Annotated in this window: 45 protein-coding genes and 1 tRNA gene (1 of these 46 only partly in view); 32 read left to right on the forward strand and 14 right to left on the reverse strand. The window is 69.7% G+C overall.

All coding sequences use genetic code 11. The features are described from left to right. The 7 genes from FHR66_RS03225 to FHR66_RS03255 form a co-directional block, all read left to right on the forward strand. On the forward strand, positions 1-1,128 hold the 3' portion of the coding sequence (locus FHR66_RS03225; protein ID WP_160966247.1) for an aminodeoxychorismate synthase component I. It extends 222 nt beyond the left edge of the window; the window shows 1,128 of its 1,350 coding nt (coding positions 223-1,350); the start codon falls outside the window, past its left edge; its stop codon occupies positions 1,126-1,128. A 74-nt stretch (positions 1,129-1,202) separates the two neighbouring features. After that, on the forward strand, positions 1,203-2,264 hold the full coding sequence (gene mltG / locus FHR66_RS03230; protein ID WP_160966249.1) for an endolytic transglycosylase MltG: 1,062 nt from the start codon (positions 1,203-1,205) through the stop codon (positions 2,262-2,264). Then, complete coding sequence (gene tmk, locus FHR66_RS03235; RefSeq protein WP_160966251.1) at positions 2,261-2,932, forward strand: dTMP kinase; 672 nt, start codon at positions 2,261-2,263, stop codon at positions 2,930-2,932. The genes mltG and tmk overlap by 4 nt, the downstream gene beginning before the upstream one ends. Further along, positions 2,929-3,891, forward strand: a complete 963-nt coding sequence (locus FHR66_RS03240; RefSeq protein WP_160966253.1) for a DNA polymerase III subunit delta' — start codon at positions 2,929-2,931, stop codon at positions 3,889-3,891. The genes tmk and FHR66_RS03240 overlap by 4 nt, the downstream gene beginning before the upstream one ends. Continuing rightward, positions 3,888-4,241, forward strand: coding sequence for a PilZ domain-containing protein (locus tag FHR66_RS03245; RefSeq protein ID WP_160966255.1), 354 nt, complete (start codon positions 3,888-3,890; stop codon positions 4,239-4,241). The genes FHR66_RS03240 and FHR66_RS03245 overlap by 4 nt, the downstream gene beginning before the upstream one ends. A gap of 87 nt (positions 4,242-4,328) precedes the next feature. Next, a tRNA-Val gene (locus FHR66_RS03250) sits at positions 4,329-4,403 on the forward strand. Positions 4,404-5,117: 714 nt separating this feature from the next. Next, complete coding sequence (locus tag FHR66_RS03255) at positions 5,118-6,245, forward strand: serine hydrolase domain-containing protein (protein ID WP_167087316.1); 1,128 nt, start codon at positions 5,118-5,120, stop codon at positions 6,243-6,245. Between the two features lie 133 nt (positions 6,246-6,378). Here FHR66_RS03255 and FHR66_RS03260 read toward each other — a convergent pair whose 3' ends face one another. Continuing rightward, positions 6,379-6,561 (reverse strand): hypothetical protein, encoded by a 183-nt coding sequence (locus tag FHR66_RS03260; protein ID WP_160966259.1) that lies wholly within the window; start codon positions 6,559-6,561, stop codon positions 6,379-6,381. A 201-nt stretch (positions 6,562-6,762) separates the two neighbouring features. Here FHR66_RS03260 and FHR66_RS03265 point away from each other — a divergent pair, with 201 nt between their 5' ends. Then, positions 6,763-7,533, forward strand: coding sequence for a DNA-formamidopyrimidine glycosylase family protein (locus FHR66_RS03265; RefSeq protein WP_160966325.1), 771 nt, complete (start codon positions 6,763-6,765; stop codon positions 7,531-7,533). 180 nt (positions 7,534-7,713) lie between these two features. Here FHR66_RS03265 and FHR66_RS03270 read toward each other — a convergent pair whose 3' ends face one another. Beyond that, entirely contained in the window at positions 7,714-8,439 is a 726-nt protein-coding gene (locus tag FHR66_RS03270) for an ArsR/SmtB family transcription factor (RefSeq protein ID WP_160966261.1), read from the reverse strand. Between the two features lie 121 nt (positions 8,440-8,560). On the opposite strand from FHR66_RS03270, the gene FHR66_RS03275 reads away from it, so the two are divergent. After that, positions 8,561-9,004 carry a nuclear transport factor 2 family protein gene (locus FHR66_RS03275; protein WP_202394613.1) on the forward strand — a complete coding sequence of 148 codons (444 nt, stop codon included), beginning with the start codon at positions 8,561-8,563 and terminating at the stop codon, positions 9,002-9,004. Positions 9,005-9,422: 418 nt separating this feature from the next. Next, the gene (locus FHR66_RS03280; RefSeq protein ID WP_160966263.1) at positions 9,423-9,713 is read left to right on the forward strand and encodes a hypothetical protein; all 291 of its coding nucleotides are present in this window, start codon (positions 9,423-9,425) and stop codon (positions 9,711-9,713) included. A gap of 48 nt (positions 9,714-9,761) precedes the next feature. On the opposite strand, the gene FHR66_RS03285 is transcribed toward FHR66_RS03280, so the two are convergent. The 7 genes from FHR66_RS03285 to FHR66_RS03315 form a co-directional block, all read right to left on the reverse strand. After that, positions 9,762-12,974 (reverse strand): error-prone DNA polymerase, encoded by a 3,213-nt coding sequence (locus tag FHR66_RS03285; protein ID WP_167087319.1) that lies wholly within the window; start codon positions 12,972-12,974, stop codon positions 9,762-9,764. Then, on the reverse strand, positions 12,971-14,392 hold the full coding sequence (locus tag FHR66_RS03290; RefSeq protein ID WP_167087321.1) for a Y-family DNA polymerase: 1,422 nt from the start codon (positions 14,390-14,392) through the stop codon (positions 12,971-12,973). The genes FHR66_RS03285 and FHR66_RS03290 overlap by 4 nt, the downstream gene beginning before the upstream one ends. 10 nt (positions 14,393-14,402) lie before the next feature. After that, the gene (imuA, locus tag FHR66_RS03295; protein ID WP_160966269.1) at positions 14,403-15,023 is read right to left on the reverse strand and encodes a translesion DNA synthesis-associated protein ImuA; all 621 of its coding nucleotides are present in this window, start codon (positions 15,021-15,023) and stop codon (positions 14,403-14,405) included. Continuing rightward, positions 15,023-15,631, reverse strand: a complete 609-nt coding sequence (gene lexA / locus FHR66_RS03300) for a transcriptional repressor LexA (protein WP_160966271.1) — start codon at positions 15,629-15,631, stop codon at positions 15,023-15,025. Before lexA ends, imuA begins: the two co-directional genes overlap by 1 nt. 146 nt (positions 15,632-15,777) lie before the next feature. Further along, positions 15,778-16,134 (reverse strand): XRE family transcriptional regulator, encoded by a 357-nt coding sequence (locus FHR66_RS03305; RefSeq protein WP_160966273.1) that lies wholly within the window; start codon positions 16,132-16,134, stop codon positions 15,778-15,780. Next, positions 16,131-16,337, reverse strand: coding sequence for a type II toxin-antitoxin system RelE/ParE family toxin (locus FHR66_RS20985; protein ID WP_456361722.1), 207 nt, complete (start codon positions 16,335-16,337; stop codon positions 16,131-16,133). The genes FHR66_RS03305 and FHR66_RS20985 overlap by 4 nt, the downstream gene beginning before the upstream one ends. A gap of 187 nt (positions 16,338-16,524) precedes the next feature. Beyond that, positions 16,525-17,766: a citrate synthase family protein gene (locus FHR66_RS03315; RefSeq protein ID WP_160966275.1), complete on the reverse strand. Its 1,242-nt coding sequence runs from the start codon at positions 17,764-17,766 to the stop codon at positions 16,525-16,527. Positions 17,767-17,884: 118 nt separating this feature from the next. Here FHR66_RS03315 and prpB point away from each other — a divergent pair, with 118 nt between their 5' ends. The 10 genes from prpB to FHR66_RS03365 all read left to right on the forward strand — a co-directional run bounded on the left by prpB (position 17,885) and on the right by FHR66_RS03365 (position 35,447). Beyond that, on the forward strand, positions 17,885-18,772 hold the full coding sequence (gene prpB, locus FHR66_RS03320; RefSeq protein WP_160963184.1) for a methylisocitrate lyase: 888 nt from the start codon (positions 17,885-17,887) through the stop codon (positions 18,770-18,772). A 31-nt stretch (positions 18,773-18,803) separates the two neighbouring features. Beyond that, positions 18,804-19,406 carry a DUF1003 domain-containing protein gene (locus tag FHR66_RS03325; protein WP_160966277.1) on the forward strand — a complete coding sequence of 201 codons (603 nt, stop codon included), beginning with the start codon at positions 18,804-18,806 and terminating at the stop codon, positions 19,404-19,406. Between the two features lie 41 nt (positions 19,407-19,447). Continuing rightward, positions 19,448-20,614: a bifunctional 2-methylcitrate synthase/citrate synthase gene (gene prpC, locus FHR66_RS03330; RefSeq protein WP_160966279.1), complete on the forward strand. Its 1,167-nt coding sequence runs from the start codon at positions 19,448-19,450 to the stop codon at positions 20,612-20,614. A gap of 266 nt (positions 20,615-20,880) precedes the next feature. Continuing rightward, positions 20,881-23,496: a Fe/S-dependent 2-methylisocitrate dehydratase AcnD gene (gene acnD / locus FHR66_RS03335; protein ID WP_160966281.1), complete on the forward strand. Its 2,616-nt coding sequence runs from the start codon at positions 20,881-20,883 to the stop codon at positions 23,494-23,496. Between the two features lie 30 nt (positions 23,497-23,526). Continuing rightward, complete coding sequence (locus tag FHR66_RS03340; RefSeq protein WP_160966283.1) at positions 23,527-24,030, forward strand: SRPBCC family protein; 504 nt, start codon at positions 23,527-23,529, stop codon at positions 24,028-24,030. A 37-nt stretch (positions 24,031-24,067) separates the two neighbouring features. Next, the gene (prpF, locus tag FHR66_RS03345) at positions 24,068-25,261 is read left to right on the forward strand and encodes a 2-methylaconitate cis-trans isomerase PrpF (RefSeq protein ID WP_160966285.1); all 1,194 of its coding nucleotides are present in this window, start codon (positions 24,068-24,070) and stop codon (positions 25,259-25,261) included. A gap of 390 nt (positions 25,262-25,651) precedes the next feature. After that, positions 25,652-27,871, forward strand: coding sequence for a TonB-dependent receptor (locus FHR66_RS03350; RefSeq protein WP_160966287.1), 2,220 nt, complete (start codon positions 25,652-25,654; stop codon positions 27,869-27,871). Positions 27,872-27,940: 69 nt separating this feature from the next. After that, positions 27,941-28,960 carry a nucleoside hydrolase gene (locus FHR66_RS03355; protein WP_160966289.1) on the forward strand — a complete coding sequence of 340 codons (1,020 nt, stop codon included), beginning with the start codon at positions 27,941-27,943 and terminating at the stop codon, positions 28,958-28,960. A gap of 557 nt (positions 28,961-29,517) precedes the next feature. After that, complete coding sequence (locus FHR66_RS03360; protein WP_208417135.1) at positions 29,518-34,407, forward strand: alpha-2-macroglobulin family protein; 4,890 nt, start codon at positions 29,518-29,520, stop codon at positions 34,405-34,407. 380 nt (positions 34,408-34,787) lie between these two features. Next, positions 34,788-35,447, forward strand: a complete 660-nt coding sequence (locus tag FHR66_RS03365; RefSeq protein WP_160966293.1) for an HAD family hydrolase — start codon at positions 34,788-34,790, stop codon at positions 35,445-35,447. 168 nt (positions 35,448-35,615) lie between these two features. Here the strand turns inward: FHR66_RS03365 and FHR66_RS20990 are convergent, their stop codons facing one another. Beyond that, on the reverse strand, positions 35,616-35,831 hold the full coding sequence (locus tag FHR66_RS20990; protein ID WP_237475285.1) for a hypothetical protein: 216 nt from the start codon (positions 35,829-35,831) through the stop codon (positions 35,616-35,618). Positions 35,832-36,119: 288 nt separating this feature from the next. On the opposite strand from FHR66_RS20990, the gene FHR66_RS03375 reads away from it, so the two are divergent. The 8 genes from FHR66_RS03375 (at position 36,120) to pbpC (ending at position 50,069) form a co-directional block, all read left to right on the forward strand. Next, on the forward strand, positions 36,120-39,023 hold the full coding sequence (locus tag FHR66_RS03375) for a TonB-dependent receptor (RefSeq protein ID WP_167087325.1): 2,904 nt from the start codon (positions 36,120-36,122) through the stop codon (positions 39,021-39,023). Positions 39,024-39,042: 19 nt separating this feature from the next. Continuing rightward, complete coding sequence (locus FHR66_RS03380; protein WP_160966297.1) at positions 39,043-39,984, forward strand: glycerophosphodiester phosphodiesterase family protein; 942 nt, start codon at positions 39,043-39,045, stop codon at positions 39,982-39,984. A gap of 147 nt (positions 39,985-40,131) precedes the next feature. Continuing rightward, entirely contained in the window at positions 40,132-41,382 is a 1,251-nt protein-coding gene (locus tag FHR66_RS03385; protein ID WP_160966299.1) for an efflux RND transporter periplasmic adaptor subunit, read from the forward strand. A gap of 21 nt (positions 41,383-41,403) precedes the next feature. Then, positions 41,404-42,174, forward strand: coding sequence for an ABC transporter ATP-binding protein (locus FHR66_RS03390; RefSeq protein ID WP_160966301.1), 771 nt, complete (start codon positions 41,404-41,406; stop codon positions 42,172-42,174). Further along, a complete protein-coding gene (locus FHR66_RS03395) occupies positions 42,171-44,612 on the forward strand; it encodes an ADOP family duplicated permease (protein ID WP_160966303.1) in 2,442 nt (813 codons plus the stop codon). Before FHR66_RS03390 ends, FHR66_RS03395 begins: the two co-directional genes overlap by 4 nt. A gap of 82 nt (positions 44,613-44,694) precedes the next feature. Further along, positions 44,695-46,089, forward strand: coding sequence for a sigma-54-dependent transcriptional regulator (locus tag FHR66_RS03400; protein WP_160966305.1), 1,395 nt, complete (start codon positions 44,695-44,697; stop codon positions 46,087-46,089). Between the two features lie 799 nt (positions 46,090-46,888). Beyond that, positions 46,889-47,377: a sensor histidine kinase gene (locus FHR66_RS20865; RefSeq protein WP_343160666.1), complete on the forward strand. Its 489-nt coding sequence runs from the start codon at positions 46,889-46,891 to the stop codon at positions 47,375-47,377. Between the two features lie 298 nt (positions 47,378-47,675). After that, positions 47,676-50,069: a penicillin-binding protein 1C gene (gene pbpC / locus FHR66_RS03410; protein ID WP_160966309.1), complete on the forward strand. Its 2,394-nt coding sequence runs from the start codon at positions 47,676-47,678 to the stop codon at positions 50,067-50,069. Positions 50,070-50,752: 683 nt separating this feature from the next. Here the strand turns inward: pbpC and FHR66_RS03415 are convergent. Both FHR66_RS03415 and FHR66_RS03420 read right to left on the reverse strand, forming a co-directional pair. Further along, positions 50,753-51,337, reverse strand: coding sequence for a ferritin-like domain-containing protein (locus FHR66_RS03415; protein WP_160966311.1), 585 nt, complete (start codon positions 51,335-51,337; stop codon positions 50,753-50,755). 31 nt (positions 51,338-51,368) lie between these two features. Next, a complete protein-coding gene (locus FHR66_RS03420) occupies positions 51,369-51,851 on the reverse strand; it encodes a peroxiredoxin (protein ID WP_160966313.1) in 483 nt (160 codons plus the stop codon). Between the two features lie 169 nt (positions 51,852-52,020). Between FHR66_RS03420 and FHR66_RS03425 the strand changes: the two genes are divergently transcribed. Continuing rightward, positions 52,021-52,488 carry an Hsp20/alpha crystallin family protein gene (locus tag FHR66_RS03425; RefSeq protein ID WP_010341349.1) on the forward strand — a complete coding sequence of 156 codons (468 nt, stop codon included), beginning with the start codon at positions 52,021-52,023 and terminating at the stop codon, positions 52,486-52,488. 135 nt (positions 52,489-52,623) lie between these two features. Beyond that, on the forward strand, positions 52,624-53,511 hold the full coding sequence (locus FHR66_RS03430; RefSeq protein WP_048490191.1) for a DnaJ C-terminal domain-containing protein: 888 nt from the start codon (positions 52,624-52,626) through the stop codon (positions 53,509-53,511). A 353-nt stretch (positions 53,512-53,864) separates the two neighbouring features. On the opposite strand, the gene pilH is transcribed toward FHR66_RS03430, so the two are convergent. Together pilH and FHR66_RS03440 are read right to left on the reverse strand one after the other, a co-directional pair. Continuing rightward, positions 53,865-54,242, reverse strand: coding sequence for a twitching motility response regulator PilH (pilH, locus tag FHR66_RS03435; RefSeq protein ID WP_010340114.1), 378 nt, complete (start codon positions 54,240-54,242; stop codon positions 53,865-53,867). A gap of 82 nt (positions 54,243-54,324) precedes the next feature. Further along, positions 54,325-55,329, reverse strand: coding sequence for an acrylyl-CoA reductase family protein (locus FHR66_RS03440; protein ID WP_160966315.1), 1,005 nt, complete (start codon positions 55,327-55,329; stop codon positions 54,325-54,327). Between the two features lie 142 nt (positions 55,330-55,471). On the opposite strand from FHR66_RS03440, the gene hflK reads away from it, so the two are divergent. Continuing rightward, on the forward strand, positions 55,472-56,632 hold the full coding sequence (gene hflK, locus FHR66_RS03445) for an FtsH protease activity modulator HflK (RefSeq protein WP_160966317.1): 1,161 nt from the start codon (positions 55,472-55,474) through the stop codon (positions 56,630-56,632). Continuing rightward, the gene (gene hflC / locus FHR66_RS03450; RefSeq protein ID WP_160966319.1) at positions 56,629-57,495 is read left to right on the forward strand and encodes a protease modulator HflC; all 867 of its coding nucleotides are present in this window, start codon (positions 56,629-56,631) and stop codon (positions 57,493-57,495) included. The genes hflK and hflC overlap by 4 nt, the downstream gene beginning before the upstream one ends. Positions 57,496-57,671: the final 176 nt, after the last annotated feature.

Consider the following 57,671-nt stretch of genomic DNA (forward strand, 5'->3'; position numbering starts at 1 on the left):
CTGGACGCGCGCTGGCAGGCCGAACGCTGCGAACGCGACGAACCGCGCTGGCCGTTCCGCGGCGGCTGGGCGCTGCTGCTGGATTACGAACTGGCCGCGCAGGTGGAGCCGGTGCTGCAACTGCCGCAGTCCGCCGCGATCACGCCTGCGGCGCTGGCCTTGCGCTGCCCCGCCGCGCTGCTGCGCGACCACGTGAGCGGCGACTGCGTGGTGCTGGCCGAACCCACGCATGCGGCATTGCTGGAGGCCGTGCTCGCCGATCTGCAGTCGCTGCCCGCGGCGGCGCCGGCGCCGGCCTGGCAGGCGCCGCTGGCGATCGAGGAAGATCCGCCGCAGCGCTTCGTCGACGGCGTGCGCCGCATCCTCGACTACCTGCGCGCCGGCGACGTGTTCCAGGTCAACCTGTCGCGGCGCTGGTCGGCGCGCTTCGCCGCGCCGCTGGCGCCGGCGGCGCTGTACGCGCAACTGCGCCGCGCCAACCCGGCGCCGTTCGCCGGCCTGTTCGTCGGCCACGGCCGCGCCGTGGTCAGTTCCTCGCCGGAGCGGTTGGTGTCGGTGCGCGGCGACGTGGTCGAGACCCGGCCGATCGCCGGCACCCGCGCGCGCGCGCCGGGCGACGACGAGGCCGCGCGCATCCGCGAACTGGTGGGCCATCCCAAGGAGCGCGCCGAGCATGTGATGCTGATCGACCTGGAGCGCAACGACCTGGGGCGAATCTGCGCGCCGGGCAGCGTCGAGGTCGACGAACTGATGAGCGTGGAGAGCTACGCCCACGTGCACCACATCGTCAGCAACGTGCGCGGCCGGCTGCGCGCGGGCACCACGCCGGGCGAGACGATCCGCGCCACCTTCCCCGGCGGCACCATCACCGGCTGCCCCAAGGTGCGCTGCATGCAGATCATCGCCGAGCTGGAGCAGACCCCGCGCGGCGCCTACACCGGCGCGTTCGGCTGGCTCAACCGCGACGGCGACATGGACCTGAACATCCTCATCCGCACCGCCGAGGTGGACGGCGCGCAGGTGCAGTTCCGCACCGGCGCCGGCATCGTGTTCGATTCCGACCCGGAGCGCGAACTCGACGAGACCCGGGCCAAGGCGCGCGGCCTGCTGCGCGCGCTGGAGCCGTGAGCGGGGCGACGCGATACCGGGCAGCGCCGGCCGCGCGGTATCCTGCACGTCATTGACGTCGTTTCGAGGTGGCCGTGGCTTGGGCTAAACGCGGGTGTCTGACCCTGCTGGGGACATTGCTGGTGCTGGCACTGCTGTTGGCCGCGGCCGGCGCGTGGTGGTGGCACGGTTATCGCGCCTTCGCCGAGCAGCCGCTGCGGGCGACCCAGCCCAGCGTGGAGGTGGCGCGCGGCGCCTCGCTCAATGGCGTGCTGCGCAACCTGCGCGCTGCCGGCGTGACCCAGGGCAGCGACCTGCAATGGCAACTGCTGGCGCGCGAGCTGGGCGTGGCCGGCAAGCTCCGGTTCGGCGAGTACGCGCTGCAGCCGGCGCTGAGCCCGCGCGAGCTGCTGCTGCGCATGCGCAAGGGCCAGGTGATCCAGTATCGCTTCACCATCGTCGAAGGCTGGAACGTGCGCCAGCTGCGCACCGCCTTGAACGCGGCCACGCCGCTGGTGCACACCACCACCGACCTCAGCGACAGCGAACTGATGGCCAAGCTCGGCCAGCCCGGCCAGCACCCGGAAGGCCGCTTCCTGCCCGAGACCTACCTGTACCAGCGCGGCGACACCGACCTGCAACTGCTGCGCCGCGCGCATGCGGCGATGGACAAGGCCCTGGCCGCGGCCTGGGACGCGCGCGCCAAGGACCTGTCGTTGCAGTCGCCGGAGCAGGCGCTGATCCTGGCCTCGATCGTGGAGAAGGAAACCGGCCTGGCCGCCGAGCGCCCGCAGATCGCCGGCGTGTTCGTGCGCCGCCTGCAGCTGGGCATGAAGCTGCAGACCGACCCGACCGTGATCTACGGCATCGGCAGCGCCTACGACGGCAACATCCGCAAGCGCGACCTGGAGACCGATACGCCGTACAACACCTACACCCGCACCGGCCTGACCCCGACCCCGATCGCCATGCCCGGGCGCGAGGCGCTGCGTGCCGCCACCAATCCGGCGCCGGGCGACAGCCTGTACTTCGTGGCCATCGGCGACGGCAGCGGCGCGCATGCGTTCTCGTCCAGCTATGCCGAGCACAACGCGGCGGTGGCGCGCTACCTGCAGCGCCTGCGCCAGGCGCGCAACGGCGCGGCGGTGACGCCATGAGCGAGGCCGTGCTGCGCCACCATCGCTTCGTCAGCCTGGAAGGCGGCGAGGGCGCCGGCAAGACCACCGCGATCAACGCGATCCGCGACGGGCTGCAGGCACAGGGCCACGAGGTGGTGCTGACCCGCGAACCGGGCGGCACGCCGCTGGCCGAACGCATCCGCGCGTTGTTGCTGGACAAGACGCCGGGCGAGGTCGCCGAACCGTTGGCCGCCGAGACCGAACTGCTGCTGGTGTTCGCCGCGCGCGCCCAGCACGTGCGCGAGGTGATCCGCCCGGCATTGCAGCGCGGCGCCTACGTGGTCAGCGACCGCTTCACCGATTCCAGCTACGCCTACCAGGGCGAGGGCCGCGGCCTGGACCGCGCCTGGATCGCCGACCTGGAACGCCGTGCGGTCGGCCTGCAGCCGGGGCTGACCCTGCTGCTGGACCTGGACGTGCAGATCGGCCGCGCCCGCACCAGCGGCCGCGACCTGTGGCCGGACCGGATCGAGAGCGAGCAGGACGATTTCTTCCAGCGCGTGCGTGCCGGCTTCCGCCAGCGCGCCGCGCAGGACCCGCAACGCTTCCGCGTCATCGACGCCAGCCAGCCGCCGCAGGCGGTGGCGCAGGCGGTCACCGCCGCGCTGGCGGCGTGGGTGCGCGAGCAACAGGAGCCGATGCCATGAGCGATCTGCCGTTTTCGCCGTGGCAGCAGCGTGCCTACGACCAGACCGTGGCCGCGCTCGATGCCGGCCGCCTCGGCCATGGCCTGCTGATCTGCGGGCCGGAAGGCCTGGGCAAGCGCGCGGTGGCGCTGAAACTGGCCGCGCACGTGCTGGGCCAGGGCGAACCGGCCGCCAACCTGCGCAGCGCGCAGTTGATCGCCGCCGGTACCCATCCGGACCTGCAACTGATCTCGTTCATCCCCAACCGCACCGGCGACAAGCTGCGCACCGAGATCGTCATCGAACAGGTGCGCGAGATCTCGCAGAAGCTGTCGCTGACCCCGCAATACGGCGTGGCCCAGGTGGTGGTGGTGGATCCGGCCGACGCGATCAACCGCGCCGCCTGCAACGCCTTGCTGAAGACCTTGGAAGAGCCGCAGCCCGGCCGCTACCTGTGGCTGATCAGCGCGCAGCCGGCGCGCCTGCCGGCGACCATTCGCAGCCGCTGCCAGCGCCTGGAATTCAAGCTGCCGCCGGCCGACGAAGCGATCGCCTGGTTGCTGGCGCAGGACTTTCCCGAGAAGACCGCACGCGAAGCGCTGGATGCCGCGCGCGGCCATCCCGGCCTGGCCGCGCAGTGGCTGCGCGAAGACGGTTTGAAGCTGCGCCGGCAGGTGGCCGCGGACCTGGAGCAGGTCGCCGCCGGCAAGCTCGGCACGCTGGAGGCCGCGCAGCGCTGGAGCGGCGACGCGCTGGCCGAGCAGCGCCTGGGCCATGCCGCCGACCTGGCGCTGGCGCAGGCGTCGCAGGCCGGCTTGACCGACCCGGCGCGATTGCACAAGCTGGCCGCGTGGTTCGACGCCGCCAATCGCACCCGCGACCTGCTGCGGACCACCGTGCGCGCCGACCTGGCGATCGCGGAACTGTTGCTGGCCTGGCGCGATGGCGATCGCCCGGCCCGGAGAGGGGCACAACGATGAGCGCGATGAGCGGACGCCAGGGCATCCTGTCGCTGGCGGTGAAGGACAAGGCGGCGCTGTACAACGCCTACATGCCGTTCGTGAAGAACGGCGGCATCTTCGTGCCCACCCCCAAGCGCTACTTCCTCGGCGACGAAGTGTTCCTGCTGCTGACCCTGCCCGATTCCAGCGAGCGCCTGCCGGTGGCCGGCAAGGTGATCTGGGTGACCCCGGTCGGCGCCCAGGGCAACCGCGCCGCCGGCATCGGCGTGCAGCTGCCGGACAACAGCGAAGGCGAGACCATCCGCACCAAGATCGAGACCCAGCTGGCCGGCACCCTCAACGCCGACAAGCCCACCCAGACCATGTAGCGGCCGCGTGGCGACACCGCGCCGCGGGCCTCGACAGGACCCATTGACGCCACGCGCCACAGCCCTATAATGTGCGGCTCGCGACACGGGCGGTTAGCTCAGCGGTAGAGCATTGCCTTCACACGGCAAGGGTCGCAGGTTCGAACCCTGCACCGCCCACCACGAAATCAAGAATTACGAGAAGCCGGCCTAGTGCCGGCTTTTTCGTATCTGCACGTTAACAGCGATTGCGAGTGCGGAATGACGGTATCGACGTGCGTGTTGAATGATGCAGCCGTGTCGGAATCCTGATACCGCCACGCCGACCTGATGGCGATCCTCGCCATGCCGGACGCGGGCCACTGGCCGTTCGTCCCGCGGGCCTTGAGCAGGCCTCGTCGAATTCGGAACACGCTGCCGTTGGCGGCCCGAGGAGCTGTCGCGAAGAAGACGCAAACGTAGATTGCTGAAGCGTTAAACGTTTCACAGGCTGCCGTGTCCAAGTTCGAGGACCGCGGAGCTGACTGCGACGGCTAACGGGATTGCGCTTGCAAGTAGGCGCCCTGCAGTGGTGGTTGGAATCCGTATCGCCGGATCTGTTCGGTGCGAATGCGCTGCGACTGGATCCAGCGGGCCTTTGCGTTTTCTGCGCGATGCGCAGGGACGTCTGATGGGCTTTGAGCTCGATGGCGAGTGGTATTTGACACAGTTGTAAGCGTGGCCGGAACAAGACGGAAGCAACGGCCAGCACGGGCGCGAGCGCCAGGCCAGGTCACCCTGCCGGGCCAGCCCACCTGTTCGCAGCGCGCGTCGGCCATTTCGTCGGCCTTATCCTCGTTTTGTCCGAAGGCACCCGCCCAGGTATTGGTCCGGCTCCATACTCGCGGCCGTTCCATCATGCCGGGGTACATCGTGCGAAACCTCTTCAGTTCCGTTACTTATCGCTTGCTTGTCGGTGTGCTTGTCTTTCTCTGCGCGGCGATGCCGCTGCGGGCGCAGTCGCAGGCGACGCCACTCGAAGACTTCATCGCTACCTATGCCGCGCAACACGGCTTCAGCGGTACTGTCTTGGTCCAGCAGGACGGAAAGCGGCGATACCAGCGCAGTTTCGGCCTTTCCAGTGTCCAGTACGGCGTCGCCAACGGCGACCAGACCCGGTACTGGATCGCTTCCATCACCAAACTGTTCACCGCCACCCTGGTGCTGCAACTGCATGAAGAAGGAAAATTGGACCTGCAGGCGAACGTGGCCAGCTACCTGCCCGATTACGCCATCGCCGGTGCCGACCGTATCACCTTGCATCAGCTTCTCAACCACACGTCCGGACTGCGGAACTTCGACCAGGTGAAAAGCTTGGAGCAGGCATTGACCAGGGGCTTGCCGACCTACCAGTCGCCCTATACCAGCGATCAGTTGATAAGAAAATTCTGCAGCGGACCGCTACTGCATGCCCCAGGCACGACTTTCGACTACAACAACGGCGATTACCTGATCCTGGGCAAGGTCATCGAACGCGTCACGGGCAAAACCTACGAGCAGGTGCTGAAGGAACGGATTCTAAAGCCGCTGGGGCTGCACCATACCGGCATGCTGCGCCATGAAAGCATCGTCGAAGGCTTGGCCTCCACCTACTCGTATCGCGAAGATCTCAAGTCCCTGTCCAACGACTTCCCGGTCTATCCGGAGAACTGGTACTCCGCTGGCGCGATGTACTCCACGGCCGAAGATGTGCTCAGGTTCTCGGACGCGCTGTTCGGGTCAGGCCTGTTGCGCAAGGAAAGCATCGCCCGGCTGACCACGCCAGGGCTCGACGACTACGGTTATGGCCTGTGGGTTTACGAGACGCGGATAGGCGCCGCCAAGCACCGTGTCGCCAAACGTCCAGGTCGGATCATGGGCGCGCAGGCGCAGCTGTATCGTTTCCTCGACCGCGACCTGACCATCGTCATTCTCGCCAATACCGCCAACACCGACCTGGACGAATTCGTTTTGCGGATAGGCGAGGCCGCGGTCGGTCCAAAATAGTGTGTGCGATGACTGTTCGCGCGGCCCGAGCCGCCTCTGTTCGTGATATCTACGAAGATGATGCGGTCGAAATTTCTTGAAAAGATGCGTTGATTCCCATGCGTGCGGATATTGATACGCTTTCGATCGACGGCTATCGCCTGTTGCCACGTGCATATGAAATGCGGGGGCTGCTGACATCACGCGGACCGCACGCATCCGGATCCATGAAGGCCTGGATCCCCCTTTGGCGGATCTGGTGTTCGGTCTGGTTGTCGGTGAAGAACGTTTCGGGCGCGAGCTGGTGGGCATCCAGCAGCAGCTCGATGCGGCTCATGCCTGCCACTGCGCGGCGTGGCTGTCATCAGCATGTTCGGTCCCGCTCGCTGCAGGCCGAGTACGCGGCTGAACTGGAGCGGGCGGCCCCGGGTCGTTGGCATCGATCATCCGATTCCAACCCATATCCCAGCGCCGACTGACCAGCACTGGCTCCCGTTCGGCTCACGAATCGCTCACGGCCGCTATCGATACTTTGGCCATGCCTGAAGGTCCTTCTATCGTCATCCTGAAAGAAGAAGCTGCCGCCTTCGCCGGGCGCAAGGTGTTGCGAGTGTCCGGCAACAGCAAGCTGGACCTGGAGCGGATGCGCAACCGCAAGATCCTGTCGCTGCGCAGTTGGGGCAAGCATTTCCTGATCGAGTTCGATGCGTTCAGTGTGCGCATCCACTTTCTGCTGTTCGGTAGCTACCGGATCAATGCGCGCAAGGACGCGTCGGCCCGCTTGAGCCTGGGTTTCGCCAAGGGCGAGGAACTGAACTTCTACGCGTGTTCGATCAAGTTCATCGACGGTCCGCTGGATGCGGCCTACGACTGGACGGCGGACGTGATGAATCCCGACTGGGATGCGGCGCAGGCGCGGCGCAAGCTGCGGCTGCGCCCGCATACGCTCGCCGCCGATGCTTTGCTCGACCAGGACGTGTTCGCCGGGGTCGGCAACATCATCAAGAACGAGGTGCTGCACCGGATTCGCGTGCATCCCGAGAGCGAGATCGGCGCGCTATCCCCGCGCAAGTTAGGCGAACTGGTGACGCAGGCGCGCGAGTACAGTTTCGATTTCTATCGCTGGAAGAAAGCCTACGAACTGAAGAAGCACTACCAAGTGCACACCAAGACGGTCTGTCCGCGCGACGGGCATCTGCTCACCTATCGCAAGCAACTCGGCAAGGCGCAGCGGCGCGCGTTCTTCTGCGAGCATTGCCAGCGGCGGTATGCGCTGGATGATGGGTTGCAGACTGATATGTTCAAGTAATCCCGCTGCCGTCAGCAAAGTGCTGATCGTGTTGGCAGCTAAAGAGGCATGTACCTTGGCTGCAGTGTCCGCTTTGGATGCGGTGGCTGAGACCGCGTAGTCGTTGCCGGTGGCCGGCGCGCATGCGTCAGTCAGGGCAATGGGGCGTCGCCGTCTACCACGCGCGCTGATCGCCCTTCGTCAGGAGGGCAGCGCCACGGCCCCGTCTTCGAACCGCCGAATGCCCAGTTCGGTGAGCAGGCCGGCCCAGCCGAGATCGGTGACCACCAACGCGCGGGAACCGTCTGCACGGCGTAGCCAGTGTCTGGCGCAGAACTGATCGAGCAGGGCGGCGCCCAGGGAGCCGGCGAGGTGGTGGCGGCGTTCGGTCCAGTCCAGGCAACGTCGGGCCATGGCGCGGCGGCCTTGAGCGAGGTGCGGCAGGTCCAGGCCCATACGCGCGAACCATGCCCCGCCTTCGCTGGAGACGGCGTAGCGGGTGGCGTCGTCGTGGGTGGTCAGCCAGGCACGCTGTTCCAGTGCCTCGGCGACCGCCACGCCGAGACGCCCGGCGAGGTGGTCGTAGCAGCAGCGCGCCAGGCGCAGCGTCTGCGTGTCGCGATGCGGGCGGCGACAGCGCGACGCCTGCTGCGGCGCGAGGGTGGCCAGGGTCTCGAGCACGGCGGCGACGTGCGTGCTGGCCAGGCGATAGTAGCGGTGGCGGCCCTGGATCTCGACCGCCAGCAGGCCACCCTCCAGCAGCTTTGCCAGGTGCGCGCTGGCGGTCTGCGGGGTGACGCCGCCGGCGAAGGCCAGTTCGCCGGCCGGCAGTGCGCGCCCGTCGATCAGGGCCATCAGCATGGCGGCGCGGGCCGGGTCCGCGATCAGGAACGCGGTCGCCGCCAGCTTGGGTCGTTCCAGATGCATCGCCGCGCTCCCGATGGACGCGGCCATCATAGGGCCGGTCGCGCCGCGACGTTTCGATGCGCATCGAAACGATGTCGCCGGCGGATTCCTAGACTGCGCGCACTTCAACCGGAGCCTGCCGATGCAGACCAACGAAATGCCGTCGAACTCCGCCGAGCGCGATGCGCACCTGGTGTTCGAACGCTGGCATCGGCATGTGGTCGCGCGCGATCTGTCGGCGTTGATGGCGCTGTATGCGCCGGACGCACAATTGGAGTCGCCGTTGGCCTATGTGGCGTCGGCGACGCGTCAGGACGGGCGGCTGCAGGGCCGCGAGGCCATCGCGGCGTTCTTTGCCGCGTCCTTCGCCCAGCCCGAGAACGGCCTGGGACGCTGGTATCGCAGCGGCCACTGCCATGTCGTGGGGCGGCAATTGGTCTGGGAGTACCCGCGCGAAACGCCGCAGGGCGATCAGGTCGATCTGGTGGAAGTGATGGACCTGGACGCCGCGGGATTGATCGCCTGCCATCGCGTGTATTGGGGCTGGAAAGGCGTGCAGACCTTGCTGGCTGCGCTGGGCAGATAGCCTTCGGGACAGGGGCCGGCCTCGGCGGCCCGGACACGGCATGACAACGACGATCGCGGGCTTGCGCCGGAAGGTATGGCGCGGTGGCCTTGCGTGGCTGCGCGAGGAGCGGCCGTCGGCAGCATTGCCGCCTGACTTGGATCCGCCGATCCGGCGTTCGATCCGCCGTCGCCGGGTTTCGTCGCAATCCTCCTGGCGCCGGCGTTTGCGCTGGCTATCTTGCCTCGGCGCTGTCCGCAATGGGTGGATGGCGATACGTGCGGCCGGATGCCGCTGTGGCCTGTTTGCCGTTGTTGGCGGTGGTGCGCGTGGCGATGCCGGACGCGCGCCGCCGTGCCGTGCGGCGACGTCCTGCAGCGCTTCCGCTCTGCACGGCCGCATGGGGATGGCGGTTCTCCGTCTCCGCTTGGGAGCAGTGATGAACAACGGACTCGCAGCGCTTGGTTTTTCGTATTTGCTGATGGTGTGCGCACCGCTGCAGGCGGCACCGGTGGAGTGCGACAGCATGGCCGCGACGGCCAGGCTCGTGGCCAGATATCGTCAGTTGGGTGGGCCGTTGTCGGATATCGCCAGCCATGGTGCGATCGGATCGAGCAAGGCCAGGCGCGAATTGGCCGCTACCATCTATCGTGAACGCCTCAGCGAAGCGGAGGCGGTGCAACGGGCGATGCAGGCGTGCGGCGATGCAGCGGAGGCGCCGCCGCACTAACGGCGGCCTGCCCGTTCGCTGCGCAAGGCGTACCACGCTGCGCTTGCGTCAGTGGAAGTCGCGGCTGCGGATGTCCAGCCCCAGCAGCAGCGGGGTCAGGTCTTCGAGATGGGCGGCGATCAGGTGACGGACCTTGCCTTCGGTCTCGACGCGACCGCGCACCAGCAGCAGCCGCGATTCGATCAGGGCCTGGCGCTGGCATTCGGCCAGGCGCCGCCACACCACCACGTTGACCAGACCGTGCTCGTCTTCGAGGGTGACGAAGGTGACGCCGCTGGCGGTCTGCGGGCGCTGGCGCATGGTCACCAGGCCGGCGATGGCGACGGCGCTGGCATGCGGCAGCGTGCGCAGTTCGCCGGAATGGCGGTAGCGGCGCGCACGTAGCTGCGCGCGCAGCAGGGTCAGCGGGTGCTTGCCCAGGGTGGTGCCGATCGTCGCGTAGTCGGCGCGGATGTCCTCGCCCTGGCTGGGCAGTGGCAGCGCGACCTGCTGCTCGGGTATGGCCGCGAGCGTTTCGAACAGGGGGCGCTGGGCTTCGACGCCGGCCACGGCCCAGCGTGCGCGGTGGCGATGACCGGCCAGCGCTTTCAGCGCGCCGGCGTCGGCGAGCGCGGCGCGGGCCTTGTCGTCGAAGGCGGCGCGGTGGCACAGGTCGGCGAGGTCGTGGAACGGCGCCTGCGCGCGCGCCTGTTGCAGGCGCAGGGCGGCGTCCTCGGCCAGGCCGCGGACCAGGCGCAGGCCCAGGCGGATCGCCGGTTGCACGTCGGGATCGGGGCTGTACGCTTCCAGGCTGCAGTCCCAGTCGCTGTAGCGCACGTCCACCGGCCGCACCTGCAGGCCGTGGCGGCGCGCGTCCTGCAGCAACTGGTCGGGGCTGTAGAACCCCATCGGCCAGCTGTTGATCAGCGCGCAGGTGAACGCCGCCGGTTCGTGGCACTTGAGCCAGCAACTGGCGTAGGTGAGCAGGGCGAAACTGGCGGCGTGGCTTTCGGGGAAGCCGTAGCTGCCGAAGCCCTTGATCTGCTCGAAGATGCGTCCGGCGAATTCGGCGGTGTAGCCTCTCTCGAGCATGCCTTCCAGCAGCTTGTCGCGATGCGGTTCCAGCCCGCCGTGGCGTTTCCAGGCCGCCATCGAGCGGCGCAATTGGTCGGCCTGGCCCGGCGTGTAGCCAGCAGCGTTGACCGCAAGTTGCATCACCTGTTCCTGGAACAAGGGGACGCCGAGAGTGCGCTTGAACACCTCGCGCAGTTCCTCGGGCAAGTCGTCGGGCTCCTCCTCGCCACTGCGCCGGCGCAGATACGGGTGCACCATGCCGCCCTGGATCGGCCCGGGGCGCACGATCGCCACCTGGATGACCAAGTCGTAGAACCGTTCCGGCAGCAGCCGCGGCAGCATCGCCATCTGCGCGCGCGATTCGATCTGGAACACGCCGATGGTATCGGCGCGCTGGATCATCGCGTAGGTCTGCGGGTCTTCGGCAGGAATGGTGGCGAGGGTGTAGTCGCGGCCGCGGTGCGCGCGCAGCAGGTCCAGGGTGCGCCGCAGCGCACTGAGCATGCCCAGCGCGAGCACGTCGACCTTCATCAGCCCGACCAGTTCCAGGTCGTCCTTGTCCCACTGGATCACCGTGCGATTGGCCATGGTCGCGTTCTCCACCGGCACCAGGGTGTGCAGCGCATGCTCGGAGATGACGAAACCGCCGGGGTGCTGCGACAGATGCCGCGGGAAGCCGATGAGTTGGCCGGCGAGCACCAGCAGCCGGCGCATCACCGGCGTGTCCGGTTCGAAGCCGCGCTCGCGCAGCAGTTCCTGCGCCGACTCCACCGGGTCGCGCTGGCCCAGCGCGGAGGACAGCGCATCGACGGTGTCGCTGGGCAGGCCCAGCGCGCGTGCCACGTCGCGTACCGCGCTGCGCGTGTGGTAGCTGATCGCCACCGCCGCCAGTGCGGCGCGCTCGCGCCCGTAGTGGTTGAAGATGTACTGGATCACTTCCTCGCGGCGGTCGTGCTCGAAATCGATGTCGATGTCCGGCCGCTCCTTGCGCTCCTCGGAGATAAAGCGTTCGAACAGCATGCCGATGCGGTCCGGATCGATTGCGGTGATGCCGAGCGCGTAACACACCGCCGAGTTCGCCGCCGAGCCGCGGCCCTGGCACAGGATGTCCTTCGAGCGCGCGAAGCGCACCAGGTCGTAGACAGTGAGGAAGTAGGACTCGTACTTCAGCCGCTCGATCACGCCGAGTTCGTGTTCGATCAGGCGCCGCGCCTTGTCCGGCACGCCGTGCGGCCAGCGCTCGGCCGCGCCGCGTTCGGTGAGGATGCGCAGCCATTGCGTGGGCGTGTGCCCGGGCGGCACCAGTTCGTGCGGGTACTCATACTGCAGTTGCTCGAGATTGAAACTGCAGCGCCGCGCGATGCGCACCGTTTCGGCCAGCAGTGCCGGCGGATACAGCGTCGCCAGCGTGGCGCGCGGGCGCAAGTGGCGTTCGCCATTGGGATACAGGTGGGCGCCGGCTTCGTGCAGCGGCAGGCGCTGGCGGATCGCGGTCAGTGTGTCCTGCAGCGCGCGGCGGCCGCGCGCATGCATGTGCACGTCGCTGCTGGCGACGGCGGGCAGCCGCAGGCGCTGCGCCAGGTCCAGTCGCGCCTGCAGTAGTGCGGCATCGTCGGGGCCGCGTAGCAATTCCACGGCCAGCCACAGCCGCTGGGGGAAGCGCGCCTGCAGCCAAGCGCCGTCCTTTGCGTCGTCGCCGTCACCGCGTGGCAGCCACAGGCACAGCAGGCCTGAGCCGTCGTCCGCGCTGGCAAGATCCTCGCGCAACGCACGATAGGTGCCCTTGTCGGCGCGGCGCCGCGCCAGGGTGATCAGCCGGCACAGCCGCTGGTAGCCGTGCAGGGTCTCGGCCAGCAGCACCAGCTTGGGCCCGTGCTCGAACTGGATCTCGCTGCCGACGATGAGGTGCAGAGCCATGTCCCGGGCCGCCTGCCACGCACGCACGATGCCGGCCAGGCTGCATTCGTCGGTGATCGCCAGGGCGCGGTAGCCGTGGTGCAGCGCGCGTTCGCACAGTTCCCAGGGGTGCGAGGCGCCACGCTGGAAGCTGAAGTTGGACAGGCAATGCAGTTCGGCGTAGTCGGGCAGCGTGGGGTCCGCTGGCGCGCGCGGCACGTTGGCGGCGGGTGCGCTGGCCGGCGCAGACGTTGGCGTCGGCAGCAGCCGCAGGCGCGGCGGCATGCGGGGGTGCGGCGGGGTGTGGCTCATGCGAACCAGCCGTGCAGCATCAGCACATCCGGCGCATCGGCCGGGGCGAAGGCCCAGGCGCGCTGGCCCTGGCGGGTACGCACGATGTAGTAGTCGCGGCGTACGTCGCCGTCGTCCCACCAGCCGCTCTCGATGCGTTCCGGCCCGGCCAGGCGGTCGGGCGCGCGTTCGCGCAGCGGCACCGGTCGCGGCAGCAGCCAGCCGGGGCGTGGCGGTGCGGTGGCGGGCGCCGCCGTGCCGCGGGCGGCGGCGGACTCGGCGCGCCAGGCCAGTTCCGGGCGATGGTCGGCGTGCGCGCGCAGGCCGTGCACGGCGTCGTCGCCCAGGCGCGCGCGCAGGCGTTCGCGCAGTTGCTCCCACGGCAGCGCCTGTTGCGCGCGCTCGTCGAACAGTTCGCGCGCGGCCGGCACGAACGGCGGCAGTTCGTCGGCGCACAGGCGCAGCGCCTGCACCGGCGCCGGCACGCTGGCCTGCTGCAGGCGCCCGCGCGCCAGTTCGAACAGCATCGCCGCATCGCGCTCGGCGGCGAGCAGGCCCACCGGCACCACGCTGGGCTCCAGGTCCTCGTGTTCAAGCAGCAGGCGGAAGCGCTGCACGCCGCCGTCGCGTCCGGCCAGGAACGCGGCCAGGTCCTGGGTCAGGCGACGCAGCGGGAACAGCAGCGCCTGGTTGGATTCGGTGGCATAGCCCAGTTCCAGGCGCGCATCGAAGCGGTCCGGCGGCAGGTAGTACTGCAGCGGCAGCGGCGCCTGCCCGCGCAACGCGTCCAGGTGTTGCAGCAGGGCCGGCGGATAGCGTCGTGCCAGCGCGGTGCGCGGTAGCGCGAACAGCTGCTGCAGGCGGCGCAGGCCCATCCGCGCGAAGCCGTCGGCCAGGGCCGGCGACAGCCCGGCGCGGGCGATCGGCAGCTGCCCCAGCGCGCGCTGCAGCGCGGCGTTGTCGAGCAGGGCGATGCCGTCGTGCGCATTGACCAACGCGCGTGCGGCCAGCGGATGCGGTGCGACCACGATGCGGTGGCGGAAGCCCAGCGCGGTCAGTTCCTCGCGCAGCCGTGCCTCGAAGCGTGGCCAGGGCCCGAACAGACCGAGACTGGCCTCGATCTCCAGCAGCAGCGCGCCGGGATAGTCGGTGCTGACCAGCGAACTGAAGCGATACGCCCAGGCGGCCAGGAACTGCTGGCTGCGGCGGCTTTCTTCGGCATCGTGCAGGGCGGTGGCGAAGCGGTCGCACAGTGCCTGCGCGGTGACCAGCGATTGCCCGGGGCGCAGGCCGCGGGCGCGCGCGGCGGCGTTGACCGCTTTCAGCGTGCGCCGCTGCGGCGGGCCGTCGAGCAAGGCCAGCGGTTCGTCCGGCGACGGCCAGCGGCGCAGGACGGTGTCCAGCGCCAGTTGCGGCAACAGGATGCAAGCCCAGCGCATGCCTGCGGCCTCACCCGGTCGCCAGAGCGGACAGGGCGATCGGCTGCGCTGGTGGCAGGCCGCCGCGGCACTTGAGCACGCGCAGTTGTGCCGGCGCGGCGTCGATGGCGATGCGCAGCGCGGCCGGCGATGGATTGGCGGCCGCCTTCAGCGGCCGGTAGGCGAAGCCCAGGGTGCGCCCGGTCTCGGCGGCCACCTGCAGCCGGCGCAGGGTCTTGTCGCCGGCCAGCCCCGGCCAGCACAGCACCGCCGCGCAACTGCCCGAACGCAGGCATTGTTCGGCAGCCCAGGCCGCGTCGGCGCCGGCGCGGACGATCTGCAGCTGCGTCAACGCCACGCCGGCCTGCGCCCAGGCGGCGGGGTAGGGCAGGTACGGCGGATCGACCAGCACGATGCGGCCGCCGCCCTGGGACAGCCGCGCCAGCGTCGGCCACAGCAGCTGCAGCTCGCCGATGCCGTCGGCGGCGTGCAGCAACTCGGTCAGCGCCATCTCCGGCCAGCCGCGCGCGGGCAGCACCGCGTCCAGCGCGGCGTGCCCGGTGGGCTGCGCGCTGGGCGGTAGCGCCGTCGGCTGGCCGCGCCAGACCCGGCGCTCGGCCAGCAGGCGGTCGAGGGCGACGACGGCGGCCATCAGCCGGGCCGGATCAGGCCGCAGTAATGCCCTTCGATGGCGAAGTCCTGCCCGAGGCTGACCACGATCGGCGCATAGGCGGGATTGCGTGGCAGTAGCGCGATGCCGGCGCCATCGGCGCGATAGCGCTTGATGGTGAGTTCGCCATCCAGCCGCGCCACCACGATCTGGCCGTTGCGCGCGTCGGCGGCGCGGCGCACCCCGACCAGGTCGCCGTCGAGGATGCCGTCGTCGATCATCGAGTCGCCCTGCACCCGCAGCAGGTAGTCCGGGCGCAGCGCGAACACCGCGCGGTCCAGGCGCAACTGCTGGTCCAGGCCGATGTCGGCACCGATCGGCGCACCGGCGGCGACCCGGCCCAGCACCGGCAACTGCAGCAGTTCGCTGCGGCTGCCGGCCTGCGCCGGGCGCAGGCTGCGTGCCTGCTGCGGCACCTGCGCCAGCAGCCCGGCCTCGACCAGTGCCTGCACGTGCTTGCGCGCGGCATTGCGCGAGGCGAAACCGAAGCGTTCGGCGATCTCGGCCAGGCTCGGCGGACGTCCGGCCTGCTCGATGCAGGCATGGACGTAGGCGAGGATGGCGGCGCGCTGCGGGGATAGGGTGGTCATGGTGTACATTTGTACACCGAGGGCGCCGCCTTGGCGAGATGGGGGTGCTGAACGCGTTCGGAGGCACGCCCGTTCCGATGCGCTGGCGCCATCCGCCGGTCAGGCTGGCTCGTCCAGCCGTGGTATTGGAAGGGCGTTGACCGCGCTCAGCTGCCGATGCCGGCCGAGGTCTTGGTCTTCGCCGTTGGCGGTTTGCCGACGGGCCTGCCCGATTGCGCGGCGACCAGGTCGATCTGGATTCGGTAGCCCAGCGCCGTGGCGGCGCGGCTCAGCGTGTCCAGGGTGAGGCTGGTGTCGGTGGCGTCCAGCACGCGGTCCAGTTGCGACCGGCTGGTGTTCATGCGCCGGGCCAGCGCGCTCTTGGTGAGCTTGGCGGACTTCATCGCTTCGGCGACCTGCCAGGCGATCACGCGCTTGGCGGCGAGCGCGGCGGTGTCTTCGAGGATGCCTTCCTCGGCCAGGAAGCTGTCGAAGCTGGATCCGATATGGACATTGCGGCTCATCGCATCACCTCGTCTCTGCGGCGTTTGGCGGTGGCGAGATCGGCGCTCGGGGTCTTGCCCGATTTCTTGACGATGCCATGCAGCAACACCATGTCCGATCCGACGGTGGTGAAAAAATCCGCGCAATGCCTTCGGGAATCGCACTGCGCACTTCCCACAGGTGCTGGTCCAGCTTGCGCACCAAGGGCATGCCGAGCGGCCATCCCAACTGCACCGTCTTGATGTCGTCGCCGATGGCGCGCCTGGCATCGGCGGACACGTCTTCCTTGAGCCAGACCCGCACCGGCTCGACGCCCGATGCGGCACGGTAGAAGCGCACGTCCAGTGTGGTCTCCATGGCGGCATGGTGTACCAATCTTGGTGCACACGCAAGGTGCGGTCGCCGCCCTCTCAGCCCGGCGCGGCGCCCTCCTCCGGCATCGCCCCGGCGTAGCGGGCGCGGGGCCGGATCAGCTTGCTCAGAGCCTGCTGCTCCAGGGCGTGCGCCAGCCAGCCGGCCTGGCGGGCGGCGGCGAACAGCACCAGGGCGTGCGCCGCGGGCAGGTCGTGGACGAAGCAGAGCGCGGCCAGCAGGCAGTCGATGTTCGGGCGCTGGCCGCTGCAGTCCTGGGCGGCGGCGATCACCGCTTCCACGTGCTGCATGCGCGCGCTGCCGCCGCTGCGTTCGCGCAGTTGGCGCAGCACTTCGGCCGCGCGCGGATCGCCGTCGGGATACAGGGCGTGGTGGAAGCCGGGCAGGTCGTCGCCGCGCTGCCAGCGTTCGGCGATCAGGGCGGCGGCGCTGGGCGCATCCTGGGCGTCGCGCAGCAGGGCGTGGGCGCGGGCGGTGGCGCCGCCGTGGCGCGGGCCGGACAGCGCGGCCAGGCCGGCGCTGACGGTGGCGTGCAGCGGCGCGCCGGTGGAGGCGACCACGCGGGCGGCGAAGGCGGAGACGTTGAGTTCGTGGTCGGCGCACAGCAGCAGCGCGGCGCGCACCAGCTCGGCGAAGTCGATGTCGCCGGGGCGCCAATGGTCGGCGATCAGGCGATGCAGCGGGCGCGCGTCCGGCACGGTGCCGACCAGCAGCGCGGCGTTCTGCCGCAGCAGGGTGGCGGCGCTCTCGCGGCGCACGCCGGGAGCGGCGTTGAGCGACTGGCGCAGGTCCAGGGCCAGCAGCGGGATGCAGGCCATGGCGCGTTCCAGCGGCGGCAGCGCGGCATGTCCGGCCAGCGGCGCCACCACCGCCGGCCACGGCGCGACCGGGGCGCTGGCGAACGGGTCTTCGCCGTCGGGGCAGTCCCACAGCAGCCGCGCGACGTCCTCCAGGCTGGCGCCGGCACGCACCATGGCCACCGCCGAGCGTCCGCGGTAGTAGGGGCCGTCAGGGCGGATCAGCGAGATCCGCGTCTCCAGCACTGGGAGGCCGCGGTCCAGGCTCTGCGCGGCGCCACGTGCGGCGCCGCGGCCGGCGCGCTTGCGCTGCGCCAGCCGCTCCACTTCGGCGCGCAGGTAGGCGCGGCTGCGGTGGTCGGCGCCGGCGCGCGAACTGAGCAGGCCGCGGCTGACGTAGGCGTACAGGGTGGCGCTGCTGATGCCGAGCAGGGCGCAGGCCTGGGCGGCGGAGATCAGGTTGCGGTCGGTGGCGTCGGACATGAAGGGACGATAGGTTGATTCATTGAATCAAGATTGATCCGTGCCTGCGAGAGTGCCAGATTGGCGCCCATCGCGGAACGCCCGGTGGGGCGCCGCCGTCTCTTCTCAGGAGTCGCCCATGTCCCTCGTTTCCCCTGGCGCCGGTTTCCGCGCCGCCCTGGCCGCCGAAGCGCCGTTGCAGGTGATCGGCGCGATCAACGCCAACCATGCGCTGCTGGCGCAGCGCGCCGGCTACAAGGCGATCTACCTGTCCGGCGGCGGCGTCGCCGCCGGCTCGCTGGGCCTGCCGGACCTGGGCATCAACACCCTGGACGACGTGCTGATCGACGTGCGCCGCATCACCGACGTGTGCCCGCTGCCGCTGCTGGTGGACATCGACACCGGCTTCGGGCCGAGCGCGTTCAATATCGAGCGCACCATCAAGGCGCTGATCAAGGCCGGCGCGGCCGCCTGCCACATCGAGGACCAGGTCGGCGCCAAGCGTTGCGGCCATCGCCCGGGCAAGGAGATCGTCAGCCAGGGCGAGATGGTCGATCGGGTCAAGGCCGCGGCCGACGCCAAGACCGATCCGGACTTCTTCCTGATCGCGCGCACCGACGCGATCCAGGCCGAGGGCGTGGACGCGGCGATCGAACGCGCCATCGCCTGCGTGGAGGCGGGCGCCGACGGCATCTTCGCCGAGGCCGCCTACGACCTGGACACCTATCGCCGTTTCGTCGACGCGGTGAAGGTGCCGGTGCTGGCCAACATCACCGAGTTCGGCAAGACCCCGCTGTTCACCCGCGACGAACTGGCTTCGGCCGGCGTGGCGATCCAGTTGTTCCCGCTGTCGGCGTTCCGCGCCGCCAACAAGGCCGCCGAGGACGTGTACACCGCGATCCGCCGCGACGGTCACCAGCAGGCGGTGCTCGAGCGCATGCAGACCCGCGAGGAACTGTACGAGCGCATCGGCTACCACGCCTTCGAGCAGCGCCTGGATGCGCTGTTCGCCGGCAAGGGCGCATGATCGGCGGCGATTTTCCTGCCCGAGTCCGTCCATGAATACCCAAGCCAGCGCTGCATCGTTCCTGCGCAGCCGCATCGATCGCCGCCAGACCGCGCGGCACCTGCTGCAGACCGAACTGGACAAGCTGTCCGAGGCCGAGCGCGAGGTGGTGGAGCGCTTCATCGCCAAGCGCCATGTGGCCCGCGACATCGTCAAGCAGGCCGACAGCGATCGCTCGCTGGGCGAGCGCATCGCCGACCGCGTCGCCGCGATCGGCGGCAGCTGGAGCTTCATCATCGCCTTCGGCCTGGTGCTGCTGGGCTGGATCGCGCTCAACAGCCTGCTGCTGGCGCACGCCTTCGATCCGTATCCCTACATCCTGCTCAACCTGTGCCTGTCGTGCCTGGCCGCGATCCAGGCGCCGGTGATCATGATGAGCCAGAACCGCCAGGCGGCGGTGGACCGCCTGCACGCGCAGAACGACTACGAAGTGAACATCAAGGCCGAGCTGGAAATCCTGCAGGTGCACGAGAAGCTCAACCAACTGCGCGAGCAGGACTGGGCGACGCTGGTGGAACTGCAGAACCGCCAGATCCTCATGCTGCAGCAACTGCTCGAGCGCGGCGGGATCTCGCCGCCGCCGCAGGCGTCCTGATCCACTGCACCCATCCGACCGCAACACCCGGGAGATTCGCCATGAACGACAGCACCGCTCCGCAGACCGCCCCCGGCTTCAAGCCGAAGAAATCGGTGGCCCTGTCCGGCACCGCCGCCGGCAACACCGCGCTGTGCACGGTGGGCCGCAGCGGCAACGACCTGCACTACCGCGGCTACGACATCCTGGACCTGGCGCGCAGCAGCCAGTTCGAGGAGATCGCCTACCTGCTGGTGCACGGCAAGCTGCCCAGCAACAGCGAGCTGCGCGGCTACAAGGCCAAGCTGCGCTCGCTGCGCGGCATCCCGGCCGCGGTCAAGGCCGCGCTGGAGCAGTTGCCGCCGTCGGCGCATCCGATGGACGTGATGCGCACCGGCGTGTCGGTGCTGGGCTGCGTGCAGCCGGAGAAGGACGACCACAATCATCCCGGCGCGCGCGACATCGCCGACAAGCTGATGGCCAGCCTCGGCTCGATGCTGCTGTACTGGTACCACTACAGCCACAACGGCCGGCGCATCGAGGTGGAGACCGACGACGATTCGATCGGCGGACACTTCCTGCGCCTGCTGCACGGCTTCAAGCCGCACGAGGAATGGGTGCAGGCGATGCACACCAGCCTGATCCTGTACGCCGAGCACGAGTTCAACGCCTCCACCTTCGCCTGCCGGGTCATCGCCGGCACCGGCAGCGACATGTACAGCGCCATCGCCGGCGGCATCGGCGCGCTGCGCGGACCCAAGCATGGCGGTGCCAACGAGGTCGCCTTCGAGGTGCAGAAGCGCTACGACACCCCGGACGAGGCCGAGGCCGACATCCGCGCGCGGGTCGAGCGCAAGGAAGTCATCATCGGCTTCGGCCACCCGGTGTACACGGTGTCCGATCCGCGCAACCAGGTCATCAAGGACGTGGCGCGCGAACTGTCCGAGGCGCAGGGCAGCCGCAAGATGTACGACATCGCCGAGCGCCTGGAGACGGTGATGTGGGACATCAAGAAGATGTTCCCGAACCTGGATTGGTTCAGCGCGGTCAGCTACCACATGATGGGCGTGCCGACGGCGATGTTCACCCCGCTGTTCGTGATCGCCCGCACCGCCGGCTGGAGCGCGCACATCATCGAGCAGCGCATCGACGGCAAGATCATCCGCCCCAGCGCGAACTACGTGGGGCCGGAGGATCAGGCGTTCGTGCCGATCGATCAGCGCAAGTAACTCTCCCCTCTCCCGTCGGGAGAGGGGTTGGGGGTGAGGGTGCGGGCGCAGCCTCGTGGTGTTCGGTTGCACAGGGCTTCGTTTGCACCCTCATCCGCCCTCATGAGAAATCGGATTGCACCAGGCTTCGCCCGTACCCTCATCCGCCCCTCATGAGAAATCGGATTGCACTAGGCTTCGCCCGTACCCTCATCCGCCCCTTCGGGGCACCTTCTCCCGGTGGGAGAAGGAGTCCTGTCTTCGCTTTTTTTCTACTGTAGCCAGCCATGAACAGCCACTACCGTAAATCCCTTCCGGGTACCTCGCTGGACTACTTCGACGCGCAGGCCGCAGTCGATGCGATCAGTCCAGGCGCCTATGCCGGCCTGCCCTACGTCTCGCGGGTGTTCGCCGAGAACCTGGTGCGTCGCTGCGATCCGGACCTGCTGCACGACGCCCTGCTGCAGCTGATCGAGCGCCGTCGCGACCTGGATTTCCCGTGGTTTCCGGCGCGGGTGGTGTGCCACGACATCCTCGGCCAGACCGCGCTGGTGGACCTGGCCGGGCTGCGCGATGCCATCGCCGAGCAGGGCGGCGACCCGGCCAAGGTCAATCCGGTGGTGCCGGTGCAACTGATCGTCGACCACTCGCTGGCGGTGGAGTGCGGCGGCGACGATCCGCAGGCCTTCGCCAAGAACCGCGCGATCGAGGATCGCCGCAACGAGGACCGCTTCCACTTCATCGACTGGAGCAAGCGCGCGTTCCGCAACGTGGACGTGATCCCGCCGGGCAACGGCATCATGCACCAGATCAATCTGGAGAAGATGTCGCCGGTGATCTACGTGCACGACGGCGTCGCCTTCCCCGATACCTGCGTGGGCACCGACAGCCATACCCCGCACGTGGACGCGCTGGGCGTGATCGCGATCGGCGTGGGCGGGCTGGAAGCGGAGAGCGTGATGCTCGGCCGCGCCTCGTGGATGCGCCTGCCGGACATCGTCGGCGTCGAACTGAGCGGCCGGCCGCAACCGGGCATCACCGCCACCGACGTGGTGCTGGCGCTGACCGAGTTCCTGCGCCAGGAGCGCGTGGTCGGCGCGTATCTGGAATTCTTCGGCGAAGGCGCCGCCGCGCTGACCATCGGCGACCGCGCCACCATCTCCAACATGTGCCCGGAATACGGCGCCACTGCGGCGATGTTCTACATCGACCAGCAGACCCTCGACTATCTGCGCCTGACCGGGCGCGAGGAAGCGCAGGTGGCGCTGGTGGAGCAGTACGCGCGCACCACCGGGCTGTGGGCCGATGCGCTGGCCACCGCGCAGTACGAGCGCGTGCTGCGCTTCGACCTGTCGCAGGTGGTGCGCAACATGGCCGGTCCCAGCAACCCGCACAAGCGCGTGGCGACCACCGAGCTGGCCGCGCGCGGCATCGCCGACGCCGCCAAGCTCGCCTCCGGCCAGGCCGAGCAGGCACAGGGGCGCATGCCCGACGGTGCGGTGATCATCGCCGCCATCACCAGTTGCACCAACACCTCCAACCCGCGCAACGTGATCGCCGCCGGCCTGCTGGCGCGCAATGCACGTGCGCGCGGCTTGTCCCGCAAGCCATGGGTGAAGACTTCGCTGGCGCCCGGATCCAAGGCGGTGCAGCTGTACCTGGAAGAGGCCGGCCTGCTGCCGGACCTGGAGGCGCTGGGTTTCGGCATCGTCGCCTTCGCCTGCACCACCTGCAACGGCATGAGCGGCGCGCTGGATCCGCGCATCCAGCAGGAGATCGTGGAGCGCGACCTGTACGCCACCGCGGTGCTGTCGGGCAACCGCAACTTCGACGGCCGCATCCATCCCTACGCCAAGCAGGCGTTCCTGGCCTCGCCGCCGCTGGTGATCGCCTACGCCATCGCCGGCACGGTGCGCTTCGACATCGAGAAGGACGTGCTGGGTACCGATGCCGACGGGCGCGAGGTGCGGCTGAAGGACATCTGGCCCAGCGACGCCGAGATCGATGCGGCGGTGCGGGCGGCGGTGAAGCCGGAGCAGTTCCGTCAGGTGTACGCACCGATGTTCAACGTGCGCGTGGAGCAGGGCGCGCCGGTGGCACCGCTGTACGACTGGCGCCCGCGCAGCACCTACATCCGCCGCCCGCCGTACTGGGAAGGCGCGCTGGCCGGCGAGCGCACGCTGCGCGGCATGCGCGCGCTGGCGGTGCTTGGCGACAACATCACCACCGACCACCTGTCGCCGTCCAACGCGATCCTGGCCGACAGCGCCGCCGGCGAATACCTGGCGCACATGGGCGTGCCGGAGGAGGACTTCAATTCCTACGCCACCCATCGCGGCGACCACCTCACCGCGCAGCGCGCCACCTTCGCCAACCCGAAGCTCATCAACGAAATGGCGGTGGTCGACGGCAAGGTGCAGCAGGGCTCGCTGACACGGCTGGAGCCGGACGGGCAGGTGCTGCGCATGTGGGAGGCGATCGAGACCTACATGGCGCGCAAGCAGCCGCTGATCGTGATCGCCGGCGCCGACTACGGCCAGGGGTCCTCGCGCGACTGGGCGGCCAAGGGCGTGCGCCTGGCCGGGGTCGAGGCCATCGTCGCCGAGGGCTTCGAGCGCATCCACCGCACCAACCTGATCGGCATGGGCGTGCTGCCGCTGCAGTTCCTGCCCGGCACCACGCGCACGACCCTGGGCATCGACGGCAGCGAGACCTTCGACGTGGTCGGCACGCGCACCCCGGCCGCCACGCTGACGCTGCGCATCGTGCGCCGCAACGGCGACGTCGCGGACGTGCCGGTGCTGTGCCGCCTGGACAGCAACGAGGAGGTGTCCATCTACGAGGCCGGCGGCGTGCTGCAGCGCTTCGCCCAGGACTTCCTGGAGGACGCCCGCAGCGCCTGAGCCGACTGCCGCTGTCATGGGGCGCGTGCCATGCTGGCTGCGCCCGCCACCGCCAAGGAGACCGCCATGAGCACGTCCGCTGCCACCACCGGTACCGTCCACTTGCATCGCGTGTTGCGCGCGCCGGCCGAGCGCATCTACCGCGCCTTCCTGGAACCGGCGGCGCTGGTCAAATGGCTGCCGCCGCACGGCTTCGTCGCCACCGTGCATGCGCTGGACGCGCGCGTGGGCGGCAGCTACCGGATGAGTTTCACCAACCTCGGTACCGGCACCAGCAGCGCCTTCGGCGGCACCTACCTGGAATTGGTGCCCGGCCAATTGATCCGCCATACCGACCGCTTCGACAACCCGGACCTGCCCGGCGAGATGATCGTGACCGTGCGGCTGCGGCCGGTGGCCTGCGGCACCGCGCTGGAGATACTGCAGGAGGGCATCCCGCCGCAGATCCCGGTGGAGTTCTGCCACCTCGGCTGGCAGGAGTCGCTGAGCCTGCTGACGCAGCTGGTCGAGCCCGAGATTCCCGATTCGCCCTGATCCGTCCCATTCTTTCGTCCGCACACCCGGAACCGCCATGGCCCACGCTCCGCAACTCCGCATCCCCGCCACCTACATGCGCGGCGGCACCTCCAAGGGCGTGTTCTTCCGCCTGCAGGACCTGCCCGCGGCGGCGCAGACGCCGAGCCCGGCGCGCGATGCGCTGCTGCAGCGGGTGATCGGCAGTCCCGATCCCTACGCCAAGCAGATCGACGGCATGGGCGGGGCCACCTCCAGCACCAGCAAGACCGTGATCGTGGCACCGAGCACGCGTCCCGGCCACGACGTGGACTACCTGTTCGGCCAGGTCGCGATCGAGCGCGCATTCGTGGACTGGAGCGGCAACTGCGGCAATCTGTCGGCCGCCGTTGGGCCGTTCGCGATCGCCGCCGGGCTGGTGGATCCGGCGCGGATTCCGCGCGACGGCGTCGCCACGGTGCGGATCTGGCAGGCCAACATCGGCAAGACCATCGTCGCGCAGGTGCCGATGACCGACGGCGCGGTGCAGGAGACCGGCGACTTCGAGCTGGACGGGGTGACCTTCCCGGCGGCGGAGATCGCACTGGAATTCCTCGACCCGGCCGCCGACGAGGACGGCGCCGGCGGCGCCATGTTCCCCACCGGCAACCTGGTCGACACGCTGGAGGTGCCGGGCGTCGGCAACTTCCAGGCGACCCTGATCAATGCCGGCATCCCCACCATCTTCCTCGAGGCGCAGGCGCTGGGCTATCGCGGCACCGAGTTGCAGGACGCGATCAACGGCGATGCGCAGGCGCTGCAGCGCTTCGAAACCATCCGCGCGTACGGCGCGCTGCGCATGGGCCTGATCGCCACGCTGGACGACGCGGTAACCCGCCAGCACACGCCCAAGGTCGCCTTCGTCGCGCCGCCGGCCGACTACATCGCCTCCAGCGGCAAGCCGGTGGCGGCCGCCGACATCGACCTGCTGGTGCGGGCGATGTCGATGGGCAAGCTGCACCACGCGATGATGGGCACCGCGGCGGTGGCGATCGGCACCGCCGCGGCGATCCCCGGCACCCTGGTCAACCGCGCCGCCGGCGGCGGCGAACGCACGGCGGTGCGCTTCGGCCACCCCTCGGGCACCTTGCGGGTCGGCGCCGAAGCGCGCCAGGTGGACGGCCAGTGGGCTGTCACCAAGGCCTTGATGAGCCGCAGCGCGCGCGTGCTGATGGAAGGCTGGGTGCGGGTGCCGGCGACAGCGGCTGGTTGAGGCGCCGGCCGGCTGAGCCGGTGGCAGCGAGTGCGGCCCCGAGCGTCTCGGAGGCCGGAGAAGTTGCCGCTTCGCTCGTCGCGGCTGAAGCCGCTCCTACAGGTGGGCATCCGGCCAGCGGACGCGTCGCGTGCAGGCAAGCCACTGTGGGAGGGACTTCAGTCCCGACGCGACGAAAGGCGGCTATCGCAATCCGGGGAGGTCGGCCCAGGCCCTCAGGCCCAGCCCCAGCGCCAGCCCCGCTGTTGCCAATCCCAACTCCCCAATCCCAAATCCCGGCCCCACCAGGTGACGCCGGCCGCCGCAGGTTGTATATTTTGTGTTAATTATGCTGCGGCGCGGCAAGGACTCGGCGCGCTCCCGATTACGCCCACCCATCCCGGAGTTCCCATGTCTGCCAGTTGGTCGCTGCGCGCCAGTGCGCTTGCCGTTGCCGTCGTTTCCGCGCTTTCGTTCCCCGCCGCCGCCCAGCAGGCGGACAGCACCGACGGGGTCGCCCGTCTGGACACGATCAAGGTCACCGCCGAGCGCCGCGCCGAGGACTCCAAGGACGTGCCGGTGTCGGCCAGCGTGCTGCGCCCGGAATACCTGGACGCCATCGCCACCAGCGGCTCGGACGTACGCGTGCTTGCGGGCAAGGCGCCCAGCCTCAACGTCGAATCGTCCAATGGCCGGGTGTTCCCGCGCTTCTACATCCGCGGCTACGGCAACACCGACTTCAACACCTACGCCTCGCAGCCGGTGTCGCTGATCTATGACGACGTGGTCGCCGAGAACGCATTCCTGAAGGGCTTCCCGATCTTCGATCTGCAGAGCCTGGAAGTGCTGCGCGGTCCGCAGGGCACGCTGTTCGGCCGCAACACCCCCGCCGGCGTGGTCAAGTTCAACTCGGTCAAGCCGACCATCGGCGCCAACGACGGCTACGCCAGCCTGTCCTACGGCACCTACGGCACCATGACCATGGAAACCGGCCTGAGCGTGGCCATGGGCGATAAGTGGGCGGCGCGCCTGTCGGCGCTGGGCCAGCGCCGCGGCGACTGGGTCGACAACACCGTCGACAACCGCTCCTTCGAAGGCTACATGGACTCGGCAGTGCGGCTGCAGGTGCTGTTCCAGCCGGGCGAGGACTTCAGCGCACTGTTCAATGCGCACGCGCGCCACCTCGACGGCACCGCGCGGCTGTTCCGCGCCAACATCTTCCAGCCGGGCACCAACCAGCTGGTCGCCGGCTTCGACCCGGACAAGGTGTCCATCGACGGCAAGAACACCCAGGAACTGCAGACCTACGGCGGCAGCGCCAACCTGACCTGGGACCTGGGCGACATCGTGCTGCACTCGATCACCGGCTACGAGGGCATCGGCAAGTACTACAGCCGCGGCGACATCGACGGCGGCTACGGCGCGGTGTTCGCCCCGCCGTCCGGCCCCGGGGTGATCCCGTTCCCGGTGGAGACCGCCGGCGGCATCAAGAACCTGGACCAGTATTCGCAGGAGCTGCGCGCCGAGTCGCAGTACGCCGGTCCGCTGAACTGGCAGGCCGGTCTGTACTACTTCCACGATTCGGTGGAGGGCGAAAACTACACCTACAACACCCTGGCCGGCGGCACCCTGTCCAGCTACCAGCTGACCCGCCAGCGCAACACCTCGTGGGCGGCGTTCGGCTCGCTGAACTACGCGGCCACCGAGCGCCTGAACCTGCGCGCCGGCATCCGCTACACCTACGACAAGAAGATCTTCGACGTCCTCCAACTGGACCGCGTGACCCTGCAGCAGCCCTCCAGCGGCAGCACCGACAACTCCAAGGTCACCGGCGACCTCAGCGCCACCTACACGATCAACGACAACGTCAACGTCTATGCGCGCGCCGCCCGCGGCTTCCGCGGCGCCAGCTTCGGCGTGCCGTCGGCCACCGCACCGCTGACCGTGGCCGCACCGGAGACCGTGGACTCGTTCGAGGTCGGCATCAAGTCCGACCTGTTCGACAAGCGCGCGCGGTTGAGCTTCGACGTCTACGACTTCCGGGTGAAGAACCAGCAGCTGACCGCGGTCGGCGGCGCTTCCAACGACGTGCGCCTGCTCAATGCCGACACCTCCAAGGCGCGCGGTGCCGAGTTCGACTTCGAAGCGCTGCTGACCCAGAACCTGCGCGTGACCCTGGGCGGTGCCTACAACTGGACCCGCATCGAGGACCCGACCCTGTCGGTGGGCGTGTGCCGCACCTGCACCGTGACCGATCCGATCAATGCCTCCGGCCGCGCGCTGATCGACGGCAACGTGCTGCCGCAGGCGGCCAAGTGGATGGGCAACGCGACCCTGCGTTACGGCATCCCGGTCGGCGACGACGCCGAGTTCTTCTTCTTCACCGACTGGTCCTACCGCAGCGAGATCAACTTCTTCCTGTACGACTCGCGCGAGTTCGTCGGCCAGCCGCTGCTCGAGGGCGGTGCCAAGATCGGCTACAACTGGGGCGCCGGTGCGTACGAGGTCTCGGTGTTCTGCCGCAACTGCACCAACCAGATCCGCGCCACCGGTGCGATCGATTTCAACAACCTCACCGGCTTCATCAACGATCCGCGCATCGTCGGCGCGCAGTTCCGCGCCAACTTCTGATCCGCGGCCTCGCCGTTGCAAGACCGACCGCCGGCTATCATGCCGGCGGTTCTTTTTTGGGAGAGGTGCATGCGCAATCTGATCCGATGGGGGGCATTGGCGCTGCTGGCCACCGCGTCCGCGGCTGCCGCAGGGGCGGTGCGCCCCGCGGCCGTCGCGCCGCCGCAGGACGCGGGCGCATCCGCTACGCCCGTGCAGAAAGTGATCGTCTCCACCGACATCGGCGACGACATCGACGATGCGTTCGCGCTGGCGCTGCTGTTGCGCAGCCCGGAGCTGCAGGTGCTGGGCATCGCCTCGGCCTGGGGCGACACCGGCCTGCGCGCGCAATTGCTGCAACGGCTGCTGCAGCAGGCCGGCCGCAGCGACATCCCGCTGGCGATCGGCCAGCGCACCACCAGCAGCATTCCCTTCAGCCAGGCGCGCTGGGCGGCGAAGGGCCGCCTGCCTGCGGCGGCGCCGGACGCGGCCGCTTTCATCCTGGCGCAGGCGCGGCGCCATCCCGGCGAGGTCACCCTGCTGGTGCTCGGCCCGCTGACCGACGCGGCGCGCGCGCAGCAGCGCGACCCGGCCGGCTTCGCCCAGCTCAAGCAGGTGGTGCTGATGGGCGGCTCGGTGCGTGTGGGCTACGGCAAGTCGCGCTACCGCCCGCCCAATCCGCCGGCGGCCGAGTACAACATCGCGGCCGACATCGCCGCCGCGCAGCGCGTGTTCGCCGCCGGCGTGCCGATCGTGATGCTGCCGCTGGATGCCACCCAAGTGACCTTGGAGGAGCCGGAACGGGTGGCGCTGTTCGCCCATGGCGAGCCGCTGACCGACGCGCTGGCACAGCTCTACTATCAGTGGCGCGACACCGACCAGCCCTGGGCCAGCGCCACCCCGACCCTGTTCGACGTGGTGCCGGTGGCGCAGTTGCTCGACCCCGGCCTGTGCCCCACCGTGCCGCTGCGCATCGTGGTCGACGACAAGGGCTACACCCGCGAAGCGCCGGCGGCGGGCGCGCCGGGCGCTGCGGCCAATGCCCAGGTGTGCCTGGCGCTGGATCGGCCGCGGCTGATCGCGCTGTACATGCAGCGGCTGCTGCGCTGAGGTTAGGGCGCCGACACCTGGCGGTGTAAGGATTGCTTTGCCATGAGGCCATGGTTGGAGCGACGTTGGGTCGCGACGGGCGGAGCCATTGGCCATTCGTTGCTCTGCAGTCGGGACTGAAGTCCCTCCCACATGAGGCTCGCTGTCGGCAGGGCCACCGCATTGGCTCCCTTGTGGGAGGGACTTCAGTCCCGACGAGTGGAGCCATCGGCCCATCCATTGCCGTCGCGTCGGGACCGACGTCCCTCCCACATGACCTCGAGGCGAGGGCGCACGGGTACTCATTCAGGGGGTAGGAGCGGCTTCAGCCGCGACGGGCTTTCCCGGGAATGCCTGTCGCGGCTGAAGCCGCTCCTACGGGGGCTCTACGGGGATCGTCGGCATGGTTGCCGGGCGTGTTTCCGCGCCGACGGTAGCTTGCCGCGCACACGCCGATGGATGGTGCACCTTCGCCCCTCCAGCCGTCGCGCCGGCGCTTTATACTCGCGCCACATTCACGGAGCGAACGCATGCACACGGATTCGAAGCGGCGCTGGGCGGGCCTGCGCGCAGGGTTGATGGGGACTTTCTTGTTGCTGGGTCTGGCGCTTGCGCTGGGCGGCTGCAAGCGCAACGAATCCGGGCAGTTGCCCGAGGCCAGCGGCGAGCCGGTGAAGGGGCAGAAGGAAGCGATGAAGGGCTTCGGCCTGGTCCGCGCCTATCCTGACCAGAAGGGCGACGGGCTGTCGCTGGCGCTGGAGTTCTCGCGGCCGCTGGTCGGCACCCAGGATTTCGACAAGCTGCTGCGCTTCGAGGAGAAGGTCGGCACCGACGAGAGCGCCTGGTCGCTGTCCGACGACGGCAAGACCCTGCGCTACCCCTACGTGGAGGCGGCCAAGGATTACACGGTGGTGATCTCGGCCGACCTGCTGGCGGCCGACGGCAGCCGCCTGGGCAAGCCGCTCAAGCAGAAGGTCTATACCGGCGAGTTGACGCCGGCCGTCGGCTTCGCCTCGCAGGGCAGCGTGCTGCCGGCGCGCGAGAGCCGCGGCCTGCCGGTGGTCTCGCTCAACGTGCCGGAAGTGGACGTGGAGTTCATGCGGGTCAAGGACAGCGCGCTGCCGGCGTTCTTCGCCCAGTACCAGCGCGGCGGCCGCCGCGGCACCTGGGAGCTGGACAGCGACTACGGCGACCACACCCCGATCTCGCAACTGGCCGATTCGGTCTATACCAACCGCTTCGTGCTCGGCGGCGACAAGAACGAGCGCGCGCTGACCTACCTGCCGATCCAGGAGATCAAGGAACTGCAGGCGCCGGGCCTGTACTTCGCGGTGCTGCGCCGCCCCGGCAAGTTCGACAACGAGTACGACACCGCCTTCTTCACGGTCAGCGACATCGGCCTGCATGCGCGCGCCTACAAGGACAAGCTGTTCGTCCACACCGCCTCGCTGCAGAGCGGCGAGCCGTTGAAGAAGGTGGAGTTGCGCGTGCTCAACGCCGACGGCGAGCTGTTCCTGAAGGGCCAGACCGACGACAACGGCAACGCGCTGTTGAACTACACGCTCGACGCCGGCCAGGTGCTGGTGGCGCGCAGCGGCACCGACCTGTCGATGCTGCCGTTCAACCAGCCGGCGTTGGACCTGAGCGAGTTCGCGGTGGCCGGGCGCGAGAACGCCTGGTTCGACGTGTTCGCCTGGTCCGGCCGCGACCTGTACCGCCCCGGCGAGACCGTGCGGGTGTCGGCGCTGCTGCGCGACAACGACGGCAAGCCGGTGCCGACCACCGGCAAGGGCGCGCAGCCGGTGTTCCTGCGGCTGAAGCAGCCCGACGGCAAGATCTTCCGCGAGACCCGGCTGCAGCCGGGCGACCAGGGCTATTTCAGCTTCGAGCAACTGATCCCCGCCGACGCCCCGACCGGGCGCTGGCAGGTGGAATTCCGCACCGACCCGACCAGCAAGGAAGCGGTGCAGGGCATGACCCTGCGCATCGAGGAATTCCTGCCCGAGCGCATGAAGCTGGACCTGGACAGCGCGCAGAAGACGCTCAAGCCGGGCGAGCCGTTCAAGCTGCAGGCCACCGCCGCCTACCTGTACGGTGCACCGGCCGCGGGCAACCGCTTCACCGCCAAGTTGGCGGTGGCGGTCGAGCAGCATCCGGTGGAAGCGCTGCCGGGCTATTTCTTCGGCGACCCGACCCTGCAGTTGCCGCGCGAGGCCAAGGACGTGGTCGATACCGAGTTCGGCGCCGACGGCAAGCTCAGCGAGGACCTGGCGCTGCCCGACGAGGCCAAGCCGACCAGCACCATCGCCGCGCTGGTCTCGGCCAGCGTGTACGAGACCGGCGGCCGCACCGTCACCCGCACGCTCAAGCGCGTGCTGTGGCCGGCACCGGCGCTGGTCGGCGTACGCCCGCTGTTCGACGACAAGGACGGCGCCGACGCCAACGCCAACGCGCGCTTCGAACTGATGCGGGTGGATGCGCAGGGCAAGCCGCAGCCGGCCAAGGGCCTGAAGGTGACCCTGGTGCGCGAGCTGCGCGACTACCACTGGGCGTTCACCGACAACCGCTGGGACTACGATTTCACCCGCCGCTTCGAGAACAAGCAGACGCTCACCGTCGATGCCGGTGCCAGCGCCGCCAAGTTCGATTTCCCGGTGGAGTGGGGCGAGTACCGGGTGGACGTGTTCGACCCGGCCACCGGCCTGACCACGCGCTATCCGTTCCATGCCGGCTGGAGTTGGAACGACGACAACCGCGGCCTCGATGCGCGTCCGGACAAGGTCAAGCTGGCGCTGGACAAGACCGGCTACAAGGCGGGCGACACGCTCAAGGTCACCCTGACCCCGCCGCACGCCGGCCCCGGCGTGTTGATGGTCGAGAGCGACCGCATGCTGTACGTGCAGGACATCGACGTGAAGCCGGGCAGCAGTTTCGAGATCCCGGTGACCAAGGACTGGGAGCGCCACGACGTCTACGTCACCGCACTGGTGTTCCGCGGCGGCTCGGCGCCGAGCAAGATCACCCCGGCGCGCGCGGTCGGCGTAGCCTACGTGCCGATGGACCGCAAGGCCCGGCGCGTGGCGGTGGGCTTGGTCGCACCCAAGCAGATGCGCCCGGAGCAGCCGCTGCCGGTGACGGTGAGCGTGCCGGAACTGGCCGGCAAGCAGGCGCACGTGACCATCTCCGCGGTGGACGTGGGCATCCTCAACATCACCCGCTTCCCGGTGCCGGACGCCAACGCGCAGTTCTTCGCGCAGCGGCGCCTGGGCGTGGATGCCTACGACATCTATGGCCGGGTCATCGAGAGCTTCGAGGGCGGCACCGGCAAGCTGCGCTTCGGCGGCGACATGGCGCTGGCGGCGTTGCCGCAGGCCAAGCGCCCGACCGCGCGGGTGCAGACCGTGGACCTGTTCTCCGGCCCGGTGCAGCTCGACGCCAAGGGCAACGCCCGCGTGCAGCTGCCGGTACCGGACTTCAACGGCACCCTGCGCGTGTCGGCGTTGGTCTATTCGGACGAGCGCTACGGCAACCGCGACGTGGAGACGCTGGTGCGCGCGCCGATCGTGGCCGAGGCCAGCATGCCGCGGGTGATGGCGCCGGGCGACCGCAGCACGGTGACCCTGGACGTGCAGAACTTCACCGGCCAGCCGGGCGAGTTCAAGGTGCGGGTGGATGGCGAAGGTCCGCTGGCGATCGCCGACAACGCGCGCAGCGCCAAGCTGGGCAAGGACGGCAAGGCCACCCTGAGCTTCCCGCTGGTGGCGCAGGAGGGCTATACGGTGGCCAAGGTGCGGGTGCGCGTGGAAGGCAATGGTTTTGCCGCCGACCGCCGCTACGACCTGCCGGTGCGTGCGGCGTGGCCGTCGGTGCTGCGCACGCAGACCCGCGTGCTCGACCCGTTGGCGCCGGTGACCCTGGGCGCCAGCGATGCCGAAGGCCTGATGGCCGGCTCGGTCAACGCGCGCATGCTGGTCAGCGCCTTGCCGCCGATCCCGTTCGCCAGTGCCCTGCAGGGCGCGCTGCAGTACCCCTACGGCTGCGCCGAGCAGACCACCAGCAAGGGCTACGCCGCGCTGCTGCTCGACGACGCCACCGCGCGCCTGCTCGGGGTCAAGGGCCTGGATGCGGCCACGCGCCGCGCGCGCATGGAAGGCGCGTTCGGACGGCTGGCCTCGATGCAGGTCTCCAGCGGTCACTTCTCGATGTGGGGCGACGACGGCTACGTCAATCCGGGGCTGACCCCGTACATCGCCGAGTTCCTGCTCGACGCCAAGGACGCCGGCTTCGCGGTGCCCGACAACGTGCTGCAGAAGGCGTTGAACCGGCTCAGCGAGGACCTGCTGTCCGGCGGCAACAACTTCTACGGCCAGGACCGCCGCGAGAACCTGAAGTTCGCCAACCAGGCCTGGTCCGGCTACGTGCTGGCGCGGGTCAACCGTGCGCCGCTGGGCACGCTGCGCGCGCTGTACGACAACGACCGCAGCAAGGCGCTGACCGGTCTGTCGCTGGTGCACCTGGGCGTGGCGCTGTCGCTGCAGGGCGACAAGAAGCGCGGCGAGGCGGCGATCGCCGCCGGTTTCGCCAAGGACAGCGCCGACCGGCCGCGCTACTTCGGCGACTACGGCAGCGTGGTCCGCGACGATGCGCTGATGATCGCGCTGCTGCACGAGCGTGGCCTGGCCAAGCCCGAGTACGACGCGCGGGTGATGGCGCTGGGGCGCGAGATCGACGCGCGCCGCCGTGGCGGCTGGCTGTGGCTGAGCACGCAGGAGCAGGTGGCGCTGGCGCGCATGGGCAAGGCCTTGCTCAACAGCCAGACGGCGCAGGTCTCCGGGCAGTTGAATGTCGGCGACAGCAGCGAAACGATCGCCCCGGCCAAGGCCTTCGGCCGTCAGTTCGACGAGGCCGAGCTGGCGCGCGGCGTGCACTTCGTGCCGCAGGGCCAGCCGCCGCTGTACGCCAGCCTGGAAATCGCCGGCGTGCCGCGCACGCCGCCGGCGGCCGACGACAGCACGCTGAAGGTGGAGCGCAGCTTCTACGGCACCGACGGCAAGCCGTGGACGCCGCAGCCGCTGAAGGAGGGCGAGGCGCTGATCGTGCGGGTCACCATCACCTCCGACACCAGCATGCCCGACGCGCTGCTGACCGATCTACTACCGGCCGGCCTGGAGATCGAGAACTTCAACCTGGGCGACGCCAAGCAGTGGGCCGACGTGGTGGTGGACGGCATCGAGATCAGCGACCGTTCCAACGCCGCCGACGTCAAGCACGAGGAGTTCCGCGACGACCGCTACGTGGCCGCGCTGAGCCTGTCGGCGGGCAGCAAGGCGCAGGTGTTCTACCTGGTGCGCGCGGTGACCCCGGGCACCTACACGGTGCCGCCATCGCTGGTCGAGGACATGTACCGTCCCGACCTGCGCGGCGTGGGGCGCAGCAACCCCGGCACGATCAACGTCGTGCAGCCTTGATCCAACGCCCCTCTCCCTGCGGGAGAGGGGCCGGGGGTGAGGGTACGACCGCCAGGACGCCCAACAGCGACGCCGCACCAAACTCCTCTCTCCCTGCGGGAGATGGGCTGGGGGTGAGGGTACGACCGCCAGGATGCCCAACAGCGACGCCGCACCAAACTCCCCTCTCCCCCCGGGAGAGGGGCTGGGGGTGAGGGTACGCCGGCCAGAGATGTCAGCCGGAAGGGACGGCTACCATGAGCGCCGCACCGATCGCGCTGCAGCCGCCGTCGCCATCGGCCTGCCGCCAGCAGTGGCCGCGGTGGCGGCGCTGCTGCCGGCCGCCGCCAATGCGCGCCTGCTCCGCCGCTGCGTTCCCCTTCCGTTCCCTGGAGCCCGTCATGCCCGCGTCCCCCCCGTCCGCCGCGCCCCACCTCGACACGGTGGTGTTCGATCTCGGCGGCGTCCTGATCGACTGGAACCCGCGCCATCTGTACCGCCGCCTGTTCGACGACGAAACCGCGATGGAAACCTTCCTGCGCGAGGTGTGCAGCCCGCAGTGGAACGAGCGCCAGGATGCCGGGCGACCGTGGCACGAGGCGGTGGCCGAACTGAGCGCGCAGCATCCGGCGCATGCGCCGCTGATCGCGGCCTACCACGCGCGCTGGCCAGAGATGCTGGGCGGCGCGCTGGACGCCACCGTGGCGGTGCTGGACGAACTGCGCGGGCAGGGCCTGCGCCTGTACGCGTTGACCAACTGGTCGCACGAGACCTTCCCGATCGCGCGCGAACGCTATCCGTTCCTGCAGTGGTTCGAGGGCGTGCTGGTGTCGGGCGAAGAACGCCTGCTCAAGCCGGATCCGGCGATCTTCGCGCTGCTGTGCGAACGCTTCGCGATCGACCCGGCGCGGGCGGTGTTCATCGACGATGCGCCGCGCAATGTCCAGGCCGCGGCTGCCACCGGCATGCAGGCGCTGCAGTTTCGCGATGCCGCGGCGTTGCGCGAGGAGCTGGTCGCGCTGGGCCTGCTGCCGCCGCGCGCCGGCGCCGCGGCGCCCTGAGCGGCGAGCGCGATACGCTGCCGCAGGAGCGGTTGCAGGCGATCCTGCAGCGCCTGCGCGAGCACGGCCGAGTGGTGGCGGCGGAACTGACGGAGCGCTTCGCCGTGGCCGAGGAGTCGATCCGCCGCGACCTGCGCGAACTCGCCGCGCAGGGCTGTGCCGGCGGGTCTACGGTGGGGCGCTGCCGCCAACGCCGGCGTCCGCGCCGCTGCCGCAGCGCCAGGCCGAGCATGCCGAGCGCAAGCGCGCGCTGGCGCTGGCCGCGGTCGCGCTGGCGCTGGTCCAGCCCGGGCGGCGCCAGCTGATCGATGCCGGTTCTACCTGGTGGTCGAGCACGACGCGCCGGCCGGCCTGCTCGCTGCCTTCGCCACGCAGGCGGCGCAAGTGCACCGCGCTGCGGCCGCGGCCACGGTCTGGGCCGGGCCGGGCCGGGCCCGGCCGTCATCCGGCGGCTTCTGCGTTTCGGGCAACCGCTGCGGGAACGGCAGATGCCGATCGCCCGCCAATCGTGCCTGCCGCATCGCACCGCATTGAAGGCGGCCGCCGGCCGCGCCGGCGGGCAGAGACGGCTGTGTCTTCACGCCTTCCACACAGCGCCATCGTTTCGTCATATCCCTGGGATTAAATAACAAACTTTAAGTTACTTAATTCAGTCAACCAGGGGACATCGCAATGCAATCACTCACCCATCGGCGCCGGGCGCTGATCGTCTGCGCGCTCGCCGCCAGCTGCCAGGCCGCGCTGGCGCAGGACGCCGCGTCCACCACGGCGGCGGTCGCCGCCGACGCAAGGGCCGTCGCTGCCGCTACCGCGGCCAACCCCACGCCCGACACCCCGCCCAACGATGCCTCCAACGGCGACGGCACCACCACGCTGTCCAGCGTGCAGGTCACCGGCGTGCGCAAGGCCAATGCCGCGGCGATCGAGAGCAAGCGCGCGGCCACCAACATCACCGACGTGGTCAGCTCCACCGACGTGCGCGCGCTGCCGGACACCACCATCGTCGAGGCGCTGCGCCGCATTCCGGGCCTGTCCGTCCTGCCGGCCACCGACAACGAGCATCCGCGCGACGAAGCCGCCACCCCGGTGCTGCGCGGCCTCGGCCCGTCCTACAACAACGTCACCATCGACGGCCTGACCGTGGCCTCGCCGGGCACGCCCAACGGCACGCTCGGCTCGATCACCCGCGGCGTGCGCCTGGACATCCTGCCGGCCTCGATGGTCAGCGAACTGCAGGTCATCAAGACCTTCACCCCCGACCTGGATCCGAACGCCACCGGCGGCGCGATCAACCTCAAGACCCGCAGCGCGTTCGAGAACGGCGGCAAGCCGTTCTTCACCGCCGAGGCGTCGCTGGGCCATGCCAACGACGTCGGCAAGCCGCGCGACCAGGACGACCCGGGCTACCGCGTGCTTGCCACCGGCAGCCGTACCTTCGGCAGCGAAGGCCAGTACGGCCTGACCCTGTCCGGCAACTACCAGACGCTGAGCAGCTACACCGAAACCCACATGACCACCGACACGGTGCACTACGGGTTCTACGACAGCACCGGCACGCTGCAGAGTGGCACCAACCTGGGCAACGGCTGGGCCGTGCCGCAGCAGGACAAGTACTGGTACGTGATGGACAAGCGCGACCGCTACGGCCTCACCGGCAAGTTCGAGGCGCGGCTGAGCGAGTCGCTGCAGGCCTACGCCACGGCCGGCTACTACTACTTCCGCGACAACATGGAGCGCAACGAGATCATCCTCGATCCGCGCAACCGCAATCGCGTCTACAACCAGACCGCGACCAGCGGCAGCTACCCGGTCGGCGACGTGGAAGTGGGCTATTCCAACCAGATCACCACCACCCGCACCAAGCTCGGCCAGACCGGCTTCGAATGGCGCCCGGACGACCGGCAGGTGCTGTCGGCACGCGCGTCCTGGTCCGATGCCACCTATGCCGAACCGATCAAGATGATCAAGTACGTCACCGGCGCGCAGCGCCCGGCGGCGGTGCCTACCGGACAGACCGGCCCCGGCGTCACCGTGGTGCCGACGGCGGCCTATGGCTTCAACTACGACACCTCCGCGCTCAATCAGCGTTTCCCGATGTCGGCGCAGGCGTACTACGACTACGACAACTACAGCCTGCTGTACTGGCGCCCGGACTACCAGCGCAATGCGCGCGACAAGGTGCTCACCGGACGCCTGGACTACGCCTTCAACCGCGGCGAGATGGACCGCGGCTTCGGCTTCGGCAGCGGCCTGAGCTACACCCGCGACGAGCCCGGTTTCGACATCTACCGCGTGGAGTACCAGCCCAACCGCAGCGCGCCGCCGCTGAAGATCGGCGACGTGCTGGCGCCGTCCAACGCGCCGATGCGCTACCTGGGCCTGAACCTGATCGCGATCGATCCGAACAAGGCCAACCAGGTGCTGGAAGCGACGCCGCTGAGCGCGTTCAACCGCACCGACCAGAGCGCCTTCAGCAACCAGGACAACTTCAGCCACCGCGAGGAGATCTTCGGCGCCTACGGCCTGCTCGGCTACCGCAGCGACGATGTCGACGTGGTAGCCGGCCTGCACTACGACCATACCGACCAATCCACGGTCGGCCGCCAGCGGCAACTGGACGCGGCCAGCGGCAACTACGTCTACGTCGATGCGCCCACCGATTCGCGCTACGCCAAGGTGCTGCCCTCGGCGGTGATGACCTACCACGTCAACGATCGCCTGGACCTGCGCGCCGGCGCCAGCCGCACGCTTGGCCGTCCGCCCTACGACGCCTATGCCGCGCGCACCTCGATCAGCTTCGTCAACAGCAGCGACATGGGCAATCCCAATGCGCAGGGCGTGACCGTCACCATCGGCAATCCCGACATCAAGCCGCGCGTGTCCACCAACCTGGACCTGTCGCTGGAATGGCGCCTGCCCGACGACTTCGACGGCATGCTCGCCGCGGCGCTGTTCGACAAGCGCATCCAGGACGAGATCTTCACCCTCTCGCGCACCGACCAGTTCGGCTTCAACGGCACCACCTATTCCAACGTGCTGATCAGCACCCCGGCCAACGCCGCCAAGGCGCACGTGCGCGGCCTGGAACTGAGCGCGGTGTTCAACACCTTGTTCCCGGGCGTGCCGGCGCTGTCCGGCCTGGGCGCCAGCGCCAACCTGGCCCTGCTCGACGGCGGCATGGACGTGCCGTTCACCAGCGGCAGCGCGCCCAACGTGGTGCAGAGCCAGCGCACTGTCGATCGCCTTGTCGGGCAGCCCGACTACACCGCCAACGCCTCGCTGTTCTACACCGTCGGCGGCGTCGAACTGCGTGCGGCCTACAACCGCCAGGGCAAGGCGCTGCGCGCCATCGTCAGCAACATCGCCTGGCAGGACCTGTACTGGGCGCCGCGCTCGCAGCTGGATCTGTCGGCGACCTGGGCGGTGAGCAAGCAGCTCAGCGTGGTCGGCCAGATCAGCAATGTCACCCACAGCCGCCTCACCAGCCTGACCGGCCCCGGCGAGAACCTGCTGAAGGACAGTTATTCGATGCCGACCACCTACTGGCTCGGCCTGCGCTTCACCCCGTCGCTGTGACCGTTGCCGGAGACCAACCATGAACCTGCTTTTCTCGCGCGGCGCGGTCATTGCCGCACTGCTGACCGCGACGGCTCCGGCCGTCGCCGCCATCGCCCCGATCCAGGCGCGCCTGGCCGCACCGGACGGCGGCATCTTCGTCGTCGCCCATCGCGGCTGCCACAACCCCGCGCCCGCGCACGGCTTCGCCGGGCACGCGCCGGAGAACTCGCTGCTGGGCCTGGAGCGCTGCGTGACGCTGGGCGTGGACATGCTCGAAACCGACATCCGCCGCGCCGGCGACGGCACCCTGGTGATGTTCCACGACGCCACCGTCGACCGCACCACCGACGGCACCGGCAAGGTCGCCGAACTCACCTGGCCGCAACTGGCGCGGCTGCGCCTGCGCGACGACGAGGGCGGTCCCGACGCGGCGCTTACCGACCAGCATCCAGTGACCCTGGCGCAGATGTTGGCCGCGGCCAAGGGCCGGATCATGCTCAACCTGGACGTCAAGGCGCCGATCTACGCCGAGGTGGTCGATGCGGTGCGCCGCGCCGGCATGGAGCGGCAGGTGGTGGTCAAGACCGAGGTCGGCGTCGCCAGCCAGGACCTGGCGTCGATGCCGCCGTTCGACCAGGTCAACTTCACCCCGGTGCTGCTGAATCCGCCGGGCACCGACGACCTGGTGCAGACCGTGCGCACCCAGACGGAAGGCAAGGTGCGGCCGGTGGCGATCGAACTGCCGCGGATGCGCCTGGCCCAGTTGCCGGCGGTGGCGGCCCTGGCCAAGCAGCGGCACGTGCGGCTGCTGGTCAACACGCTGTGGGACGGCTTCGTCGCCGACGTCGGCGGCGATGCCGATGCGGTGCGCGATCCGGAAGCGGTGTGGGGGCGGCTGTATCGCGCCGGCATCGGCGCCTTCCAGACCGACGAACCGGAAGCGCTGCTGCGCTATCGCGCGTCGCTGGAAAAGCCCTGACCCGCACCTGCTCGCGCCACTGTCCGTAATCGGTCGGTGCACGACCGCTTGCGGACGCGGCGACCGCGCGTGTCGCGGTCGTAGTGCAAACGATTCAATGGGTTAGTGCGGTTCGCCGATTGGCACGCAGCCTGCTGCACAGCAGGCATGGATATCGCGAAATCACCGAACCGTTCGTTCTGGCGCCACCGCCGCCGCTGGCTGGTGGTGGCCGCTGCCGTTGCGGTATTGCTTGGCGTGGCACTGCTCGGCAGCGGCCGCGCGGCACCGCGCGTGACGCGCAGCGAGTTGTGGATCGATGCGGCCACGCGCGGCGAGATGCGCCGCGAGGTCCGCGCCAGCGGCGTGCTGGTGCCGCGGCAGATCCGCTGGATCACCGCCGGGGCCCCCGCCACCGTGCAACAGCAACCGGTCGAGCCCGGCGCGCGCGTGCAGGCCGACACACCGATCCTGCAACTGGTCAATCCGGAACTGGACGCCGGCCTGGATCGCGCGCGCGCCGCGTTGGCCGGCGCAGACGCCGACCTGGCCGCACTGCACGCCGCATTGGCATCGCAATTGCTGGACCAGCAGGCGCTGCAGGCGCAGGCCGAGTCCGAGTTGCAGATCGCGCAGATCAAGGCCAAGGCCTACCGGCGCGGCCACGATGGCGGGGCGATCTCGGACATCGACCTGACCCAGAGCCAGATCGTCGAGGCGCAGCAGCGCGGCCGCGCCGACATCGAGACCAAGCGCGTGGCCGCGTTCCGGCAGAACATGGCCGCGCAGTTGCGCGCGGCACAGGCGCGGCGCGCGCAGGCCGCCAGCACCCTGGCCATCGCCGCGCAACAAGCCGACGCGCTGCAGGTGCGCGCCGGCAGCGACGGCATCCTGCAGCAGGTGGACGTGGAGCCCGGCCAGCGTGTCGAGGCCGGCGCCAAGCTGGCGCGGGTCGCGCGCCCGGACGACCTGCTGGCGCGGCTGCAGGTGCCCGAGGTCCTGGCCAAGGACGTGATCGAAGGCCTGCCGGTGGTGGTGGACACGCACAACGGCGTCGTCAGCGGGCAGGTGGCGCGGATCGATCCGGCGGTGCGCAGCGGCAGCGTGGTGGTCGACGTGCGGCTGACGCCGCCGCTGCCGCCCGGCGTGCGCCCGGACCTGTCGGTGGACGGGCGCATCGTGCTCGGCACGCTGCGCGACGTGGTCAGCATCCCGCGCCCGGCACTGGCCGTGCCCAACGCCGCCGGTAGCTTGTTCGTGCTGCGCGACGGCGGCCAGACCGCGCAGCGCATTCGCGTGCGTTTCGGCGCCGCTTCCAGCGACCGTATCCAAGTCCGTGCCGGCCTGCGCGCCGGCGACCGCGTCGTGCTGTCTGACACCAGCCAATGGAATGCCGACGCCACCTTGCGCTTACGCTAGCCAGACCAGGAGAGACCCCGCATGACCGCAATTCCCGCACCATCCGCCGCGCCGTTGATCCACCTGGACGGGCTCAGCAAGGTGTTCCACACCGAGGAAGTGGAGACGCACGCCCTGGCCGAGATCGCACTGGAGGTGGCGCCCGGCGATTTCGTCGCCATCACCGGACCGTCCGGCTGCGGCAAGTCGACCCTGCTGTCGATCCTGGGCCTGCTGGATGCGCCCAGCGGCGGCACCTACCGGCTCAACGGCCGCAACGTCGCCGAACTGGACACGGTCGGCCGCGCGCGCATCCGCAATGCCGAGATCGGCTTCATCTTCCAGGCCTTCAACCTGATCGCCGACCTCACCGTGGAAGAGAACGTGGCGCTGCCGCTGACCTACCGCGCCGGCGCCCAGCGCAGCCAGATCCGCCAGCGCGTGCGCGAGGTGCTGGAACTGGTCGGGATGCACCATCGCCACAAGCACTATCCGGGGCAGTTGTCCGGCGGCCAGCAGCAGCGCGTGGCGGTGGCGCGCGCGCTGGCGGGCAACCCGGCGATCCTGCTTGCCGACGAGCCCACCGGCAATCTGGACAGCCGCAACGGCGAGGCGGTGATGCAGTTGCTGGAACAACTGCACGACAACGGCACCACCTTGTGCATGGTCACCCATGACCCGGCGTTCGCGCGGCGCGCGCAGCGCATCGTGCACATGCTCGACGGCCGCATCGTCGACGAGGACACCTTCGAGCGGCTGCGCCACGAGCAGGATGTGGCGTTGCCGGTGCGCGCCGCGGAGCAGGCGCGATGAGCGCCGCCCTGCATTGGGCGGAGATGCGGCAATCCTGGCGCGCGCTGGCGCGCAAGCCCGGCTATCTGCTGCTGGCGGTGTTGACCCTGGCGCTGGGCGTGGCCACCACCACAACAGTGTTCGCGCTGCTCGACCAGGCCTTGCTCAAGCCATTGCCGTTCCCGCAGCCGGAGCGGCTGGTCACGCTCGGCCTGTCCAGCGATCCCGGCCGCAATGTCGCCGCGCCAGGCTATTACCCGGTGTTGCGGCGCATGCCGAGCCTGCAGTCGATCGGCATCCTGCGCGGCTTCCCGGTGCCGGCCAACATCGCCCGTGGCGATGCCAGCGAGGTGGTCGCCTCGATCAGCGCCGATGCCGGCGTCCTGCGCACGCTCGGCCTGCCGATGGCGGCGGGGCGCAACTTCAGCGACGAGGAAAGCCGGCCCGGCGGGCCGCAGGCGGTGATTCTCAGCCATCGCTTCTGGCAGCGCTATTTCGGCAGCGATCCGGCGGCGGTGGGGCGCACCCTGCAGGTCGAAGGCAAGCCGGTGCAGATCGTCGGCGTGTTGCCGGCGGACTTTCCCTGGGCCGACCCTTTCGACCTGATCCGCAACATGCAGCCGGACCTGGCCGAGACCAACCTGTCCACCAACGAGATCGTGGTGGCGCGGTTGCGCCCCGGAGTCAGCGTGGCCGCGGCCTCCGCGCAGACCGCGGCCACGCTCAAGGCCTTTTTGCGCAACAGCCCGCACATGGACGCATCGTGGTGGGGCTCGTTGCAGCGGCGGCCGCCCAATGCGCTGCCGTTGCAGGACAGCCTGTACGCCGCCAATAGCGGCAATACGCTGTGGCTGTTCTTCGCCGCGGCCGCCTGCGTGCTGTTGATCGCCGCGATCAACCTGACCAGCCTGATGCTGCTGCGCGCGCTCGGACGCAGCCACGACAGCGCGGTGCGTGCCGCGCTGGGCGCATCGTGGCTGCGGCTGAGCCTGCCGGCGCTGGCCGAAGGCGTGCTGATCGGCGTACTCGGCAGCCTGGCCGGGCTGGCGCTGGCCTGGCTTGGGCTGCGCCTGCTCGGCGACTGGGTACCGCTGATGTGGATGCGCGGCGAAGCGGCGCACCTGACCGGCGCCAGCGCGCTGTTCGCGCTGCTCGCCGGCGGTGCCACCGCGCTGCTGGCCGCCGTGTTGGGCATCGTGCGCGGCCGCCGCCGCAACCTGGTCGCCGAACTGGCTGGCGGTGGGCGTGGCGGCTGGAGTCTGCAGGCCGGTCGCCTCGGTCGCGTCCTGGTGATCGCACAGGTGGCCATCGCCGTGGTGCTGCTGATCGGCGCTGCCTTGTTCACCCGCACCTTGCAGAAACTGGCGGAGGTGCCGATGGGTTTCGAGAGCCGGTCGGCGGTGGTGTTCTCCCTGGCGCCGGTGAAGGAGCGCTACGTCACCGCGGCCGATGCGGTGGAGCAGACACGGCGCATCGTCGCGCGGCTGCAGCAGGTGCCAGGCATCGACCGCGTGGGGGTGTCGACCAATCCGCCGACGGCGACGCGGCTGAGCTGGAGCGTGGAGATCAACGGTGCGCCGTCCGTCGATGCCCAGTACCGGCTGGCCACGCCGCAATTCCTCGACGTGTTCCGCATCCCCTTGCTGGCCGGGCGCGGGATCGCCGACAGCGACGTGGCTGGGGCCGAGCGGGTCTGCGTGGTGAGCGCCAGCTTCGCCGCGCGCTACCTGCACGGGCAGGCGTTGGGCAAGAGCATCACCGTGCCCGACGACGGCGGCAACCAGCGCTTGGCGATGCGCGTGGTCGGCGTGGTCGGCGACGTGCGCCATACCAGCCCGGCCGAGCCGCCGGAGCCGACGGTGTACCAGCCGCTGGCGCAGATGAGCGAGCCGATGTGGCAGATCATTCGCGGTTTCGGCGCGCTGACCTATGCGGTGCATCTGCGCGCCGGCGCGCTGGGCGCCGACGAGCGCGCGCTGCGTGCGGCGATCGACGAAGTGGCGCCGCAGCAGCCGATCGCCGACCTGCGGCCGATGCAGGCGCTGGTCGCCACCACCACCAGCGAGCAGAAGCTCAACCTGCTGCTGGTCGGCCTGTTCGCCGCGCTGGCATTGCTGCTGGCGGCGGTCGGCCTGTACGCGGTCATGGCGGTGGCGGTGGCCGCACGCCAGCACGAGTTCGGCGTGCGCGCCGCGCTCGGCGCGCCGCCGGCACGGCTGCGGCGGCAGGTGCTGGGCGAGGCGGGCGTGCAGATAGGAGTGGGCCTGCTGCTGGGCCTGGGCGTGGCGATGGCGGTGTCGCGGCTGCTGCAGCGCTTCCTGTTCGAGGTGCGCGTGGCCGACCCGTTGGCGATCGGCGCGGTGCTGCTGGTGCTGGCCGCGGCCGGCCTGCTCGCCGCGCTGGCGCCGGCGCAGCGGGCGGCGCGGGTGCCGCCGATGCAGGCCTTGCGCGCCGAATGATCCGCTGCGCCTCTCGATGCGGGTACGCCACGGCGGCGGCCGTGGCGCCTGCCCACTGCGCCCGGCCGCTAGACTCTGCGCCATGAACGACGCCCGCACATCGCCCTTGCCGCGCATCCTCGTCGTCGACGACCAGGCCGACGTGCGCGAAGCCTTGCGCATGCTGCTCAAGAGCGCCGGCTACGGTATGGTCGGCGCCGAATCGCCGGAACTGGCGCTGGCCTGCCTGCGTGGCGACGAATTCGCCGCGGTGCTGGTGGACATGAACTACGCCCGCGACACCACTTCCGGCGCCGAAGGCCTTGCCTTGATCGCGCAGATCGCCGCGCAATGGCCGGGGCTGCCGGTGATCGCGATGACCGCCTGGGCCAGCATCGAAGTGGCGGTGGCGGCGATGCGCGAGGGTGCCGTCGATTTCATCGAGAAGCCCTGGCAGAACGCACGGGTGCTGGCGGTGCTGGACAGCCGCATCGCGCTGGATCGTAGCCGGCGCACCGCGCAGCGGCTCGGCGAGGCGCAGGCGCTGTTGCTGCAGGAGGGCGCGGCCGATTTCGTCGCCGAATCGGCACCGATGCAGCGGCTGGTCGGGGATCTGCTGCGCATCGCCGGCAGCGGCGCCAACGTGTTATTGCTGGGCGAGAACGGCACCGGCAAGAGCCTGCTGGCGCAGTTGCTGCACCAGTGGTCGCCGCGTCGCGCGCAGGCCTTCGTCAAGGTCAACATCGGCGGGCTGGCGCCGACCCTGTTCGAGGCCGAACTGTTCGGCCACGTGCGCGGCGCCTACACCGACGCGCGCCAGGACCGTGCCGGCCGCTTCGAACTGGCCGATGGCGGCACCCTGTTCCTGGACGAGATCGGCAACCTGCCGCTGCAGCAGCAACCCAAGCTGCTGCGCGCGATCGAGGATGGCGAGTTCGAGCGGCTCGGCTCCTCGCGCACGCAGCGGGTCGACGTGCGCATCGTCGCCGCGACCAATGCCGACCTGGAGGCGGAAGTGGCGGCCGGCCGCTTCCGCCAGGATCTGCTGTACCGGCTCAACACCTTCCAGGTGCGGGTGCCACCGCTGCGTGAACGCGGCGCCGACATCCTGCCGCTGGCGCGGCATTACCTGGCTGCCGCCTGCACGCGGTATCGGCGGCCGCTGCCGACGCTGGCGCGCGATGCCGAGCGCGCGCTGCTGGGCTACGCCTGGCCCGGCAACGTGCGCGAGCTGGCGCACGCGATGGAGCGTGCGGCGCTGCTGGCCGACGGCAGCATCCTGGGCAGCGACGACCTGCGCCTGCAGCCGGCGGCGAGCGTCGCGCCCGCGCTGTCGACACAGCTGACCCTGGAAGAAGCCGAGGCGCTGCTGCTGAAGCAGGCGCTGGCGCAGCAGCAGGGCAACCTGCAGCGCACCGCCGACCAGCTTGGCATCACCCGGCAGAGCCTGTACCGGCGCCTGGGCAAGCACGGGCTGCGCAGCGATGACGGCGGCTGAGCGGCAGCGCTGGCAGCCGCTGTGGCTGGCGGCGCCGGCCTTGCTGGCCTTGCTCCTCGTGCTTGCCGCTGGCGCGCCGCGGCTGCCCGAGGCGGTGCTCTTGCTGCTGTGCGTGCTGCTGCTGACCGCGGCGCTCTGGCGCCGGCAGCAGCGCGATGTCGGGCAGCGCCTGCGTACCCTCGGCGGCCTGCTGGACGCGCTGCGCGAGGGCGACTACAGCGTGCGTGCGGCGCAGGACGCGCACGATGCCGACGGCCTGCTGGCGCGATTCAATGCATTGGCGCAACGCCTGCAGGACGAACAGCGCGATTCGCACGAAAGCCTGCAACTGCTGAGCAAGACCCTAGCGGCACTGGACGGGGCGGTGTTTGCCTTCGAACAGGATCAGCGCTTGCGCCTGCTCAACCCGGCCGGCGAGCGTTTGCTGGGTGTCGCCGCCCAGCAGGCGATCGGGCAATCCGCGCAGGCACTGGGGCTGGCCGGCCTGTTCGACGTGCCGTCGGGCAGCATCCAGGCGCATGCGTTTCCTCGGCAGCAGGGGCGCTGGCAGATCGGCCACGCCGCCTTGCGCAGCCGCAGCCAGGCCGGGCGCCTGTTGCTGGTGCAGCCGATGGAGCGCGCGCTGCGCGAGGAGGAGGCGCAAGCCTTCCGCCGCCTGCTGCGCGTGCTCAGCCACGAGATCAACAATTCGCTGGCGCCGATCGCCTCGATCGCCGACACCCTCGCGCGGCTGCTGGCGGCCGCGCCTCAGGCGCTCGACGCCGAATTGCAGGCCGATCTGCACAACGGCCTGGGCGTGATCGAACAGCGCAGCGCCGCCCTGCAGCGTTTCCTGGGCGGCTACGCCCGGCTGGCCAGGCTGCCCGCGCCGGTCCCGGCGCCGGTAGCGCTGGCGCCGCTGTGCGCGCGCGTGCAGCGACTGCTGGACGACGCCCGGGTGCAGCTCGCGATCGCACCGATGCTGCACGCGTGCGCCGACGCCGACCAGCTCGAGCAGGTGCTGATCAACCTGCTGCGCAACGCGCTGGAAGCCGGCGGCAGCGCGCCGGTGACGCTGCGCGCGCGCGGCGACGGCGCCAGTGTGCTGATCGAGGTGCTCGACGGCGGCGCCGGCTTGCCGACCAGCGACAACCTGTTCGTGCCGTTCTTCACCACCAAGCGCGGCGGCTCGGGGATCGGCCTGGTGCTGTCGCGGCAGATCGTGGAGGCGCAGGGCGGCAGCCTGAGCCTGGAGGCGCGCACGGATGCGCCAGGCAGCGTGGCGACGCTGCGGTTGCCGCTGGCGTAGGGTGGGGGGGCGTTCGGCGGGGGCTAGCCCGTGCACTACGTGCCGGCATTGCGTGTCTCCGGGAGCCTCAATGCCGTTGTAGGAGCGGCTTCAGCCGCGACGGGCGTTATCGGGAATGCCCGTCGCGGCTGAAGCCGCTCCTACAAAATACCAGCGCGTCCAATCGCGTCGCGGCAACCGCGAACTGTTGGCGGTGTTCCGAGCCGCGCATCGCCGACGACGTCGCACGCGCAGGAGCATTCCCACTCCCGCCTCGCCGCCGCAACAGGCAAAATGGCCGCTTCCATCGGGAGCACGCATGCCACTGGACGACACCGCCGCTCCGCACGCCGCGCGGCGCCCCTGGCGCTGGACGCGCCTGCTGCCGTGGCTGCGCTGGGGAACGGTGGCGCTGCTGTCGACCTTGCTGTTGCTGGATCTCGCGTTCCCGCTGCCGCTGCCGAAGTCGCGCGACACCTCGACCCTGGTGGTGGCGGCCGACGGCACCCCGCTGCGCGCCTTCGCCGATGGCAATGGCGTCTGGCGCTATCCGGCCACGCCGGACAGCGTCTCGCCGCTGTACCTGCAGGCGCTGCTGAACTACGAAGACCGCTGGTTCTGGGTCCACCCCGGGATCAATCCCTGGGCGCTGCTGCGTGCGGCCAAGCAGTGGCTGTTCTCGCGTCACATCGTCTCCGGCGGCTCCACCCTGACCATGCAGGTGGCGCGCATCCTGATGCCGCCCGAGGTCAGCACGCGCACGCCCTGGGGCAAGGCGCAGCAGACGCTGCGTGCGCTGCAGTTGGAAGCGCACCTGAGCAAGCGGCAGATCCTGCAGCTGTACCTGGAGCGCGCGCCCTACGGTGGCACGATCGAAGGCGTGGACGCGGCGAGCTGGGCCTACCTGGGCAAACCGGCCGCGCGCCTGTCGCAGGCCGAGGCAGCGCTGTTGGCGGTGCTGCCGCAGGCGCCGAGCCGGCTGCGTCCGGACCGGCATCCGGAAGCGGCGCGCGTGGCGCGCGACAAGGTGCTCGAACGCATGGTCGCGCTGCGCGTGTGGCCGCGCGCGCAGGTCGACGATGCGCGCATCGAACCGGTGGTGGCGCGCTCGCTGCAGACGCCGCTGCACGCCGCGCTGCTGGCCGAGCGCCTGCGCCAGCAACACCCGCGCGCCGCGCACATCGTCTCCACCCTCGACGCCGACCTGCAGCGCACCCTCGAAGACCGGGTCAGCGCCTACTTCTCGCAACTGCCCGAGCGCACCTCCGCCGCCTTGCTGGTGGTGGACAACCAAGACCTGCAGGCGCGCGCCTACATCGGCTCGGTGCAGTTCGGCGATCGCCGCCGGCTCGGCGACGTGGACATGGTGCAGGCGTGGCGCTCGCCCGGCTCCACGCTCAAGCCGTTCCTGTACGGCATGGCCCTGGACGACGGCCTGATCCACTCCGAAAGCCTGCTGGTCGACGCGCCGCAGAGTTTCGGCGACTACCGCCCTGGCAATTTCGACGAAGCCTTCAACGGCCCGATTGGCGCCGCCAGCGCCCTGCGCCTGTCGCTGAACGTGCCGGCAGTGGACCTGCTCGACCGGGTCGGGCCGGCGCGCTTCGCCGCGCGCCTGAGCAACTCCGGCATCGGCCTGAAGTTCCCACGCGGCAGCACGCCCAACCTGGCGCTGATCCTCGGCGGCACCGGTGCGAAACTGGAGGAACTGGTCGGCGCCTTCGCCGCGCTCAACCGCGACGGCATCGCCGGCCACGTGCGCTACAGCGCGTCCGACAAGCGCATCGAGCGGCGGCTGATGTCGCCCGGCGCGGCCTGGATCGTACGCGAGATGCTCGAGGCCAATCCGCGTCCCGGCTACGGCATCGGCACCTTCGACGTCGGCACGCGCCCGCGCGTAGCCTGGAAGACCGGCACCAGCTACGGCTACCGCGACGCCTGGGCGATCGGCAGTACCCGCCGCTACACCGTCGGCGTGTGGGTGGGCCGCCCCGACGGCACACCGCTGCCTGGCCAGTACGGCGCGGTGACCGCCTTGCCGCTGATGTTCGAGACCATCGACAGCCTGCCACGCCTGCGTGGCGACAACGCACCGCGGCCGATGCCCGCCAACGTGCAGCAGGTGGACGTGTGCTGGCCGCTGGGCGTCGCCGCCGAGCAGACGCCGCCGGCGCTGTGCCAGCGCCGTTTCTCCGCCTATGCGCTGGATGGCGCGGTGCCGCCGACCTTCGCCGAGCGCGACGCACGGCTGTGGAGCGCCGGCCGCGAGACCGTGCAGGTGGACGCGCACAGCGGCCTGCGCCTGTCGCCGGACTGCGCGCAACCGCACGAGACGGTCACCCGCGACCTGGCGCACTGGCCGGCGCTGCTGACCCCGTGGCTGCACGCCAGCGAGCGCCAGGCCGGGCAACTGCCGGCGCTGGCGCCGGACTGCCGCGACGACGGCCGCGGCCGCAGCGACGTGCTGCGCATCGAAGGCCTCAACGACCGCGCCACCCTGGCGCGTGCGCCGGGCAGCGCCAGCGTGCGCCTGCAGGTCCGGGCGCTGGGCACGAGCATGCCGGTGGACTGGCTGCTGGACGGCCGCTGGATCGCCCGCACCGAGGGCGCACGCACCTTCCAGCGCGACTTCGCCGATGCCGGCGACCACACCCTGACCGCGCTGGCCAGCAATGGCGCCTGGACCCAGGTGCGGTTCCGGGTGTTGCGCTGAGCAGCGGTGGCGCGCGCACCCTCGTAGAAGCCAACTGTCAAGCAACTACGACGACCAGAGTAGGCGGACGATCTAACCTCGGAAGCACTAGGGACTGAAGTCCCTCCCACATCGCTCCCGGACACCGATAACCGCGAGTCCCTGTGGGGGCGGTCGCTTGGCTTTGGCTTTGGCTGCTGCTGTCGCTCTTGCTTTTGACTTGCCGGGTTCCCTTCCGAAGCGGCGGCCATCGCGGGGAAACACCCGAAGGGCGGCGCACATGGATGTGCGCCGTCCGCGGCAGGGCAGGGCTCGCCGGAAAAGGCGAAGCACTGCTTCGCCCCGGCGGGCGGGCTGGCGCCGTGAGGCGACTGCCCCGGACTTGGCTGCGAAGCAGCCAAGCCCCTTCCGCGGATCCCCGGGATGGACGCGGACCCGGAGCGCGTCAGCGCGGAGGGCGCGAAGGCAGGGCGCGCTTTCTTTTGGTTACCTTTTCTTTGCGCGAGCAAAGAAGCGCTTCTCAGCAGCCGCAGGCTGATCAAAGTAACTCGCCCGTAAGGGCGAAAGCCTTTGCTTTCGCTTGAGATTTGTGTATCGCGCGAAGAGAAAAAACGTAGGAGCGGCTGCAGCCGCAACAGAATCCATCGGGAAGGCCTGTCGCGGCTGAAGCCGCTCCTACGAGAGGGCGTAAAAGCCTATCCGGCTTACTTGCCGATCCAGCCTTCCAGCATGTCCGAGAACTCGTCGGCGTGCTCTTCTTCCTGGGCCAGGATCTCTTCCAGGATGCGCTTGGTGGTGGTGTCCTTGTCGCCGACGAAGTTGATCATCTCGCGGTAGCTGTCGATGGCGATGCGCTCGGCGATCAGGTTTTCCTTGACCATGTCGCGCAGGTCCTCGCCTTCCTTGTACTCGGCGTGCGAGCGCGCGGTCAGCGTGTCCGGGTTGAGGTCCGGCTCGCCGCCCAGCTGCACGATGCGCTCTGCGAGCTTGTGCGCGTGCGCCTGTTCCTGCTGCGCGTGCTCCAGGAACTCGGACTTGACCGCGTCGGCGAGCATGCCGGCGGCCATGAAGTAGTGACGGTAATAGCGCAGCACGCACACGTACTCGGTGGCGAGCGCGTCGTTGAGCATCTTGATCACCGCCTCGCGGTCGGCGCTGTAGCTCTTGGTGATCGCACCGTCCTCGATGCTCTGGCGGGCGTTGGCGCGCAGGGTGGCGGTGTCGGTGAGGCCGGCGGTGTGCTGCAGCGGCTTGGCGTCGGTGTTCGGGGTGGCTGGCTTGTTGGACATGGCTGGCCGTTTCCTGTGGTGGGTGAGGGGATCAGTCGGGAAGATGCTGCAGCACGTAGTCGGCGGCGGAGACCTTGAATTCGCCCGGCGCCTCGACGAACAACGCACGTACCACGCCGTCGTCGGCGTATAGCGCGAAGCGGCGCGCCCGCACGCCCATGCCGTAGCTGCTGGCGTCGAGTTCCAGACCCAGTGCCTTGGCGAAGTCGCCATTGCCGTCGGACAGCATCTGCAGGCCGTCCGGCACGAGTTGGCTCTTGCCCCAGGCCTGCATCACGAACGGGTCGTTGACTGCCATGCAGTACACCTCGATGCCGCGCTTGCGGAACTCCTCGAAGTGCTCCACATAGCCGGGCAGGTGCTTCTCCGAACAGGTCGGGGTGAAGGCGCCGGGCACCGCGAACAAGAGCACGCGGCGGCCGTCGAACAGGGTGCGCGTGTCCACGGCTTCCACGCCGTCGCGGATGTGCTGCAGCACCACTTCGGGAATACGTTCGCCGATCTGGATGGGCATGTCGGGCTCCTTGGATGAACCGAGTCTAGAAACGGAAATGGGAAGGTGGCGTCAACGCCTTGAAAAGCGCGGCGGCAGGCCTATCTGACGGGCATGGACGGCGGGCCGGTCCCGCCGCCGCGAACCGTCCCCTCCGGGGTGTACCTCATTCACGTTTCAGGAGACCACGATGAGCATCGTCCGTTATCGCCAGTGGCCGGCCCAGGCCGCATTCCAGAACGAGATCAAGCAGGTGTTCGACCGCTTCTTCGACCCCAACGGCGGCACCGACGAATCGGCCGTCGTCACCGCGCAGTGGGTGCCGCGCGTGGACATCAAGGAGGAGCCGGAGCGCTTCGTGCTGTACGCCGACCTGCCGGGCATCGATCCGTCGGAGATCGAGGTGTCGATGGACAAGGGCATCCTCTCGATCAAGGGCGAGCGCAAGAGCGAATCGGCCGCCGACACCGAGCGCTTCTCGCGCATCGAGCGCCGCTACGGCAGCTTCCATCGCCGCTTCGCGCTGCCCGACAGCGCCGACCCGGACGGCATTTCCGCCACCGGCTACCATGGCGTGCTGGAAGTGCGCATCCCCAAGCGACCGGCGAGCACGCCGCGCCGCATCCAGGTCGATACCGGGGCCACGATCGTGCAGTAAGCGCCCGCTCGCAGCGGCGTCGCCATCGCGACGCCGCGCCTTCGCGGCCGGCCGTAGAATGGCCGGGCGATGGCGCAATGCATGCAACCGGCCCGTTGCCGCAAGGCGGCGGGCCGACTCTTTTTGAGGTGATGGATGGAATTCAAGGATTACTACGCGACCCTGGGCGTGGAACCCAGCGCCGGCGATGCCGAGATCAAGACCGCGTACCGGCGGCTGGCGCGCAAGTACCATCCCGACGTCAGCAAGGAGCCTGGGGCCGAAGAGAAGTTCAAGGCGATCAACGAGGCCTACGAGGCCTTGCGCGACCCGCCCAAGCGCGCCGCCTACGACCAGTTGCGCGCGCAGGGTTACCGCCCGGGCGAGGAGTTCCACGCGCCGCCGAACTACGGCGGTGCGCAGGGCTTCGACTTCGAGGAAGTGTTCGGCAACGGTGGCGCCGGCGGCGGCTTCAGCGATTTCTTCGAGAGCCTGTTCGCCCGCCAGCAGCGCGCCCGCCAGGGCGGCGCCGGCCCCGGTCCGGGACCCGGTGCACCGCGCGGCGATACCCGCGCCAAGCTGGCGGTGCCGCTGGAGGCGGTGTACGCCGGCGACAGCGTGCGCATCACCATCAACGGCAAACAGCTGGACGTGCGCGTGCCCAAGGGCGTGCGCCCCGGCCAGGTGATCCGGCTGAGCGGGCAGGGCAACGGCGGCAGCAACCTGCTGCTGGAGATCGAGTACGCCGCGCATCCGCAGTTCGAGGTGGACGGCCGCAACATCCTCTACACCCTGCAGGTGACGCCGTGGCAAGCGGCACTGGGCACCAGCATCAGCGTGCCGACCCTGGGCGGGGCGGTGGAACTGAAAATCCCGCCGGAGTCCGACGCCGGCCGCAAGCTGCGCCTGCGCGGCCGCGGCCTGCCCGGCACCCCGCCGGGCGACCAGATCGTCGAACTGGAAGTACTGGCGCCGGCGCCGGAAACCGAAGCGCAGCGCAAGGCGTATCGCGGGTTGGCCAAGGCCTTTGGCGAAGCCGTGTGAGTGGTGCCGGGATTGGGGAGTCGGGAGTGGGGATTCGCAAAAGCGGGCTCCCCTCGCTCTGTGGCGTCGTAGGAGCGGCTTCAGCCGCGATGCGGTCCCGATAAACCGGCCATCGCGGCTTGCGCGAGGCGGCCCTGCACACGTATCTGCGCAATGCGGCGCGGCGCCAGCGAAACCGCATGGCCTGCGTAGGAGCGGTTTCAGCCGCGACAGGCGTTACCGGTAGCGCCTGTCGCGGCTGAAGCCGCTCCTACAAGGGGCGCCGATTGCAATGCGGCCTTACGCTGCGCGCTCAAACGCCGTCCGGAACCCGCCCTTACGAATCCCCAATCCCCAATCCCGATTCCCGGCTTCTACGGCGCATCCTCGCCGCTGAACACGCGCTCGATCACCTCGTACAGCTCGTCCTCGGAGAACGGCTTGGTGATGTAGGCGCGGGCGCCCTGGCGCATGCCCCACATGCGGTCGGTGTCCTGGTCCTTGGTGGTGACCAGGATCACCGGGATGTTCTGCGTGGTCGGCTCGCGGCGCAGGGTGCGGGTGGCCTGGAAGCCGTTGAGGTTGGGCATCACCACGTCCATCAGCACCAGGTCCGGCAAGGCCGCCTTGGCCGCTTCCACGCCGGCGGCGCCGTCGGTGGCGGTGATCGTTTCGTGCCCCAGTTTTTCCACGATGCGCTGGATGCCCAGCAACTGCGACGGCGAATCGTCGACGATCAGAATGCGTGCCATGTGCTTCCCCCTAGGAAGCTCCGAGTGTAGTGGCAGCGGCGCGAGGGCGGAAAGCGTTGCGTGTCACAAAGCGTCGGCGTGGCTACGCGCCCGGATCCAGCCGCACCACGGTGCGCCCGAACGACTGCCCGGCCAGCATTGTCGCGAACACCTCCGGCAGGCCGGCAAGGTCGACTTCGCGGGTGCAGATCGTGTCCAGATGGCGCGGCTTCCAGTCGCTGCCCAGGTGCTGCCAGATGCGGTCGCGCAGGTCGCGGGCGGTGCCGGCCGAGCCGATGCCCAGCAGCGACACCCCGCGCAGGATGAAGGGCATCACCGTCATGTCCAGCTCCGCGGTTGCGGCCAGGCCGGCACTGGCGACGCTGCCGTACGGTGCCGTCTGCGCCAGCAGGCTGGTCAGCATCGCCCCGCCCACGTTGTCCAGGCCGCCGCCGAAGCGCACGGACTCCAGCGGCCGCTTGGTCTGCAATGCCTCGCGGCCGAGCACCTGGGTGGCGCCCCAGGCCTTGAGCTGCTCGGCGCGGTCGGCCTTGCCGCTGACCGCATGCACCTCGAAGCCGGCGCGGCTGAAGATGTCGATCGCCAGCGAGCCGACCCCGCCGGTGGCGCCGGTCACGCACAGTGGACCGTGCGCCGGAGTCTGGCGGTTGTCGAGCAGGCGCAGCAACGCCAGCGCCGCGGTGAAACCGGCGGTGCCCAGCACCATGCTCTCGCGCAGGCTCAGCCCGGCCGGCAGCGACACCACCCACTTGGACTCCAGGCGCACGTACTCGCTGTAGCCGCCGTCGCGGGTCTCGCTGAGGCCGCAGCCGGTGACCAGCACCGTATCGCCTTCCTTGAACGCCGGGTCGCTGGAGGCGACCACGTGCCCGGCCACGTCGATGCCGCCGACCAGCGGGAAGCGGCGCAGGATCTTGCCCTGGCCGGTCCCGGCCAGCGCGTCCTTGAAGTTCACCGACGACCAGGCCGCCCGGATCACCACCTCGCCGTCGTTGAGCTGGTCCAGGGACAGCGGGACGAGGCCGGCGTGGTAGCCGCTGGCGTCCTGGTGGATGCGGAAGGCGGAGAACTGGGCGGGAACGGACATGGAACACCTTGGTCGGCACGCAGGAATGCACCAAGATACCCTTTCGAAACGGCGGGTCTGCCCCATCTAGTAGAATCGGCGACTCATTATCCGGTGAGCGGCGCGTGACCGACGCGTCGCCACCTTCCTTCTTGGAGCATGCATGGCCTGGAATACACCTGGCGGCAAGGGCGGAGACGGCCCCGACAATCACGGGCGCGGTCCCTGGGCGCCTCGTGGCGGCAATGGGGGAGGAAAATGGGGCGGGTTGCCCGGTCCGTTGAAGGACCTGTTCGGCGACGGCGGCGGCATCGGCCGCTGGATCTTGGGCGCGGTGGTGCTGGTGCTGCTGTTCAGCAGCTTCCAGTTGATCGGCGAGCAGCAGCGCGGCGTGGTGCTGCGCTTCGGCCAGTTCTCGCGGATCCTGCAGCCGGGCCCGAACTTCAAGCTGCCGTGGCCGATCGAGACCGTGCGCAAGGTCGACGCCACCCGCATCAAGACCTTCGACAGCCAGTTGCCGGTGCTGACCGGCGACGAGAACATCGTCAACGTTTCGCTCAACGTGCAGTACCGGGTCGAAGACCCGCGCACCTACGTGTTCGGCGCGCGCAACGCCGACCTGGTGCTGGAGCAGGCCGCGCAGAGCGCGGTGCGCGAACAGATCGGCCGCTCGGATCTCAACACGGTGCTCAACAACCGCGGGCCGATGGCGGTGGCCGCGCGCGAGCGCCTGCAGGCCGCGCTGAAGGCCTATCACACCGGTCTGATCGTGACCGGCCTGACCCTGCCCGACGCGCGTCCGCCGGAAGAAGTGAAGTCGGCCTTCGACGAGGTCAATGGCGCCCAGCAGGTCAAGGAGCGGCTGATCAACGAGGCCCAGGCCTACGCCGCCAAGGTGGTGCCGGAGGCGCGCGGCCAGGCGGCACGCACCCGCACCGTCGCCGAAGGCTACAAGGAAGCGGCGATCGCCCGTGCGCAGGGCGACGCCGAGCGCTTCACCCTGCTGCAGCAGCAGTACCAGAACGCGCCGGAGGTCACCCGCAAGCGGCTGTGGCTGGAGACGATCCAGCAGGTGCTGGCGCAGAACCGCAAGGTCATCGGCGGCGACGGCCGCCAGCTGATCTACGTGCCGATGCCGGCCGAGGGCAAGGCGCCCGCCACGTCGACCCCGCCGACCTCGCCGACCACCGGCGGATCGCTGCCGACGGTGCCGACGCTGCCGCAGGAGGTGTTGATGCCGTCCTTGAACAGCAGTTCGGCCGAGAGTGTCCGCAACCCGGAGCGCACGCCGCGCCCGACCGGCCGTGAGGAGATCCAGCGATGAAACTGTCATTGTGGGCGGGCATTGCCGTCGTCGCGCTGTTCGCGCTGCTCAGCTCGGTATTCGTGGTGCCCGAGGACAAGGCGGCGATGGTGCTGAACCTGGGCCGCGTGGTGCGTGCCGACCTCAAGCCGGGCCTGCACTTCAAGGTGCCGCTGGTGGAGTCGGTGCGCATGTTCGACCGCCGCTTCCAGGTGATCGACACCACCCCGGCGCGCTACTTCACCGCCGAGCAGAAGGACGTCAGCGTCAGCTTCTTCGCCATCGGCTACATCTCCGACGTGCGCGCCTTCTACCGCGCCACCCAGGGCGGCGACGAGAAGGTGGCCAACAGCCTGCTGGCGCCGATCATCACTGATTCGCTGCGCAACCAGATCAACTCGCGCACCCTGCAGCAGCTGGTGTCCGGCGACCGCAGCGAACTGATCGCCAAGCAGCTGGTGGCGATCAACGCGGCGAGCAAGACCCTGGGCATGCAGATCGTCGACCTGCGCATCAAGCAGATCGACCTGCCGACCGACAGCCAGGTGATCACCGACGTGTACGAGCGCATGCGCGCGCAGCGCAAGCAGGAAGCGGCCAAGCTCCGCGCCGAGGGCGAGGAGCAGGCGCTGACCATCCGTGCCCAGGCCGACCGCGAGAGCACGGTGCTGGTCGCCGAGGCCGAGCGCGACGCGCAGAAGCTGCGCGGCGAAGGCGATGCCGAGGCGGCCAGCGTCTACGGCAAGGCCGGCTCCGCCGACCCGTCGTTCTACGCCTTCTACCGCAGCCTGGAGGCCTACCGCGGCGCCATGGCCGACGGCAACGGCGTGATCGTGCTCGACAAGAACGATCCGTTCCTGCAGTACCTCAAGAGCGATCGCTGAGGGGCGGGGATTGGGGAGTTGGGATTGGGGATTCGTAAGAGCGGGTTCCCGGTCCCGTTATCGGTTGGCCGCAGCCGCCTTCCTTTGTTAGGAGCGGCTTCAGCCGCGACAGGGTTCGCGGAACGCCTGCCGCGTCCGGACTTTTCTGGGAGACCCTGTTGCGGCTGAAGCCGCTC

The sequence above is a fragment of the Xanthomonas sp. F4 genome (genome assembly GCF_011761895.1).

Bases quoted from the DNA above. Each gene is read 5' to 3' on its own strand.
- tmk (WP_160966251.1), top strand. From the start codon at position 2,261: ATGAGCGAGGCCGTGCTGCGCCACCATCGCTTCGTCAGCCTGGAAGGC.
- FHR66_RS03240 (WP_160966253.1), top strand. From the start codon at position 2,929: ATGAGCGATCTGCCGTTTTCGCCGTGGCAGCAGCGTGCCTACGACCAG.
- FHR66_RS03245 (WP_160966255.1), top strand. From the start codon at position 3,888: ATGAGCGCGATGAGCGGACGCCAGGGCATCCTGTCGCTGGCGGTGAAG.
- FHR66_RS03255 (WP_167087316.1), top strand. From the start codon at position 5,118: ATGCCGGGGTACATCGTGCGAAACCTCTTCAGTTCCGTTACTTATCGC.
- FHR66_RS03260 (WP_160966259.1), bottom strand. From the start codon at position 6,561: ATGAGCCGCATCGAGCTGCTGCTGGATGCCCACCAGCTCGCGCCCGAA.
- FHR66_RS03265 (WP_160966325.1), top strand. From the start codon at position 6,763: ATGCCTGAAGGTCCTTCTATCGTCATCCTGAAAGAAGAAGCTGCCGCC.
- FHR66_RS03270 (WP_160966261.1), bottom strand. From the start codon at position 8,439: ATGCATCTGGAACGACCCAAGCTGGCGGCGACCGCGTTCCTGATCGCG.
- FHR66_RS03275 (WP_202394613.1), top strand. From the start codon at position 8,561: ATGCAGACCAACGAAATGCCGTCGAACTCCGCCGAGCGCGATGCGCAC.
- FHR66_RS03280 (WP_160966263.1), top strand. From the start codon at position 9,423: ATGAACAACGGACTCGCAGCGCTTGGTTTTTCGTATTTGCTGATGGTG.
- FHR66_RS03285 (WP_167087319.1), bottom strand. From the start codon at position 12,974: ATGAGCCACACCCCGCCGCACCCCCGCATGCCGCCGCGCCTGCGGCTG.
- FHR66_RS03290 (WP_167087321.1), bottom strand. From the start codon at position 14,392: ATGCGCTGGGCTTGCATCCTGTTGCCGCAACTGGCGCTGGACACCGTC.
- imuA (WP_160966269.1), bottom strand. From the start codon at position 15,023: ATGGCCGCCGTCGTCGCCCTCGACCGCCTGCTGGCCGAGCGCCGGGTC.
- lexA (WP_160966271.1), bottom strand. From the start codon at position 15,631: ATGACCACCCTATCCCCGCAGCGCGCCGCCATCCTCGCCTACGTCCAT.
- FHR66_RS03305 (WP_160966273.1), bottom strand. From the start codon at position 16,134: ATGAGCCGCAATGTCCATATCGGATCCAGCTTCGACAGCTTCCTGGCC.
- FHR66_RS20985 (WP_456361722.1), bottom strand. From the start codon at position 16,337: ATGGCCGCTCGGCATGCCCTTGGTGCGCAAGCTGGACCAGCACCTGTG.
- FHR66_RS03315 (WP_160966275.1), bottom strand. From the start codon at position 17,766: ATGTCCGACGCCACCGACCGCAACCTGATCTCCGCCGCCCAGGCCTGC.
- prpB (WP_160963184.1), top strand. From the start codon at position 17,885: ATGTCCCTCGTTTCCCCTGGCGCCGGTTTCCGCGCCGCCCTGGCCGCC.
- FHR66_RS03325 (WP_160966277.1), top strand. From the start codon at position 18,804: ATGAATACCCAAGCCAGCGCTGCATCGTTCCTGCGCAGCCGCATCGAT.
- prpC (WP_160966279.1), top strand. From the start codon at position 19,448: ATGAACGACAGCACCGCTCCGCAGACCGCCCCCGGCTTCAAGCCGAAG.
- acnD (WP_160966281.1), top strand. From the start codon at position 20,881: ATGAACAGCCACTACCGTAAATCCCTTCCGGGTACCTCGCTGGACTAC.
- FHR66_RS03340 (WP_160966283.1), top strand. From the start codon at position 23,527: ATGCTGGCTGCGCCCGCCACCGCCAAGGAGACCGCCATGAGCACGTCC.
- prpF (WP_160966285.1), top strand. From the start codon at position 24,068: ATGGCCCACGCTCCGCAACTCCGCATCCCCGCCACCTACATGCGCGGC.
- FHR66_RS03350 (WP_160966287.1), top strand. From the start codon at position 25,652: ATGTCTGCCAGTTGGTCGCTGCGCGCCAGTGCGCTTGCCGTTGCCGTC.
- FHR66_RS03355 (WP_160966289.1), top strand. From the start codon at position 27,941: ATGCGCAATCTGATCCGATGGGGGGCATTGGCGCTGCTGGCCACCGCG.
- FHR66_RS03360 (WP_208417135.1), top strand. From the start codon at position 29,518: ATGGGGACTTTCTTGTTGCTGGGTCTGGCGCTTGCGCTGGGCGGCTGC.
- FHR66_RS03365 (WP_160966293.1), top strand. From the start codon at position 34,788: ATGCCCGCGTCCCCCCCGTCCGCCGCGCCCCACCTCGACACGGTGGTG.
- FHR66_RS03375 (WP_167087325.1), top strand. From the start codon at position 36,120: ATGCAATCACTCACCCATCGGCGCCGGGCGCTGATCGTCTGCGCGCTC.
- FHR66_RS03380 (WP_160966297.1), top strand. From the start codon at position 39,043: ATGAACCTGCTTTTCTCGCGCGGCGCGGTCATTGCCGCACTGCTGACC.
- FHR66_RS03385 (WP_160966299.1), top strand. From the start codon at position 40,132: ATGGATATCGCGAAATCACCGAACCGTTCGTTCTGGCGCCACCGCCGC.
- FHR66_RS03390 (WP_160966301.1), top strand. From the start codon at position 41,404: ATGACCGCAATTCCCGCACCATCCGCCGCGCCGTTGATCCACCTGGAC.
- FHR66_RS03395 (WP_160966303.1), top strand. From the start codon at position 42,171: ATGAGCGCCGCCCTGCATTGGGCGGAGATGCGGCAATCCTGGCGCGCG.
- FHR66_RS03400 (WP_160966305.1), top strand. From the start codon at position 44,695: ATGAACGACGCCCGCACATCGCCCTTGCCGCGCATCCTCGTCGTCGAC.
- pbpC (WP_160966309.1), top strand. From the start codon at position 47,676: ATGCCACTGGACGACACCGCCGCTCCGCACGCCGCGCGGCGCCCCTGG.
- FHR66_RS03415 (WP_160966311.1), bottom strand. From the start codon at position 51,337: ATGTCCAACAAGCCAGCCACCCCGAACACCGACGCCAAGCCGCTGCAG.
- FHR66_RS03420 (WP_160966313.1), bottom strand. From the start codon at position 51,851: ATGCCCATCCAGATCGGCGAACGTATTCCCGAAGTGGTGCTGCAGCAC.
- FHR66_RS03425 (WP_010341349.1), top strand. From the start codon at position 52,021: ATGAGCATCGTCCGTTATCGCCAGTGGCCGGCCCAGGCCGCATTCCAG.
- FHR66_RS03430 (WP_048490191.1), top strand. From the start codon at position 52,624: ATGGAATTCAAGGATTACTACGCGACCCTGGGCGTGGAACCCAGCGCC.
- pilH (WP_010340114.1), bottom strand. From the start codon at position 54,242: ATGGCACGCATTCTGATCGTCGACGATTCGCCGTCGCAGTTGCTGGGC.
- FHR66_RS03440 (WP_160966315.1), bottom strand. From the start codon at position 55,329: ATGTCCGTTCCCGCCCAGTTCTCCGCCTTCCGCATCCACCAGGACGCC.
- hflK (WP_160966317.1), top strand. From the start codon at position 55,472: ATGGCCTGGAATACACCTGGCGGCAAGGGCGGAGACGGCCCCGACAAT.
- hflC (WP_160966319.1), top strand. From the start codon at position 56,629: ATGAAACTGTCATTGTGGGCGGGCATTGCCGTCGTCGCGCTGTTCGCG.